Genomic DNA, 56,573 nt, shown 5'->3' with positions numbered 1-56,573 from the left:
AACAGCTTGCGCTGCGCAACCTCGAGGCGCACTACCATAACGGGCTGCGCATCACCGATGCTGCCGCGATGGAGTGCGTGAAGGAAGCCGCGGGCGAATTGAGGCTCGACATCGAAGCAGCCTTCAGCCAGGGCCTGCCCAACACGCCGATGGCGCACGCCGCCATCCGCATCATTTCCGGCAATTTCGTCACCGCGCGTCCGATCGGCGTGATCGACGGCCTTGACCTCGAATTCACCGGCGTCGCGCGCAAGATTGCCTATGAGACCATCCATCCGATCCTGAGTGCCGGCGGCCTGGTGCTGCTGTCGCCGCTCGGTTTCTCGCCCACCGGCGAGGCCTTCAACCTGACGATGGAAGACGTCGCGGTGGCGGCGGCAACGGCGCTGCGCGCCGACAAGCTGATTTTCATCACCGAAACGCCGCTGATGACCGACCGCGAAGGCCGCGAGGTGCGCGAGCTGACCGCCAGCCAGGCAGACGCGCTGCTCGCCGCCGGCATCCTGCCCGCCGATTCCGCGTTCTACCTGCAGGCCTGCGTGAAAGCCTCGCGTGCCGGCGTGCCGCGGGTTCACGTGGTGCCGTTCGAAATGGACGGCTCGGCCATGCTGGAGATCTTCACGCACGACGGCGTCGGCACCATGGTCAGCACCGAAAACCTCGAGACGCTGCGCGAAGCCACCATCGAAGACGTCGGCGGCATCCTCAAGCTGATCGAGCCGCTGGAAGCCGACGGCACGCTGGTCAAGCGCGGCCGCGAACTGATCGAGCGCGAGATCGAGTATTTCTCGGTGATCGAGCACGACGGCGTGATCTTCGGCTGCGCGGCGCTCTACCCCTTCCCCGCGGAAAAAATGGCGGAAATGGCTTGCCTGACCGTCAACCCGGAAGTGCAAAGCCAGGGCGACGGCGAACGCATCCTGAAGCACATGGAAAACCGCGCGCGCGCCGCCGGCTTCACCAAGCTGTTCGTGCTGACGACGCGCACCGCGCATTGGTTCCTCAAGCGCGGCTTCGTGCACGCGACGGTGGATGACCTGCCGAAAGACAGGCAGCACATGTACAACTGGCAACGCAAGTCGCAAGTATTGATCAAGCAACTTTAAATCCGCCGCCTTTTCCAACATGGCGGCATCACCTGAATAGACAAGGAGTCGAACATGGCCCGCATGGTCCACTGCATCAAGCTGAACAAGGAAGCCGAAGGACTGGATTTCCCGCCCTACCCCGGCGAACTCGGCAAGAAGATCTATGAAAACGTGTCCAAGGAAGCCTGGGCCGCCTGGATCAAGCACCAGACGATGCTGGTCAATGAAAACCGCCTGAACCTGGCCGATGCGCGTGCGCGCAAGTACCTGGCGACGCAGATGGAAAACCATTTCTTCGGTTCCGGCGCCGACGTGGCGTCGGGCTATGTGCCGCCGTCGGAGTAAGGGTTCGGAAACGGCGGGTTCCGCTGCGTACAAATATCGCAAGCAGCAAAAAAGCCCGCCGGCATCACGCCGGCGGGCTTTTTCATGGAAGCGGCGCTATCAGAACGTCAACTTCTTCACGCCGTCCGCGGTTCCCAGCAAGCCGACATCCGCCCCGCGCTGCGCAAACAAGCCTACCGTCACCACGCCCGGGATATTGTTGATCTGCGCCTCCAGCCCTGCCGGGTCGGCGATCTTCAGCCCGACCACGTCGAGGATCATGCAGCCGTTATCGGTCAGCAGCGGCTTGCCGTCCTTCATGCGCAGCCGCGGTTCGCCGCCAAAGCTGCCGAGCTGGCGCGCCACCGCCGCCTGCGCCATCGGGATCACCTCCACCGGCAGCGGAAAGGCGCCGAGCATGTCGACCAGCTTCGAGCCGTCGGCGATGCAGATGAACTTCCGCGCCACCGACGCAACGATCTTTTCGCGCGTCAGTGCGGCGCCGCCGCCCTTGATCATCGCGCCGGTCGCCGTGATTTCGTCCGCGCCGTCGATGTACACCGACATCGACTCGACCTCGTTCAGGTCGAGCACGGCAATCCCGTGCGATGCGAGGCGCGCGGCGGTCGCTTCGGAAGACGCGACCGCGCCCTTGATGCGGTCCTTGATCTTGCCGAGCTCATCGATGAAGAAATTCGCGGTGGAGCCGGTGCCGACGCCGATGATTTCGCCGCTGGGCACGTATTCGATGGCGGCGCGCGCGACCGCCTGTTTCAGTTCGTCCTGGGTCATGGTGCATTGCAATGAAAAAGGAAGCGCTATTTTAAGCGCAGATGCCGCGGCGACCCGATTTTTTCTATCCTGCCTGCCGTCCCGTATCCTTCGGGTGGTAAACTTATTTCCAGACATTATTTGGCGCAAATCCATACACCCGGTGCAAAAATGACAACCGTACTCGTCGTAGACGACAGCAAGGTATCGCGCCTGCTGTCGAAGCAGTACATCCTGCAGCGCCACCCGGACTGGACGATTGCGGAAGCCGCCAGCGGCGAAGAAGCGATCGACAAGGTCGAGGCGGTCGGCCCCGACCTGATCCTGCTCGACCTGAACATGCCCGGCATGGGCGGCCTCGCTGCGGTCGACCAGTTGCAGGCGAAGTGCCCGTCCGCCCGCATCACGCTGCTGACGGCGAACGTGCAGGATGCCACCCGCGAGAAGGCCAACGCGCTCGGCATCGGCTTTGCCGCGAAACCGATTACCGAAGCACTCATCGACGAGATTCTCTCCGCATTCGGAAAACAGTGATGTTCCAGCTCACCGAACTTCAGCACGATGCCCTGATCGAGATCTTCAATCTCGGCGTCGGACAGGCGGCCGCGGCGATGAGCCGCATCGTCGGCGATGAAGTCACGATGTCGGTACCGATGATCAGCTTCCAGAGCCGCGCCGAAGTGGCCAGGACGCTGGGCAGCGACGAAGGGCGGCGCATCTGCGCGATCACCCAGCATTTCCAGGGCGCTTTCAGCACCGAAGCCTTCCTCATGTTCCCCGAGGAGAAAAGCCTCGAGATCGTGCGGCTGATGGTCGGACAGAGCCTGTCGCTGGAAGAACTGTCGGAGATGGAACAGGAGGCAATGAGCGAGATCGGCAACATCATCCTGAACTGCTGCATGGGCGCGTTCGCCAATGCAGCGGGCAAGGAATTGCAGGGCTCGCTGCCGACCTATCATGTCGGCACCGGCGACAACATCCTCGGCGTCTCGGGCAAGGAATGGGACGGCGTGGTGCTGACGCTGAAGATCGACTTCAACATCGAACGCCACCACATCTACGGCTATGTCGCCTTCCTGCTCGACATGCCGGCGCTCAACGACCTGCAGCGCTACATCGATGCCTATCTGGCGAAGCTGATGGGCTGAAGTCGCGGAGAGCACGATGCAGCTGAGCTTGCTACAGGGGGTGTTGAAGGCGGTCCGGGCCGGCATCATCGTATTCGATGCCGAACAGCGTATCGTGCTGTGGAACCAGTGGATGGAGCAGCACTCCTCCTTTCCGGCCGACGCCATCCTCGGCAAGACCTTCGGCGAAATCTTTCCCGACATGGTCGACGGCCGCACCCATGTCGCGCTGCGCGCGGCGCTGCAAAACAACTTCGCGTCGCTGCTGTCGCAGACGCTGAACAAGGCCCCCTTTCCGCTGTTCGCGAATGCGGGGGACGCGGCCGCCGGGATCCGCATGCAGCAGGCGGTGCACGTGATGCCGCTCGAGGTGGAATCGCTGCCGCGCCACTGCCTGGTGCAGATCGGCGACGTCAGCATGGCGGTGGCGCGCGAAAAGAAGCTGCGCGAACTGGCCGTCGAACTCGAATCGCAGACGCTGGTCGACGGCCTGACCGGCATCGCCAACCGGCGCCGCTTCGACCAGCACCTCGACGATGAATTCCGGCGCGCCAAGCGCAATGCGTCGCCGCTGTCGCTGATCATGATCGACGTCGATTACTTCAAGGATTACAACGACAACTACGGCCACCAGCACGGCGACGAATGCCTGGCGCGGATCGCCGGCGCGTTGTGCGGCGTGCTGCACCGGCCGCGCGACCTGGCGGCGCGTTACGGCGGCGAGGAATTCACCGTCGTCCTGCCGGACACCAATGAAGACGGCGCGCTGCAGATCGCCGAGGCGATGCGTGCCGAGGTGGAAAGCCTGAAGATTGAGCATGCGTATTCCGGCGTCGCCGGCTGCGTGACGATCAGCCTGGGCGTGAGCACGCTCATTCCCGAACTCGCGGCCAAGACCGGCAGCCTGATCCATGCCGCGGACCGCGCGCTTTACCAGGCCAAACGCACCGGCCGCAACTGCGTGGTGGTGTATACGGATTCGAAGAACTAGCCGGAGCACACCCGGCTGTCGAACCGCCCCCTTCCACGCAAGCGCTATCGCCCCTGACGCAGCGCGCTCGCTGCGAGCGCCAGCCCGGTGATCCGCCCCCAGTCCCCCGCCTGCATCGCCTCCTTCGGCGTCAGCCAGGAACCGCCGACACACGCCACGTTCTTGCAGGCAAGGAATTGCGGAGCGCTGTCCGGCGAAATGCCGCCGGTCGGGCAGAAGCTCACGTCAGGCAACGGCCCGGCGATCGCGTTCAGCATGCCGATGCCGCCGGCCGGCACGGCCGGGAACAGTTTCAGCTGGCGGAAGCCCGCCTCGCGCGCGGCCATCACTTCCGACGGCGTCATCACGCCCGGCAAAAGCGGCAGCCCGCTCTTTCTTGCGGCAGCGATGAGCGCGGGGGTCAGGCCGGGAGACACGCCGAACACCGCGCCGGCTTCCCGTGCCGCGGCAAACTCTTCCGGCTGCGTCAAGGTGCCGACACCGACGATTGCACCCGGCACGTGTTCGATCATCGCAGCGATGGCGGGAATGCCGTGCGGCGTGCGCAAGGTCACCTCGAGCACCCGGATGCCGCCTTCGACCAGCGCCTTTGCGAGCGGCACCGCGTGCGCCAGGTCATCGATCGCGATCACCGGGATCACCGGCGAGGAATGCATGATGTCGAGCAGGGTCATGATCGGCTGGCCTCCAGAGTTGCAGTCAGCGGCGGACAAGGGAGTCCTCGTCGGAATAGGCCTGCTCCTGCGGCACCGCGAGCGGGTTGTCCAGCTCCTGCGGCAGGTGCAGCGGCGGCGGCAGATCGAAGGTCGCGGCGCCCTGCTCGGCTTCGCTGACGCCGCCGCGGAACATCGCGAACAGTTCGCGTCCCATGCCGACATGGTTGGCCGACAGGTCCGCCGGTTCCATGCCGCGCGCGCTCCATTCATCCTCCGCCACCATCGCCTGCAGCACGCCGGCATTGGCGTCCACCCGGATCAGGTCGCCGCTGCGCACCCGTCCCAGCGCGCCGCCGGCCAGCACCTCCGGCGATACATGGATCGCCGCCGGCACCTTTCCCGATGCGCCGGACATGCGGCCATCCGTCACCAGCGCCACCCGCCGCCCCGCATCCTGCAGGCTGGCCAGCGCAGGCGTGAGCGCATGCAGTTCGGGCATGCCGTTGGCGCGCGGTCCCTGGTAGCGGACCACGGCGACGAAGTCACGGTCGAGCCGCCCGGCCTTGTACGCCTGCATCAGCTCTTCCTGTGAATTGAACACCAGCGCCGGCGCTTCCACCACCCGGTGCTCCGCCTTCACCGCGGAGACCTTTATCACCGCGCGGCCGAGGTTCCCCTGCAGCAGGCGCAGGCCGCCGTCCGGCGAGAACGGTTCCGCCGCCGGCCGCAGCACCTTGGCATCGCCGCTGGACTGCGCGGCCGGACGCCACACCACGCCATCGCCCTGCAGGAACGGTTCGCTGCAATGCGAGCGCAGCCCCTTGCCCATCACCGTCGTCACATCCTCGTGCAGCAGCCCGGCGTCGAGCAGTTCGCGGATCACGAAGCCGGTGCCGCCGGCCGCCTGGAAGTGGTTCACATCCGCTTCGCCGTTCGGATAGATGCGCGCTAGCAGCGGCACCACGGCCGACAGCGCATCGAAATCGTTCCAGTCGATCACCACGCCGGCGGCCTTCGCCATCGCCACCAGGTGCAGCGTATGGTTGGTGGAGCCGCCGGTGGCGAGCAGCGCGACGATCGCATTCACGATCGCTTTCTCGTCCACCACGTGGCCGATCGGAATGTAGGTCTTGCCCTGTGCGCTGATCTCCACCGCGCGCCGCGCGCCGGCGGCGGTCAGCGCGTCGCGCAGCGGCGTATTGGGCGTGATGAAGGCCGAGCCCGGCATGTGCAAGCCCATCACTTCCATCAGCATCTGGTTGCTGTTGGCGGTGCCGTAAAACGTGCAGGTGCCTGCGCCGTGATAGGACTGCGATTCGGATTCCAGCAACTCTTCGCGGCCGACCTTGCCCTGCGCGTAGAGCTGGCGGACCTTTGCCTTGTCGGAGTTGGAAATACCGGTGGTCATCGGCCCGGCGGGCAGGAACACGGCCGGAAGATGCCCGAAGTGCAGCGCGCCGATCAATAGTCCCGGCACGATCTTGTCGCATACGCCGAGGTAGACCGCCGCGTCGAACATGTTGTGCGACAGCGCGACCGCGGTCGCCATCGCGATCGTGTCGCGCGAAAACAGCGACAGCTCCATCCCGGGTTGCCCCTGGGTGACGCCGTCGCACATCGCCGGCACCCCGCCGGCGAACTGCGCAACGCCGCCGGCCGCGCGTACCGCCTCCCTGATCAGGCGCGGGAAGTGTTCGAAAGGCTGGTGCGCCGACAGCATGTCGTTGTACGCGGACACGATCGCCACCGACGGTGCCTTCTGCTCCTTCAGCTTGAGCTTGTCGTGCACGGGGAATGCGGCAAATCCGTGCGCCAGGTTGGTACAGGCCAGCGCGCCGCGCTGCACGCCCTGCAGCCGCGCGGCATCCAGCCGCGCGAGGTAGGCGGAGCGGTAAGGACGGCTGCGCCTGACCACGCGGTCAGTCACGGCAACCAGTGCGGGATGAAGAGACATAATGCGATCCTCGGGATTTTCTGTAATTTTACTACATCCACTCACCTGCCCGGTCTCGGCCCACATGGACGAAATGCGCGCCCTTGAGCGGCCGCAAAGCCGCGTTTTTGTAACTTGCGCGAGAGGCGACAGGAATTCCGATCATGAGATTTCGCAAGAAAAGGCGAGAATGATGGAATGGTTTGTAGTGAATTTACCAATATCTGTTGTATAGTTGACCCAATTGATCTTCCGGATGAACCGACCTTACTCTGGACAGCCAACCGACATGCACCGCCCGAGCCTGACCGAACTGCCCGCCTTCAAGGCGCTCTCTGCCCATCATGCGCAAGCCAGGGACTGGCAGATGCGTGCGCTCTTTGCGCAGCAACCGTCGCGCTTCGCGGACCTCTCGCTGGAAGCGGCCGGCCTCCTGCTCGACTATTCCAAGAACCGCGTAAACCCGGAGACGATGCAGCTGCTCGTCCAGCTCGCGCGTGAAAGCGGCCTGGAAGCAAAGCGCGCGGCAATGTTTGCCGGCGAAAAGATCAATGCCACCGAGCGCCGCGCCGTGCTGCATACCGCCTTGCGCCTGCCGCGCAACGCCTCGCTCGTGGTGGATGGACAGGACGTGGTGCCAGAGGTTCATGCGGTGCTGGACCGGATGAAGTCCTTCAGCGAACGCGTGCGCTCGGGCAGCTGGACCGGCTGCACTGGCGAACCGGTCACAGATGTCGTCAATATCGGCATCGGCGGGTCCGACCTCGGCCCCGAAATGGCTTGCCGCGCGCTGCGTACCTTCGCCCATCCGCGGCTGACGATGCATTTCGTTTCGAATGTCGACGGACACGACCTCGACGCGGTGCTGTCGAAGGTCAATCCCGGCACGACGCTCTTCATCATTGCATCGAAAACATTTACCACCCGGGAAACCATGATGAATGCGCAGTCGGCGCGCGCATGGTTCCTGCAGAAGCATGACGAGGCCGGGTTGCCGCGTCATTTCGTCGCGGTATCCACGAATACCGAAGCGGTCAGCGCTTTCGGCATCGATCCCGATAACATGTTCCCGTTCTGGGACTGGGTGGGCGGCCGTTATTCGGTGTGGTCCGCGATCGGGCTGCCGCTGGTGCTGGCGGTCGGCTTCGACGCCTTTTCCGAATTTCTCGCCGGCGCCCATGCAATGGACGCGCATTTTCTTGGCGCCCCGCTGGAGCGCAACATGCCGGTCATCCTCGGGATGCTGGGCGTCTGGTACCGCAATTTCTTCGACAGCGCCTCTGTCTCGATTGCCCCCTATCACCAGGATCTGAGCCAGTTCCCGGCCTACCTGCAGCAGCTTGAAATGGAAAGCAACGGCAAGCGGGTGACAAGCGGCGGCGCGCCGGTCGCGGTTGCCACTTGCCCGGTGGTATGGGGCGATGTCGGCACCAACGGCCAGCATGCCTACTTCCAGCTCTTGCACCAGGGAACTGACATCACGCCGGTCGATTTCATTGCCGCGCTCAGGCCGGCGCACGCGCTTGCCGGGCATCACGCAGTACTGCTCGCCAATTGTTTTGCGCAGGCCGAAGCTTTCATGCAGGGCAAGACGGCGGACGAAGTGCGCGCGGAAATGCGGGCGCAGAACGTCGCGGAAGACAGGATCGAAGCCCTGCTGCCGCACCGTGTATTCCCCGGGAACCGTCCGAGCAACATGCTCCTGATGGATGCGCTGAACCCGGCGACCCTGGGCGCGCTGATCGCGCTCTACGAGCACAAGACGTTCGTGCAGGGTGCGGTCTGGGACATCAACAGTTTCGATCAATGGGGCGTGGAACTGGGCAAGGTACTGGCGAAGAACATCGAAGCCGAACTGGCGGGCGGACCACGGCCGGACCGGCACGACGCCTCCACCAATGCACTGATCGAACGGGCGCGCGCCGCGCTGTCCGGATAACGCCGGCCGGAACCGTCGCCGGGCGGCACCATCGAAACGCTATCCGCGCCACGGCAATTGATTGCCCTGCCGCGGACAGGCGGCTACGGCCTTTTGTTGTTCATGCAAGGTTCCACCATGGCACTTTCCGATTTCGACCTGGTCCTGTTCGGCGGCGGCGGCGATCTCGCCATGCGCAAGCTGTTGCCTGCGCTCTACAACAGAGAGCGTTCGCGCGACATTCCGCAAGCGGCGCGCATTATTTGCGTCGGCCGCCATCCCTGGGACCGGGAAGAATTCCTGGGCGAAGTGGACCGCAACGCCAGGCCCAACACGGCTTCGGGCACGCCCGATCCTGCTGTATGGGACGCGTTCTGCGGGCGCATCGACTATGTTTCCGTCGACGCGGCCGATGCCGGAAGCTACCAGGCGCTGGCACAAGCGCTGCGCCCGTCCGGCGTGACACGGGTTTTCTACCTGGCGACGCCGCCCAGCCTGTTTGCCAAGATCTGCCACAACCTGTCCGAATGCGGCCTCGCCACGCCGGAGTCGCGCGTGGTGCTGGAGAAACCGCTGGGACGCGACCTGGCCAGCGCCAAGCAGATCAATGCGGAAGTCGGCCGGGTGTTTTCGGAATCGCAAATCTTCCGCATCGACCACTACCTTGGAAAGGAAACGGTGCAGAACCTGCTGGCGCTGCGCTTTGGCAATGTGCTGTTCGAACCGTTGTGGCGGCGCGAATGGATCTCCGACGTGCAGATCACGATCGCGGAAGAACTCGGGGTCGGCAACCGCATGGATTATTACGAGACGGCCGGCGCGCTGCGCGACATGCTGCAGAACCATCTGCTGCAGCTCCTGTGCATCGTCGCGATGGAGCCGCCGGTGTCGGCCACACCGGACGCGGTGCGCGATGAAAAGCTCAAGGTGCTGCGCTCGCTCAAGCGTTTCACCCCCCACCTGATCGCGCAGAACGTGGTGCGCGGCCAGTACCGTTCCGGCCATGTGAACGGCACGCCGGTGCCGGGCTATCGCAAGGAACAGGACGCCAACCCGAATTCCCGCACCGAGACCTATGTCGCGCTGAAGGCGGAGATCGATACCTGGCGCTGGGCCGGCGTCCCCTTCTACCTGCGCACCGGCAAGCGCATGGCCGACCAGCTGGCGGAAATCGTCGTCCGCTTCAAGACCATCCCGCACTCCATCTTCGCCCAGCCCCACCGCAGCTTCCAGGCCAACAGCCTGCTCATCCGCCTGCAGCCCGACGAAGGCCTGCAGCTGAACCTGATGGCGAAGACGCCGGGCGACAACATGCGGCTGCGCCCGGTCGAGCTGGAACTCGACTTCCGCGAAACCTTCAAGATGCCGCGCATGGATGCGTACGAGCGGCTGTTGCTGGACGTGCTGCGCGGCCAGCTCACCCTGTTCATGCGCAGCGATGAACTGGAAGCGGCCTGGGAATGGGTGGAACCCATCCTCGACTACTGGGAACAGGAAGGCGACGAGCCCATGCCCTACACTGCCGGCACCTGGGGCCCGGCCGCCGCCAGCGCCCTGATCGGGCGCGACGGTTTACAATGGCGCGAAGAAGCCCTGCCGGAAGAGTGATCCGGCCATCTTTCGCCCACCATCCATGCTGCTCGACTCCATCAGAACCCAGCTCGACACGCTGTCCAAATCGGAAAAAAAGGTCGCCATCGCGGTCCTGAAGAACCCCGACCTGGCGGTGTCGGGCAATATCACGGCGCTGGCGAAGAATGCGCAGGTGTCCGAGCCGACGGTGGTGCGCTTCTGCCGCGCGCTGGGCTGCGACGGCTGGCATGAATTCAAGCTCAAGCTGGCGCAGACGCTGGCGCTGGCGCTGCCCAAGGGCGACGAATCGCCGCTGCAGGATGACCTGGCGGCGGACCTGGTGAACAAGATCTGCAGCCGCTCGATCAACACCCTGCTCGACCTGCGCAACAACCTGCAGCCGGCGGCGATCGAAAAGGCGCTGGAAGTGCTGGCGCGCGCATCCAAGATCGAATTCTGGGGCCAGGGCACCTCCGGCATCGTTGCCGCCGACGCGCAGCACAAATTTTTCCGCTCAGGCGTGCACACGGTCGCCTATGCCGACCCGCACATCCACGCGATTTCCGCCGCGCTGCTGACCAAGGGCGACGCGGTGGTCGCGATTTCCCAGCGCGGCAACAGCACCGCGCTGCTGCACAGCGTGCAGCTGGCGCGCAAGGTCGGCGCCGACGTCATCGCGCTCACGCCGAGCGGCACGCCGCTGGCCGACGAGGCAACGGTGCTGGTGCCGATCGACCTGAGCTTCAACATCGACCCGTACACGCCGATCTCGGCGCGCCTGGCGCACCTGGTGGTGATCGACATCCTCGCGGTCGGCCTCGCGCTCAAGCGCGGGCCGGAATTCCGCAAGAAGATGCAAAACGCGCAAAAGGCGCTGCAGAAACTCGACATGCAGTTCGATTCCTTCCTCCGGCACCCGCCCAAGCTTTGACCGCCTGTTTCCAGTCAGGCAAGCGGCCTGGTTTCCAAACCGGCCATCGCTGATCCAGCTCACACTTTCCAACCGGCGATCCGGTTATGATCTAGGTTTTTGCCGCCTTTGGCCTTGTCATTTATGAACCAGCTCGAACAACTCAAGCAGTACACCACGATCGTCGCCGACACCGGCGACTTCCAGGCGATGAAGGCGTTCGCGCCGCAGGACGCCACTACCAACCCGTCGCTGATCCTGAAGGCGGTGCAGAAGGATGAATACAAGCCGCTGCTGGAAAAGGCTGTACGCGACAACGTGCGCCTGCCGACCGGCGAGGTGATCGACCGCCTGCTGGTCGCCTTCGGCCTGGAGATCCTGAAGCTCATTCCCGGTCGCGTGTCGACCGAGACCGACGCCCGCCTGTCCTTTGACACGGAGGGCACCGTCGCCAAGGGCCGCGCGCTGATCGCGCTGTACGAAGCCGCCGGCATTCCGCGTGAACGGGTGCTGATCAAGATCGCGTCCACCTGGGAAGGCATCCGTGCCGCCGAGGTGCTGGAACAGGAAGGCATCCGCTGCAACATGACGCTGCTGTTCGCGCTGCCGCAGGCGATCGCCTGCGCCGATGCGAAGGTGCAGCTGATCTCGCCCTTCGTCGGCCGCATCTACGACTGGTACAAGAAGTCCACCGGCCAGGAATATACCGGCGCCGACGACCCGGGCGTGCAATCCGTCAAGCGCATCTACGACTACTACCGCAAGTTCGGCTACAAGACCGAAGTGATGGGCGCAAGCTTCCGCAACACCTCGCAGATCACCGAACTGGCCGGTTGCGACCTGCTGACGATCAGCCCGGACCTGCTGCAGAAGCTGGCGGAGTCCGAAGCGCCGGTAACCCGCAAGCTGAGCGTGGAACAGGCGCAGGCAGCCGAGCTGCAGAAGCTGACGCTGGACGAGAAGGCATTCCGCCTGATGCTGAACGAAGATGCGATGGGCACCGAAAAGCTGGCCGAAGGCATCCGCCTGTTTTGCGCGGACGCGGTGAAGCTGGAGAAGATGGTGGAAGCGCTGCGCTGAACGCAGGCGGGACCAGGCGCTTCTGGCTCATTACCAGTCGTTCCCGCGCAGGCGGGAACCCATACGGAGCTTGCCGAACCAGGCTCACCATGGGTTCCCGCCTGCGCGGGGACGACGGGGAAAAGGAAGCGTTGATGCACGGTCCCGTCCCGCGCGGAGGCGCCGCAAGACGAAGGGTGAAGCGAGCGGCGCGAAAGCCGACGCTGAAGACCAGGTTGCCCTGCGGCAGATTTCGCTTCCTCGACTCATCCCGCGGTCTCCCTTACTTCACCGCCTCCATCACCGCCTGCGCCATCGCGACGGCATTGTCGTCGCCGGCATCGAGCAGGCCGCGCTGCACGCCGGCGCGGTTTGCCTCCGGCTGGTTCTGGCTGACCTTCCATTTGCCGATGCATTTCGTGATCGGTATTTCAATGCCGATGATCGCGCCCAGCATTTTTTCGATGTAATCCGCCGGCGCATCGCCCAGCTTCCATGGATTGGCTCGCCCCGCTTCATGCCGGTTGCTCAGCCGCTCCACCTGCGCGCGCAGCCATGCCTTGTCCTCGATCACGCGCAGCGGTCCGTACGCATGCACCGTCATGTAATTCCAGGTCGGCACCGCGCGGCCATCCTTTTCCTTGCCCGGATACCAGGACGGGCTGATGTAGCTGTGCGCCCCTTGGAACACGACCAGCGCGTCGACCTCATCCGAATGGTCCTTCCACACCGGATTGCCGCGTGCAACATGCGCGCGCAGGAGTCCGAACGGGCCGTCGCCCGCATCGAGCTCGAACGGGATGTGGTTCGCGTTGAGCGCGCCGGATGACAGCGTCACCAGCGTGCCGAACGGATGCGTGCGCATCAGCCCGTGCAGCATCTCGGTCCGCTTTTCTTCGAAATGGGATGGCAGGTACATGCGGCTCCTCTCCTTACAGCGGCGCTTCGATCACGATCTCGGATTTCAGGGAATTGGCGATGAAGCACTGGTCATGCGACGCGTGGTGGATGCGCGCGATGTCCTCGGCGCTTGGCTTGCGCTCGCCGCCGAACACGACCTGCGGCCGCAGCGTGATGCGGGTCATCGCCTCCCTGCCGTCGGCATTCTTTTCCATCACGCCGGATGCGCGGTCGACGTAGCTGTCAACCACGAAGCCGCGCTTCCCGGCGATCGCAAGGAAGAACAGCATGTGGCAGCTCGACGCGGCCGCCACCAGCGCCTCCTCGGGATCGACATTGGCCGCGACCGACATCGGCAACGGCACGATGGACGGCGACGACGAGGCCGGCACCTCGAGCCCGCCGTCGAAGCGCCATACATGGCCACGGCTGTAGCGGTTGTCGGTAAAGGCCTGGTCGCCCCTGCTCCAGGCGACGGTTGCGTCGTAAGCATGCATGCGGTTTCTCCCCAAGCAATCGGTGGTGATGGACGAGCTGAGCATATTCCGGTATTTGGCTTTTTTAAAGTACCAATAAATGGTATTTTTGAAATACCAATTTCCCATTCCCGCCCATGCACCTCGCCCAATCGCTTGCCACCCTCCGTTTCGATCCCTCGTCAAAGGCGCCGATGTTCAAGCAGCTTTACGAGGCGATCAAGCAGACCGTGCTCACAGGCAAGCTCGCGCCCGGAATGCAACTGCCGCCGACGCGCGAACTTGCCTCCCAGCTCGGCGTCTCGCGCCAGACAGTGCTCAACGCCTACGTGCAGCTGACCGCCGAAGGATACCTGTCCGGCACGGTAGGAAAAGGCACCTTCGTCAGCGCCCATCTCCCCCTTGCGCAGGAAACGCGCGCCGACGCTGCCGGGCAGAAGCCGCAGCTGCTGCGGCCGCTGTCCGCGCGCGGCCGTCACTTCACCGGGCCGCAGGCGGCCTTGAACATTCACGCGGGCAGCCTGCGCGCATTCCGGATCGGCATGCCCGGACTCGACGTGTTCCCGTTCGAGACCTGGGCGCGCCTGGAAGCGCGGCGCTGGCGGCGGCCGCCGCAGGAACTCGGATACGGCGACCCGGCCGGCTACCGGCCGCTGCGCGAGGCGCTGTGCGCCTACCTCGCCGCATCGCGCGGCGTGCACTGCGACCCCGACTGCATCATCATCACCTCCGGCTCCCAGCAGTCGCTGTATCTGCTGGCGACGCTGCTGCTCGGCCCTGGCGATGCGGCATGGGTGGAAGATCCCGGCTACCGTGGCATCAGCGCATCCCTGCGTGCCGCAGAAGTCGAAATCTGCCCGGTGCCGGTGGATGCGCAGGGCCTGCGCATCGACGCGGCAAAGGAAGCCTGCCCGCATGCGAAGATGGCCTACGTCACGCCTTCGCACCAGTTGCCGCTAGGGGTCACGATGAGCCTGCAGCGCCGCCTGGAACTGCTTGCATGGGCGCAGGCTGCGAGGGCGTGGATTGTGGAAGACGATTACGACAGCGAATACCGGTACACCGGGCCGCCGCTGGCGTCGCTGCAGAGCCTGGACCAGGCCGGCTGCGTGATCTACGTCGGCACGCTGTCGAAGGTGCTGTTCCCGGGACTGCGGCTCGGCTACCTGGTGCTGCCGGCCGGCCTGGTCGACGCCTTCGTGCAGGCGCGCGCGATCCTCGACCGCCAGGCGGCGATCGTGCCGCAGATCGTGCTGGCAGATTTCATCGTGGAAGGACATTTCAGCCGGCACATCAAGCGCACGCGGGAAGTGTATGCGGAGCGGCGCGCGGTGCTGCTGGAAGAAATCGGCCGGCAGCTGGGCGAACACCTGCGATGCGGCCCGGCCGACGCCGGCCTGCAATTGTCTGCCACGTTTCGCACGAAGCGCAGCGACCAGGCGGTGGCACGGATGGCGGCGGAACATGGGATCGAGCTGCGGCCGCTGTCGCAGTTTTATCTTCGGGAGCGGGACGCGCAGTCCGGCCTGGTGCTGGGCTTTGCATCGATCCCGGCGGAAGAGATCCGGCGCGGTGCGGCGGTACTGCGTGCCGTTCTTGAAAAGTGAAGGCGTGGTTCCGCCCGCGTGCGCGGTGCACCCGATGAACGGGTAGAGCCGGTGGGGCCGCCGAGGTGGGGCCCACCCGCCCTGCCATCCTCTACATTTGCTCTTCTAAGAAAAGAAATTGCCGTTGAAGGTGAGATAGCCGGCCAGGAAAAGCGCCAGCGCAATCAGAAACTGCTTCCAGAAATTCTTGTTCCACATGGTTGTTCCTTGTCTTAAATAACCTTGTCGCGGCGAAGCGCTGCAATTTGTTCGTCGGCATAGCCGAGGCCGTGCAGGACTTCCGCAGTGTGTTCGCCCAGCTCCGGGCCGAGCCATTTCGTCTCGCCGGGCGTCTCGGAAAACTTCGGGGTAATGGCGGGCAGCTTGATCGGCGTGCCGTCCTTGAACGCATGCTGTTCGAACATGTTCCTCGCGAGGAATTGCGGATCGGCCATCATGTCGCGCACCGAGTAGATTTTCCCCACCGGCACGTCGGCCGCCTTCAGGATCGTCAGCGCTTCGTCGATCGACTGCGTACGGCACCAGGCCTGGATGGCATCGTCGATTTCCTGCGCGCGCGCAACCCGGCCTTCGTTGCGCGCGATCTGCGGGTCGTTCGCCATGTCCTCGCGTCCGATGGCAAGCATCAGGCGCCGGAAGATCGCATCGCCGTTGCCCGCAATGACGATGTTCTCGCCCTCCCTGGTCGTATAGGTGTTCGAGGGCACGATGCCCGGCAGCGCGCCGCCGGTACGGCTGCGCACGACGCCGGCAAAGTCGTATTCCGGCACCAGCGACTCCATCATGTTGAACACCGCCTCGTACAGCGCGACGTCGACCATCTGCCCCTGCCCGGCGACGCATTCGCCGCCGCTCTTGCCGTTCCAGCGCCCGCCGGTCACGTCGCGGTGGCGCAGCGCCATCAGCGCGCCGATCACGCCATGCAGCGCCGCGAGCGAGTCGCCGATCGACACGCCGATGCGCACCGGCGGCCGGTCCGGGTGGCCGGACACGTAGCGCATGCCGCCCATCGACTCGCCGATCGCACCGAAGCCGGGCTGGTCCTTCATCGGCCCGCTCTGCCCGTAGCCCGACAGCCGGACCATGATGGTGGCGGGATTGATTTTCTTCAGGTCTTCGTAGCCGACGCCCCATTTCTCCAGCACGCCGGGCCGGTAGTTCTCGATGATGATGTCGGCCTCGAGCGCCAGCTTGCGCGCGATCTCCTGCGCGCGCGCATCCTTCATGTTGAGCGTGATGCTCTTCTTGTTGCGCGACTGCACATACCACCAGAGCGAGGTGCCGTCCTTCAGCACGCGCCACTGGCGGATCGGGTCGCCGCCGTCGGGCGCCTCCACCTTGATCACTTCCGCGCCGAACTCGGCCAGCATGCGCGAGCAGAACGGCCCCGCGATCAGCGTGCCGAGTTCCAGGACCTTGATGCCGGCCAGCGGGCCGGAGGATTTTTTTTCTGTCATGTTCCTCAAGTCGATAATTCCTGCAATTCCCATCCGATGTTCCGCCGTGCGCTCGCCTCGAAACGCGCAACCATCGACGGCGTGAAATACAGCGCAGGCCGGCCCAGGAAACGCCGCAGCACTGCCGCACGCCCCTGCCGGTAGGCCTGCTCCGGCACCCAGTCGTACTCGAGGCGGATCAGCTGCGCATAGCGATGGTACATCTCTTCCGGCGCGCCGAGGATGGCAAGATCGATGTCGAGGAACAGCGGCAGGTCGGGCACTTCCGGTGCGATTGCCTCATGCCGCTCGGTGGCGAGGATGCACTGCTCAACCGCCGGGATCAGCTCGCGGTCGAGACGCATGGCCTGCATGGCGTAGCGTGCGCTGCGCCGCTCGTTGTCGTGCTCGCGCGTGTTATAGACGACATCGTGGAACCAGATCGCAAGTTCGACGATTTCGGGACGATTGATGCGCGGCCGTTCGCTGTCGGCCAGGCGCAGCAGCGCCATCACGTGCGCCAGGTTGTGATAGGCGCGATGCGGCTCGCCGTAGTGGCGCAGCAGGGCGTCCCACGCGGCATCCGCCTGGGCGCGGTCGGACGCCAGGTGCGTCATCAGGGCTTGCCACCGCGCGCGTAACCAGCTCTGGTTTTCCGCGGTGTGGACAAACATTGCGCTAGGTGGATCTGCGGTCGAGCATGGCGCGGGCGATGGTGCCCGCATCCACGTACTCCAGTTCACCCCCCACCGGCACGCCGCGTGCCAGCCGGCTGACGCTCAGGCCGCGCGCCTTGAGAGTTTCGCTGATGTAATGCGCGGTCGCCTCGCCTTCATTGGTGAAGTTGGTCGCGAGCACGACCTCGGCGACCACGCCGTCGGTTGCGCGCGCGACCAGCTTTTCGAGGTGGATGTCCTTAGGGCCGATGCCGTCCAGCGGCGACAGGCGACCCATCAGCACGAAGTACAGTCCCTTGTAGGTCAGGGTCTGCTCGATCATCAGCTGGTCGGCGGGTGTCTCCACCACGCACAGCAGGCTGGCGTCGCGCTCGCCGTCCTGGCAGGTTTCGCACACCTCGTGCTCGGTAAAGGTATTGCACCTGGCGCAGTGATGGATGCGTTCCACCGCCTGCGACAATGCGCGGCCGAGCAGCGCCGCCCCTTCCCGGTCGTGCTGCATCATGTGGTAAGCGATGCGCTGCGCCGACTTGGGCCCGACGCCGGGCAGGCGGCGCAGCGCCTCCGTCAGGAAATCGAGACTGGAAGGTGATTTCACAAATGTGCTGTGCGAATGGAAGCGGTCAGAACGGCATCTTGAAGCCCGGCGGCAGCGGCAGGCCGGCCGTCATGCCGGCCATCTTTTCCTGCGACGTGGCTTCCGCCTTGCGCACCGCATCGTTGAACGCCGCCGCGACCAGGTCTTCCAGCATGTCCTTGTCGTCGCCCAGCAGCGACGGATCGATGGCGACGCGCTTGACGTCATACTTGCAGGTCATCACGACCTTCACCAGTCCGGCGCCGGACTGGCCTTCGACTTCGATCGATGCAAGCTGTTCCTGCATCTTCTTCATGTTGTCCTGCATTTGTTGGGCTTGCTTCATCAGCCCTGCGAGTTGGCCCTTCATCATGGTTTATTGCTCCTTGTTCAGATGGGTTTGATCGATCCCGGCACGATGGTGGCGCCGAATTCGCGCATCATTGCCTGCACGAAGGGATCGCGTTGGAGGTTTTCTTCCGCCTGGCGCTGGCGCGCCTCGCGTTCGGCGGTGGCCGCCGCATTGGCGGTCTGTTCGACCGCGCCGATCTCGGTCGTGACGCGCACCGTCTTGCCGAAGTGTTCCGTCAGCGCGCCTGCGAGCTTGTCGACCGCGCCCGCGGAGCGCAGCGTGTCGAGCGGAATCCGCAGGTGGACGGAAACAGCGGCGCCACTGTCGTCGCACTGCAGCAGTTCGCTTTGCTGCGCGAGCTGCTGCACCACGCCGCGCAGCGGCAGGGCTGCCGCCAGCGCCGGCCAGTTGCCATCCCAGTTCAGCGACGGCACCGGCGTCGGCGGCAAGGCCTTGGCCCTCGGCGCGGCAGGTTCCGCCCGTTGTGCGGCAACCGGCGGTTCTTCGATGACCGCGGTATCGCCTAGGGCATCGGCGGCAGGTTGGAATTCAGTTTTTTTTTGAGCCGCCGCCGGTGGAGCGGAGTCGAAATCGCCCCATTCGGGTGCGGGCGGCGGCGGGTTGTCTTCCCACGGCGGCACCGACTCTGCGGCGGGCTGCGGTACCGCCGCTACCGCAGCTACCGCAGCGGGGGCCGGCGCGGGGCGCGCGGCCGGCATCGCAACAGGTGCCTTGCCGGCATTGCGGGCGGCTTCGAGCGCGGCCCGGGCGGGACTCAATGCTCCTGCGGGACGGGCCGGGGCGGGACTTCCCGGCGCCGCCTGCGGCACGGCTGCCGGCCTGGCCGGGGCCGGCGCAGCAAGCGCTGCCGGCGCAGGCGCGGCCGGCTTCGCTTCCGCGCCGCCGATGCCAGGCCGGAACGCCAGCATGCGCAGCAGCGTCATCGAGAAACCGGCATATTCGTCCGGCGCAAGCCCCAGTTCATTGCGGCCATGCACGGCGATCTGGTAGAACAGCTGCACTTCCTCGGCGTCGAACGAGCCGGCAAGGCGCAGGATGTGCTCGCGCTCGGGCACGTCATCCGGCAATGCCGCCGGGACAGCCTGCGCCAGCGCAATGCGGTGCAGCAGCGTGCCGAGGTCCTGCAGGGCCGCGCTGTAGGACAGGCTGCGGGTGGCCATCTCGTCGGCCACCGCCAGCAGCCCGGCGCCATCCTTGGCCGCCAGCGCGTCCAGCACACGCACCAGGTAAGACTGGTCGAGCGCACCGAGCATGCCCTGCACTGCTTCCAGCGTGACCTTCCCCGCCGCGTACGCGATTGCCTGGTCGGTCAGCGACAGCGCGTCGCGCATCGAACCGTGCGCGCCCTGCGCGAGCAGGCGCAATGCCGGCGGGTCGAAACTGATGCCCTCCTGCCCGAGAATGTTTTCGAGGTGGCCGACTATATGGCCGGGCGGCATCTGCTTCAGGTTGAACTGCAGGCAGCGCGACAGCACGGTGACCGGAATCTTTTGCGGGTCGGTGGTCGCGAGGATGAACTTCACATGCTCCGGCGGTTCTTCCAGCGTCTTGAGCATGGAATTGAACGCATGGTTGGTGAGCATGTGGACTTCGTCGATCATGTAGACCTTGAAGCGGGCATTCGACGGCGCGTAGATCGCCTGCTCCAGCAACTGCGCCATTTCATCGACGCCGCGGTTGGAGGCGGCATCCATCTCGATGTAATCGACAAAGCGCCCGCCGTCGATCGCAGTGCACGCCTCGCAGCTGCCGCAGGGCTTGGCGGTAATCCCGGTTTCGCAATTGAGGGACTTGGCGAGGATGCGCGACAGCGTGGTCTTGCCGACGCCGCGGGTGCCGGTAAACAAATAGGCGTGGTGCAGCCGCTGCTGGTCCAGTGCATGCGTGAGCGCCCGCACGACGTGCTCCTGCCCGACGAGCGTTTCGAAGCTCTTCGGACGATATTTGCGGGCGAGGACTTGATAAGACATGGTTGCACCAGCTGTTGGTCACAGGTCGCATTTTACCTGACCTGTTGCAAGTTATAGACGCGGATTGCAGGTTTCAGGCGATCCGGCCGGCGCATTCACGCGGCAAGGCGCACCCATGCGAAGGATCAATGAAACAGGGAAAATGCGGGCGCAGACATGCGCTGCAAAAAAAGGGGGAAGACGAAGGAGGAAGACGAAAGAGGCGAGCCTTGTCTACGGCACTTGCGGGAAATGGCTGTGGCTGCTTCGTTCCCGACCTGACCAGGTTGACCATGCCGCAATGCGCAGGGGCCCGCCGAGCGTGATTTTACCAGCAAAGAATGGTTCGCGCCCCGGTATTTCACAGCTTTCCGAAAAACAAGGGTGCGCGCCTGCCAGGCTGTGTTTGACAAGCGTAGCGAGCAGGCCGGAATGGTGTCGAGTAGCGCATGCGTACACGAGGGACGCAGAGCAACACAGGCGCCAATCCGGTTCGCGCAGCAGCCTGGCAAACACAGCCTAGATGCCGAGTTCCTGCCAGATGCGGTCGACTTTCGCCTTGACCTCCTCCGTCATCGTGATGGCGGTGCCCCACTCGCGGTTGGTTTCCCCCGGCCATTTGTTGGTCGCATCGATGCCCATCTTGCTGCCCAGCCCGCTGACCGGCGATGCGAAGTCGAGGTAATCGATCGGCGTGTTATCCACCAGCGTGGTATCGCGCGACGGATCAACCCGGGTGGTGAGCGCCCAGATCACTTCCTTCCAGTCGCGCACGTCCACATCCTCGTCCACCACGACGATGAACTTCGTATACATGAACTGCCGCAGGAAGCTCCACACGCCGAACATCACCCGCTTCGCATGGCCGGGATAGGACTTCCTCATCTGCACCAGCGCCATGCGGTAGCTGCAGCCCTCGGGCGGCAGGTAGAAGTCAGTGATTTCAGGGAACTGCTTCTGCAACAGCGGAATGAACACTTCGTTCAGCGCCACCCCCAGCACCGCGGGCTCGTCCGGCGGCTTGCCTGTATACGTGGAGTGGTAGATCGGATCGCGGCGCATCGTGATGCGGTCGATGGTAAATACCGGGAACCAGTCCTGCTCGTTGTAATAGCCGGTATGGTCGCCATACGGGCCCTCCAGCGCGTGCTCGTAACCGCTCGGGTGCGACTCGTCCGGGTAGATATGCCCTTCCAGTACGATCTCGGCGGACGCCGGCACGCGCAATTCGCTGCCGATCGCCTTGACCAGCTCGGTCCGGCTGCCGCGCAGCAGGCCGGCGAACTGGTATTCCGACAGGGTATCCGGCACCGGCGTCACTGCGCCGAGGATGGTCGCGGGATCGGCGCCGAGCGCGACCGCGATCGGGTACGGCTGGCCGCGGTGGACGATGCCGTGCTCGCGGAAATCCAGCGCGCCGCCGCGGTGCGCGAGCCAGCGCATGATCACCTTGTTGCGACCGATGACCTGCTGCCGGTAGATACCCAGGTTCTGCCGCTTCTTGTGCGGCCCCTTGGTCACCACCAGCCCCCAGGTGATCAGAGGTGCGACGTCGCCCGGCCAGCAATGCTGGATCGGCAGCCTGGCCAGGTCGACGTCATTGCCTTCCCAGACCACGTCCTGGCAAGGCGCGGAGCGGTGCTCCTTGGGCGCCATGTCCCACAGTGACTTCACCATCGAACCGAGGCCCAGCACATCCTTGAATCCCTTCGGCGGCTCCGGCTCCTTCAGCGTCGCGAGGAGATGACCGATCTTGCGCAGCTCGCCCAGGTCCTCCGCGCCCATCCCCAGCGCCACCCGGCGCGGCGTGCCGAACAGGTTGGCGAGCACCGGCATGTCATGCCCGGCAGGCTTGTCGAAAATCAGTGCCGGACCGCCGGCGCGCAAGGTGCGGTCGCAGATTTCGGTCATCTCAAGATACGGCGAAACCGGAACTTGTACATGTTTTAATTCGCCCAGCCGTTGGAGCTGAGAAATAAAATCCCGCAGATCGGAATATTCCATGATTTTTCACAAAGATAGAGAGCGGCTTCTGTTTTTAAAATGCAAGCCCAAGTCGTTGATTTTATTAGCTTAGTGTTGCAACGCAGCGAAAAATCAAGATTCAAAAGTAATAAAGAGCTGAATTGTTAGTATTGACTCGATATAAACAGCCCCCTAAAATTCGCCCAACTTGATGAGGAAGCGGGCCGGGGAACGATGGCTGCGCATCGAGATTCCTCATCACTCACGGGGTTCGGGGCCCCATATGACATTTTAAGGAGTGTTTTCAAAAGGCGTCTGCCTTCCGCCCCGAAAAAAGTTGCTTGCCGCTGCACCGGCGCCAGGATGCCGACAGTTCTGTGCAAGCAATTCCGACCGTCCGACGATTGCGCCGCGCGCGACCGCAGACGATGTAACTGATTCACGGCAAGCACAAGGATCTACAAGGCTTTGTAGTGGGTTCTTCGCGTGCCGCGACGATTCAGGAGGTTCAATGTTAAATCGATTCATCCGGGTGACGTCTGACTTCACCCGCCAGAAAGCCAGCCAGTCGGCCGCTTGGGTGGTATTCGCCCGCGACACCGTCAGCGGCTTCATCAAGACCGCGCACCATACGCTGATGGTTCTCGGCATCATCGCGATCGCAGCGCTGGGCCTGATGTTCGTGAAGCCGGAAGTCACCGACTACCTGAAGCAAGTCTCGCCGTTTGCGGAAGCGGAAACCGAAGAGGAAGACCTGCCGCCGCTGGCCAACCTGATGGATGCGCCGGCGCAGGCAGCGCTCAGGGAAACGGCTGCCGCAAAGGCCGACACCGCGGCACGGACCGAGGAGAAGGGTGCGGAGGGCAACACCCGCCAGCAGCAGTGGGTCACCAGCTGGCTGGCCAGGCGCTACCGCGTGGCCGCCGACGCGACCGACATGCTGGTCTCCGCCGCCTACCTGACGGCCCAGGAAATCAAGCTCGATCCGCTACTGATCCTGTCGGTGATGGCAATCGAATCCGGCTTTAATCCGTTCGCGGAAAGCCCGATGGGCGCCCAGGGGCTGATGCAGGTGATGTCCAAGGTGCACCGCGACAAGTTCGAGGACCTGGGCGGCATGAAGGCAGCGCTCAATCCGATCGCCAACATCAAGGTCGGCTCGCTGATCCTGAAGGATTACGTGACACGCGGCGGTTCGGTCGAAGCAGGCCTGAAGCTGTATGTCGGCGCCGGCGCCTTCGATTCGGATTCCGGCTATGGCGCGCGGGTGCTGGCGGAATACCAGCGCCTGAAGGAAGTTGCGATGGGCAAGAAAGTGCCGGTCTACTCGACGTCGGCCAAGCGCCAGCCTGAGCGCAAGACCGATACCGCGGAATCCGCGTCCGCCCCCGCCACCGTCTCCTCGCAGCCACTGGCGCAGGCGGACCATCCCGCCGACGCGCTGTAGTTCTCCCCCGCATCCGTATCCCGACCGCCGGCCTCCCCAGGGCCGGCGGCTTCACGATTCTCCCGCCACTGGGCCGCCCGTCTCGGCGGCCCGGGTCTCAGCAACTGCCCCCCCTTACCCCCTCACTTCTATCAGGCTTGTCTGTAGGAATTACTGCATTTGCAGTATTGTCCGCCTATCCCTAAGTCAACAAAAATGACGGCAATGTAAACAACTGTTTATCAGCCTAGGGAGACCCAATGACGACAAGCGCCGCAAGCAATGGAAACAGCAAGAGCACGAACGGCAAGAGCACCAGCAGCAAGAGCAGCGAGGCTGCCAGCGGCGATGAAACCAGGAATAAATCCAAATCCACTACCGAGAAGGAATCGACCCGGCTCCTGATCGCACTCGCAGCCGGGGTCGCCGCCACCATCTGCGTGATCGCAGTGCTGGTCCCGCTCATCTCCAACTCCTCCTTCCCGTCGAAGCTCGAAGACCTGAAAACGGAAACGAAGACGATGCGCGCGGAAGTCAGCACCTCGAACGCGGACCTGAAAAAGGAACTCGATACGCTCAAGAATGAATTGAACAATGCCAGGAACGATCTTGCTGCGCTCAAGGGCGGCTTGCAAGACGTGGACAACAAGCTGTCGAAACTGGAAGGCTATATCCAGGGGAAGGGGAAATAGCACAATAAAGCCGGCAGACTTCCCGCCTCCGCATAGCCCATAAAAAACCCTGCACACCGCGTTGCAGGGTTTTTCTTCTTCCGGCCTTGACCGGCCTTGCACCGCGGCCGCGCTCAGCGGCGCACGGCGAAGAAACGCTCGAGCCGGGCCACCGCTTCATGCAGGTTTTCCAGCGAGGTGGCATAGGACAGCCGGATGTACTGACGCGCGGCATGCGGGCCGAAATCGAGCCCGGGCACCAGCACCACGCCCGCCTCGTTCAGCATCGCGATGGTCAGCTGGTCCGCGTCGTCCGACAGCGCCGAGCAATCCGCATATACATAGAACGCGCCATCCGGCATCACCGGCACCTTGAAGCCCAGCTGGCGCAGCGCCGGCACGATGTAGTCGCGGCGGCGCTTGAATTCCGCCTTGCGCTGTTCATAGATTGCGATCGCCTCCGGCGAAAAGCAGGCGACGCCGGCATGCTGCGCGACGCTCGATGCGCAGATGAACAGGTTCTGCGCCAGCTTTTCCACCTGCGGCACCAGGAACTCGGGCACCACCAGCCATCCCAGGCGCCACCCTGTCATGTTGAAGTACTTGGAAAAGCTGTTGATGACAACCACATCCTCGCCCAGCGACAGCGCAGAGAACGGCTCCTCGTCGTAGGTCAGGCCCTGGTAGATTTCGTCGACGATGGTAAAGCCGCCCTTTTCCCGCACCGTGGCGACGATCTTCGCCAATTCCGCATGCGCGATGGAGGTGCCTGTGGGGTTCGACGGCGAGGCCAGCAGCACACCGCGCGTCTGCGCCGTCCAGTGTTCGCGCACCATCGCGTCGGACAGCTGAAAGCGCTGCTCCGGTCCGCTGGCGATCAGTCTGGCATTGCCATCGAAGGCGGCGACGAAATGACGATTGCAGGGATAGGACGGATCGGGCATCAGCACTTCCGCCCCCTTGTCCACCAGCGCCGCGCAGGCCAGCAGCAGCGCGGCCGACGCGCCGGCGGTCACGATGATCCGCGAGGGCGCAACCGTCAGCCCGTAGACCCGCTGGTAATGCGCGGCGATTGCTTCGCGCAGCGCCGGGATGCCGAGCGCGGACGTGTATTGCAGCCTGCCGTCCTGCATGGCGCGTGCCGCGGCTTCGATGACCGGCGGCGCGGCGGTGAAGTCGGGCTCGCCAATGCCCATGTGGATGATGGAGCGGCCCTGCCGCTCAAGTTCTGCCGCCATCTTCGCCAGCTCCATCACGTGGAAGGGCGCGATATTGGCAAGACGGGAAGCCAGGACAGGATTCATCGGTCGATCGTTATGGTTGCATGGCGGCCGCGCCGCAGGTTATGCCGGGATCAGTGCTGCCCGCGCTTCCTGGCGTCCTCGACTTCGGTCACGCGCGCGGTGGCGGCATATTTGTCGAGCACGCCGTTGACGTACTTGTGGCCGTCGATCCCGCCGAAGGATTTGGTCAGTTCCACCGCTTCGTTGATGACCACCTTGTACGGGATCTCGATGTGGTTGGTGAGCTCGAAGGCGCCGATCAGCAGTGCCGCGTGCTCGACCGGCGACAGCTGGTCGATCGGCCGGTCGATCAGCGGCGCGAGGCCTTCGCGCAGCTTGCCTGCCTGCTTGATCGTACCGTGCAGCAAGGTATCGAAATGCGCCGCATCGGCCTTGTTGAAACCATGCGCCTCGCGGATGTGCGCGTCGATCGCGCCGGCGTCTTCATTGTTCAGCAGCCACTGGTACAGGCCTTGCAGCGCAAATTCGCGCGCGCGATGGCGCGGCGTGCGGTTCTTGTTCGGATTGGCGTGGATCGTCTTCTGCGTCATTGCTTACTCTTCCTCGGTGGCTTCGGCGAGTTCTTCCAGAGCAATCGCGAGGTTCGTCATCTCGACCGCGACGCGGGCCGCATCCGCGCCCTTTTCCGCCATGCGCGCTTCCGCCTGCTCATCGGTGTCGGTGGTCAGCACGGCATTGGCGATCGGAATGCCGAAGTCCAGGCCGACGCGGGTGATGCCGGCACCGGACTCGTTGGATACCAGCTCGAAGTGATAGGTCTCGCCGCGTATGACCGCGCCGATCGCGATCAGTGCGTCGAACTGCTGGGTTTCCGCCATCTTCTGCAGGGCCAGCGGGATTTCCAGTGCGCCGGGGACGGTGACATGCAACACGTCTTCATCGGCAACGCCGAGGCGCTTCAGCTCGGCCAGGCAGGAAGACAGCAGGCCGTGGCAAACGTCCTCATTGAAACGGGCCTGCACGATGCCGATACGCAGGCCTTCGCCGCTCAAGTTCGTTTCGTAAGTTCCTACGGTCATTGTGTTTCCTTCATGCGCGACTGCGCTCATTGGTATTGGAAAGGCACGCCGCCCCGCGCAACGGGGCAACACACGCTATTGTTCGGTACAGGCGTCCGCGCCGCGGCAAGCGCGCGGTCCGCCTCAGCTTTCCGGCTTGGCCTGGTATCCGGTGACTTCGAGGTCGAAACCGGTCATCGACGGCATCTTGCGCGGACTGGCGAGCAGCTTCATCTTGCCCACGCCGAGATCCTTCAGGATCTGCGCGCCGATGCCGTAGGTCCGCAGATCCATGCGCGAGCCGCGCGGTTGCGGTTTCTGCTCCGGTTTCACCAGCGCTTCGAACTGCGCGAACATCTGCTCGGCCGACTCTTCGCAATTGAGCAGCACCATCACGCCGCGCTCGGATGCCTTGAGCGCCGCCATCGCGGAGGCAATGTTCCAGGAATGGGTCGTGGCCTGCGTTTCCAGCAAGTCGAGGATAGAGACCGGCTGGTGCACGCGCACCAGCGCTTCCTGGTCCGGCTGGATATCGCCATGTACCAGCGCAAGGTGTGCGCCGCCGCTCGGCTTGTCGCGGTACGCGATGGTCTTGAACGGTCCGTGCACGGTGTGCATGGTGCGCTCGGCGATGCGCTCGACGATGCTTTCGTTCCGGCTGCGGTAATGGATCAGGTCGGCAATGGTGCCGATCTTCAGGCCGTGCTCCTGCGCGAACTCGATCAGGTCGGGCAGCCGGGCCATCGTGCCGTCATCCTTCATGATCTCGCAGATCACCGCCGCCGGCGTCAGGCCGGCCAGCTCGGCGAAGTCGCATCCGGCTTCGGTATGGCCGGCGCGCATCAGCACGCCGCCCTTCTGGGCTTTCAACGGGAAAATATGGCCGGGCTGCACGATGTCGGACGGCTTCGCGTTCCTCGCCACCGCCACCTGCACCGTCTTTGCGCGGTCCGCCGCGGAAATGCCGGTGGTCACGCCTTCCGCCGCCTCGATCGATACCGTGAAGTTGGTGCCGTAGGAGGTGCCATTACGGGTGGTCATCATTGGCAGGTTGAGCTGGTTGCAGCGCTCTTCCGTCAGCGTCAGGCAGATCAGGCCGCGGCCGAACTTGGCCATGAAGTTGATCGCTTCGGGGGTGACGAATTCGGCCGCCAGCACGAGGTCGCCCTCGTTTTCGCGGTCTTCCTCGTCGACCAGGATGACCATGCGACCGGCGCGCAGCTCGGCAATGATTTCTTGAGTTGTTGAAATAGCCATGACTTGAATCCTATGTAGCCCGCTATTTTAAAGGATTTGAGTGCTTTCCAACTTTCAAGTCTGAAACTAATCTACCTTCCGCGACGGCGGATTCACGCTTTCAGGCTCAGCATCCGCTCGACGTAACGCGCGATCAGGTCGATTTCGAGGTTCACCTTCGCCCCCGGCTTCAGGTGCTTGAGGGTGGTCACTTCCACCGTATGGGGAATCAGGTTGATCGAGAATTCGCAGCTGTTCGCGGTATCGTTCACCCGGTTCACCGTCAGCGACACACCGTTGACGACGATCGAGCCCTTGTAGGCGAGGTATTTGCCGAGTTCCTTCGGCGCCTCGATCACCAGTTCCATCGACTCGCCGACCGGCTCGAACTTGCGCACCGCGCCCAACCCGTCGACATGGCCGGAAACCAGGTGCCCGCCGAGGCGGTCGGCCAGCGTCAGCGCCTTTTCGAGGTTCACTTCTCCGGGCGCATCGAGCCCGGCGGTACGGTTCAGGCTCTCGCGCGAGACGTCGACGGCAAAGCCTTTATCGGTCTTGCTGACCACCGTCATGCAGGCGCCGTTCAGCGCAATCGAGTCGCCCAATGCGACATCCGCCATCGGCAGGCTGCCCGCATCGACGATCAGCTGCACGCCGGCGTCGGACTGGCTGCCCAGCGGGGTGATGGAAGTGATTTTGCCGATGGCGGCGACGATTCCTGTGAACATGGGGGTATCCGGTCAGACAAAACGAGCAAGGATACGCAAATCGGCGCCGATTTGCTTCACCTCGTGAAAAGATAATGCCTTCTTGCCATCCAGGCTGTCCAGCCGCGGCAGGTCGAACAGGCCGCGTGCGTCGCCCAGCAGGCTGGGCGCGAGGTAGAGCAGCAGTTCGTCCACGCAGCCCTCGCGGATCAGCGAGCCGTTCAGCTTTTCGCCCGCTTCCACGTGCAGTTCATTGATCTGGCGCCGTCCCAGCTCGAGCATCAGCGCCTCCAGGTCGACCTTGCCGGCGCCGTTCGGCAGCCGGATGATCTCGGCGCCGCGGTCGCGCAGGCGCGCTTCCTTTTCCGGGTCGGTCACCGCAGCGACGATCCATGTCCCACCGCCTTCCAGCACCCGGGCATCGGTGCTGATCTGCAGCCGGCTGTCGACCACGATGCGCTGCGGCTGGCGTGGCGTCTCGATTGCCCGTACGGTCAGTTGCGGATCGTCTTCCTGTACGGTCCCGATGCCGGTCAGGATCGCGCATGCGCGTGCGCGCCACCAGTGTCCGTCATTCCTTGCCTGCGCCGACGTGATCCATTGGCTGGCGCCATTGTGCAGCGCCGTCTTGCCGTCGAGGCTGGCCGCAGCTTTCATCCGCACCCAGGGCTTGCCGCTCTTCATGCGGGACATGAAGCCGATGTTCATTTCACGCGCCTGCTGCTCCAGCACGCCGCAGGCGACATCGATGCCGGCCGCCTGCAGCCTTGCCAGCCCCTGCCCCGCCACCAGCGGGTTCGGATCGCCGACCGCGGCCACCACCCGCGCGACCTGCGCCTTGACCAGCGCATCGGCGCAGGGCGGCGTGCGTCCGTAATGGCTGCATGGCTCCAGCGTCACGTACGCGGTCGCGCCGCGCACGTCCTTGCCGCGCGCCGCGGCATCCCGCAGGGCCTGGACTTCCGCATGCGCCTGCCCCGGCGGTTGCGTGCAGCCGGCGCCGATCACCTCGCCATCCTTGACAATCACACAGCCGACCCGCGGATTGGGCGTCGTCGTGAAAAACGCCTTCTCCGCCCATTCGAGGGCGAGTTGCATGGCCTGGTCGTCGCTGATGATATTCACCGGTTGTCCTGTTCCGTGTTGCCCGAGTGGCCCGAGTCACTAGCAAGTGCTTTTTTCGATTTCCGGGTTGCAGATGCGGGGGCGCCCGAGGAAGTTCAGCTTGATCTTCCTCACCTTGTCGTCGGACTGCAAGGTGAACGTCCCGAACTGCGTCCGGTAGGCGCTGGCATTGGTGCGCGTGCGCCCGGCGGCGTCATAAGCGAGATATTGTACTGTCGAATCCGTCAGCGCAGCCTTGATGCGCATGCCCTTGGGCAGCGGGCCATGCGAAAAGATCACGCGGTCGGCGTCATCGACCTTGCGGTTGCCGTTCCTGTCGACAAATACCATCCAGCCTTTGCTCCAGTCGCCGGTCTCGTCGCGCGGCACCAGGTCGACCCGCGTGCCGCGCCGCAGTGCTTCCGCGTGCGCCAGGTGAATCGCGGAAAAGAAGTCGTTCGCGGCCGCGGTAAGCCGGATATCGCGCAGGAAGCCGGCGGCGCCCGGGATGCCGATGGTGAGCAGGATCACGGCGATCGCAAGCACCACCAGCATTTCGAACAATGTGAATCCTGCCGCAGGTTTGCTCATGTCACGGCCAGCAATCCGGCGCGTCCGCCGTTTTCTCGCCAGTGCTCGACAGCGTCAGCTTGCCGCACAATGGATCGCGGAAGTGCCGGTCGACCATCTCGGTTCCCGGCTGCGCGATCAGGATCACGCAGTTCTGTATCGTCTCGTCCTCGCACGGCTCCGCCTTGATCTCATAGGCGCTCCTGGCCGGGCTTGTGCCGGAGAACCATTTGAACTTCTTTTCCTCGCCGTCAGTGGACGCGGACGAAAACCGGATATAGCTGTTGGTACGGGAATAATGCAGTTCCTCCTGCTGCAGCAGGGCATGGAGCGCGGCCCGCCCTTCCGCCCGCTTGCCCTTGCGCACCGATTCCATGTAGGACGGATACGCCAGGCGCGCAAGAATCGCGACGATGGCGAGCGCGGCGAGCACCTGGATGTAGCTGAATCCGGATTCACTCCTAGTCCTCATCGCGCATCGCCTCCCAGTTCAGCACCTCGCGCCAGCCGGCACGCTTCAGCCGGTCGCCCTGCTTGCGAACAAGTGTTTGCAGCACAACCTGCGTTGTTTCCTTCCGGCCGAAACCGATCGCCGTCACGCGGTAGGCATATGCTGCCTGCCCCTGTCCTCGCTGCGGATGGCGCTGCCCTTGAGGCAGCCACTCGATCAGATAGGCGGGCGGGCGCGCGGCAGCGGCGGCGCTTCCCGTGCGCCCGGAAAAATGGCCGTAGGGCACTGCCGCACCGGCCGCCGCGACCAGCTTCCAGGCCGGCACTGCCCCCGGCGCGGACGGCTGGCACAAGCCGAGGCGCGGGTTCGACAGGCCGCGGCCGCAGCCCGCGACGAAGTTTTCCGCGTCGTCGATGCCGAACAGGCTGCTGCGTGGCGACGCCCCGATATCCGCTTCCGCATCCCGCAGCGCCGCTTCCGCCTCCTGCAGCGCAAGCTGGCGGTCGATATTGGCGCGCGACGCCTTTTCTTCCTGCACCGCGATCTGCGCCGCGGAAGCGCCGAGCATCGCGACCGCGAGCAGCATCAGCAGGCACACGATCAATGACGCGCCCTGCTGCCCGGGCGCCGGCAGCGGCGCATTCCCCTGCTGCATGCGTGCGCACCCCATCACTCGTCCCCGGGCGCATTGCGCAGGCGAATGGCGGCTGTAAACACCCGCCGCACGTTGTTTCTCACCCCTTTCGGCAGGTCCGAGACGAAAACCCGCACACCCGGATCGCGCGACGCGTACCGATCCGAATAGGCCTTGCCGAACAAGTCGAACCAGAGCGCGGACTTGTCCGCTGCGACCGGGTGCGCACCGCGGACCAGCAGCGCTACCCGCACGCCTGCCACCTTGCGCCACCAGCTCTTGCGCCGCAGTTCGGCCAACCGCTCGGCTGCGTTGCGCCCGCTCAGCGTCAGGGCGCCGTCCATCGCATCGATCGCGGACGCATTGACCACGGTATCCGGCGCACCATCGCCGTCGGCGTCAAGCGCATACAGCACCTGGAAAGACTCGACACCGCGCGCGATCGCCTGCGCCGTCCAGCCATCCTCGCCGCGGTACTTGCAGTACAGCTCGGGCTCGCCGCTGGAATCCGCGGCGACGTAAAAGATGCTCCAGCCGCGGTCGACGCCCGTCGCAGCCTTCGACCCCACGCCGAAACCGGCGCAATTGAGTACCGAGCCGTCGCCGTCATCGCTCACCCCGGCGCCGGAAAACCGGACGGCAAGAATGTCGCTGCCGTTGACGGATTTCGGCACCGGCGCGCTGATGCCTTCCGTTGTCGCCTTCAGGCTGCGCGCATCGATGCCCAGCACCCCCGCTTCGACGGCCGTCTCCCACGCGAGGTCCCAGTCCGACAATGCCGCCTGCCGCACGGTACGGCGGATGATATCGAGCGCATAGCGGCCGGTGTCAAGAACCAGCGCCCGGTCGGACTGCGTCACGTACGCCGTCTTGGCGGCGACCAGCAAGGCGGAAGCGGCAAGCACGACAAGCATGCCGATGGCCATCGACACCATCAGTTCGACCAGCGTCACGCCGGCGCGGCGTATCGCTGGCGGGCATCGGCGGCGGCGCATCCGCTAGCCCGCCACCAGCAGCGCCACGCTCGGCGCAAACGTGCCGTCGGCGTTCTTCAACAGGCGCCCGTCGGGATTCTTTCCCAGCCAGCCAAGCTTGATCACGAACGGCGAGCCGGCGCTCCCGGCACAATCCCAGCTGAGCGGCGTTCCCGGCTGGCCTGTCCATGCGTCTCCGCGGCAAATACGTATCCTGCCGTCCGGCAGCGCCGCCGCGATCCGCTGTTTCCATTCATAGATCTCGAACTCGGCAAACTCGCCCTCGCTGCAAGCCTGGTAGTAGCAAAGGCTTGCCGGCGCCGGCGGTTCGGCCCCGCGCGAAGATCGGTAGTCTAGGCTGCCGAGCAGGTCCGACGTGGCTGGCGCACGGGTTGCGGCAGCCTGCAGCGCGTCCGCAATATCAGCGCCGACCAGCAGCGCCATCGTGTGGTACGCCGACTGCTGCATGGTACGCATCGCCGCCAGCTGCATCCCTGCCGCGCCAATGACACCGATCGCCAGCAGGCAGATTGCAACCAGCACCTCGACCATCGAATAGCCCTTTTGCGCGGAGCGCAGGGTGCAGGCGCGCCGTCTCAGGCAGCGAACAAGCCGTGGCGCTTGAACTTCTATTGTCATATTGTTAACTATTTGGCCGAACAGAATCCGCTCCGGGCCGGAGCGGCGGGTTTCAGTTACTTCGAGGGAGTCTTGCGCTCGCGCCCGACTTCGGCGATCGCATCCTGGAATTCCGCCACGTCTTCAAAACTCTTGTACACCGACGCGAAGCGGATGTAGGCGATCTTGTCGAGCCGCTTCAGCTCGCGCATCACGAGTTCGCCGATCTGGCCGGAGACGACTTCGCGCGCGCCTGACGACAGCAGCTTCTCTTCGATACGGTGAATGGCGGCATCCACCGCTTCAGCCGAAACAGGGCGTTTGCGCAGCGCCAGCATCAGGCTGGCGCGAAGTTTGGCGGGGTCGAATTCGGCGCGGCTGCCGTTCTTCTTCACGATGACCGGCATCGACAGTTCGATCCGCTCATAGGTCGTGAAGCGCTTGTCGCAGTGCGCGCAGCGGCGGCGGCGGCGGATGGTATCCCCTTCCTCGGATACGCGGGTATCGATGACCTGGGTGTCGTCGTGATGGCAGAAGGGGCATTTCATGGGCAGTACCGTGCGTTTCGGTTAGTTCCGGCCGCGCCGGAAAGCATTGTCAATACTGCAATTTTGTTATCATTTTGCAAATTTCACCATCCCATATATATGGGATGGGCCTCCAAGTGTACCGCTCCAGAGCGCGACGCAAAACCCGCGTGGGTCAAGCAATGCGGGTTTTGCGCGCAGTCCGGGAATCAGGCGTAGACCGGGAAGGCGTCGGTCAGCTTCTTCACTTCCGCCTTCACGCGCTCGATGGTGGCCGCGTCATGCGGATTGTCGAGCACGTCGGCGAGCAGGTTGCCGACCTTGACCGCTTCCGATTCCTTGAAGCCGCGGGTGGTCATCGCCGGGCTGCCGAGGCGGATGCCGGAGGTGACAAAGGGCTTTTCCGGATCGTTCGGGATCGCGTTCTTGTTGCAGGTCATGTGGGCGGAGCCGAGGATCGCTTCCGCTTCCTTGCCGGTGATCTTCTTGGCACGCAGGTCGACCAGCATCACATGCGATTCGGTGCGACCGGACACGATGCGCAGGCCGCGCTCGATCAGCGTGCGCGCCAGCGCGTCGGCATTCTTCACCACCTGCTGCTGGTAAGCCTTGAACTCCGGCGACAGCGCTTCCTTGAAAGCGACCGCCTTGCCGGCGATCACGTGCATCAGCGGACCGCCCTGGATGCCCGGGAAGATCGCGGAATTGATCGCCTTCTCATGCTCGGCCTTCATCAGGATCACGCCGCCGCGCGGGCCGCGCAGCGACTTGTGGGTGGTCGAGGTGACGAAGTCGGCGTGCGGCACCGGATTCGGGTAGACGCCGGCGGCGATCAGGCCCGCATAGTGCGCCATGTCGACCATGAAGTAGGCGCCGACGTCCCTGGCGACCTTGGCGAAGCGTTCGAAATCGATGCGCAGCGAATACGCGGAAGCGCCGGCGATGATCATTTTCGGCTTCTTCTCGTGCGCCAGACGCTCCATCGCGTCGTAGTCGATCTCTTCCTTCTCGTTCAGTCCGTAGGACACCACGTTGAACCACTTGCCGGACATGTTGAGCGCCATGCCGTGGGTCAGGTGGCCGCCTTCGGCCAGGGACATGCCCATGATGGTGTCGCCCGGCTTGAGCATCGCGAAGAACACGCCCTGGTTGGCCTGCGAGCCGGAGTTCGGCTGCACGTTCGCCGCTTCGGCGCCGAACAGTTCCTTCAGGCGGTTGATCGCCAGGGTTTCGGCGATGTCAACGAATTCACAGCCGCCGTAGTAGCGCTTGCCCGGGTAGCCTTCCGCATACTTGTTGGTAAGCTGGGAACCCTGGGCTTCCATTACCGCCGGGGAGGTGTAATTCTCGGAGGCGATCAGCTCGATGTGATCCTGCTGACGCGTGTTTTCCTGCTGGATGGCGGACCAAAGTTCAGGGTCGACTTTAGCGATGGTGTGGTCTTTTGCGAACATGAAAAACTCCAATCGATCAAGGTGAAGCGGGGTTGCCTAAATCGAATGAGGGCCGATGGAAGAAGACAGGCAGCCTCAGTCGTGCATTCCATTTGGGCTGCCCAGGCGAACGGCTATGGATATCTCACGTTCCCCGGTGGATTTCCACCTTGTGCCGGATGCTGCGCCGGCTTTTCGCCAGTCACGTGAGACGAAATGGAGCTAGATTGTAAGATAGCCACCAGATTTCGGCAAGAACGCGGGATTAGTGCTTAAAGACCCTCGAATCCGTGCCGCGAGGCATAAATCAGCGGCCAGTGGAAGGCGCCTTTCGGCTACAATCTTGCCAATTCCGCATCCCTCTGAAAAAGGAGTCCATCATGATCGTCCTTGTTACCGGCGCAAGCTCCGGTTTCGGTGCCGAGATGGCACGCAAATTCGTCCGTACCGGCCACAAGGTGATCGCAACCGGCCGCCGCAAGGAACGCCTCGACGGCCTCGCGCAGGAGCTCGGCGACGCGCTGCTGGCGGTGGCGATGGATGTCAGCGACAAGGCCTCGATCCAGGCGGCGCTGGCCAGCCTGCCGGCCGGCTGGCAGGAAATCGATATCCTGGTCAACAATGCCGGCCTGGCGCTGGGCATCGAACCGGCGCAGCGGGCCTCCCTGGACGAGTGGGAAACCATGATCGACACCAACTGCAAGGGCCTGGTCACGATCACCCACATGCTCCTGCCGGGCATGGTCGCGCGCGGGCGCGGCACGGTGATCAACATCGGCTCGGTGGCCGGCGCCTACCCCTACCCGGGCGGAAATGTCTATGGCGCGACCAAGGCCTTCGTCGACCAGTTCACGATGAACCTGCGCGCCGACCTGGTCGGCACCGGCGTGCGCGCAACCAATATCGCGCCTGGCCTGTGCGGCGGCACCGAATTCTCCAACGTGCGCCTGAAGGACGACAGTGCCGCGGCCAAGGTCTACGAGGGAACCGTGCCGCTGACGGCGGTCGACATTGCCGACACTGCGTACTGGATCGCGACGCTGCCGGCGCACGTCAACATCAATTACATCGAGATGATGCCCACCTGCCAGGGCTTCGGCCCCTTCAACATCAAGCGGAACATCTGATGGCAGACCGAAGCACGCCCGTTCGCGGAGAACGGGCCGAATGAGCATGACTTCCGATTTCACCTGGACCGTGCGGGTCTACTATGAAGACACCGACGCCGGCGGCGTTGTCTTTTATGCAAACTACCTGAAGTTCTTTGAACGCGCGCGCACCGAGTGGCTGCGCGCGGCGGCGATCGAACAACATAATTTGTTACAAACGCATTGCGTCATGTTCGTGGTCAAAAGCACCGCGGTCGATTATCATGCCCCGGCGAAATTAGATGATGAACTGAAACTCTCGGTCATTGTCGAACGCCTGGGACGTGCCTCTGTGCAATTCATACAAGAAGCCTGGCGTGTCCGGGGAGCGGAGCGCGAACTGCTGGCGAGCGGTCGCATCAAGGTCGGCTGTGTCGACAGCCGGACCTTCCGTCCCGCCCCGATACCGGACGAAGTACTGGACCGGATAAAGAACACAGGATGAATTCCCTCGCATTCCGGCAGCCGGAACGGCAGGTATGCGGAGGCGAGAACAACTTGTCATCACCTCATCGAAACCAATGACCGTCACACAAGATCTGTCCTTCGTTGCCCTGATCAGCAACGCCTCGCTGCTGGTGCAGCTCGTCATGGCCCTGCTGCTGCTCGTGTCCATCATGAGCTGGACCTACATTTTCCGGAAGATGTTCGCGATCAAGAGCGCGCAGACCCAGACCGAGGATTTCGAGCGCGCCTTCTGGTCGGGCGGCAACCTGAACGTGCTGTACGAGGAAGCCACGTCCAACCGCCGCCGCAGCGGCGGCAAGAGCGGCGCGCTGGAGCGCATCTTCGAATCGGGCATGGGCGAATTCATCAAGGCCAAGGCCACCTTCGCCGGTAAAAACGCGGTCGACAATGGCAACATGATCGACGGCGCACGCCGCGCCATGCGCGCCGCCTACCAGCGCGAGATGGATGCGCTCGAATCCCACCTCGCCTTCCTCGCGTCGGTCGGCTCGGTGTCGCCGTATGTCGGCCTGTTCGGCACGGTCTGGGGCATCATGAACGCATTCCGCGGCCTGGCCAACGTGCAGCAGGCGACGCTGGCCTCGGTCGCGCCGGGCATCGCCGAAGCGCTGATCGCCACCGCGATCGGCCTGTTCGCGGCGATTCCGGCGGTGGTCGCGTACAACCGCTATTCGCATGACATCGACCGCCTCGCGATCCGCTTCGAAAGCTTCATCGAAGAGTTCTCCAACATCTTGCAACGGCAGGTCCGCTGATGGGCAACAGTTCCATGCGCGGGGGGCGCAGTCGCAAGTTCAAGTCCGAGATCAACGTCGTGCCGTACATCGACGTGATGCTCGTGCTGCTGGTGATCTTCATGGTCGCCGCGCCGCTGACCAACCCCGGGGTGATCAACCTGCCCACCGCGGCGAAATCGGCGCTGCCGCCGACCGAATACATCCAGATTTCGCTGAAGCCGGACACCAGCGCGACGATCGGCATCACCGGGAAGAAAACCGGCTCCGCGCGCGACGAGAAGGTAGGCGGGCGCGGCGCGCTGATGCAGAAACTGCGCGCGATGCATGAAGCCGATCCGGAACTGCCGGTGATGATCTCGGCCGACAAGGACATCAAATACGATGACGTGATCCAGGTGATTTCGGAAGCGAAGAAACTCGGGATCAATCGAGTGGGGCTGGCGACCAAGCAATGACAGAAGACGCAACACCGTACACCGTCCCCAAGGAACGCGGCAGCTGGCGCGCGCTCACGCTCGCGGCGCTGGTGCACCTGGCGCTGCTTGCGCTGCTGTGGATCGGCGTGCGCTGGCAGAACGAGACGCCGGCCACGATCGAGGCGGAAGTCTGGAATCCGGTGCCGCGCGAAGCGGCGCCGCTGCCGGAACCGCCCAAGCCCGAGCCGGAAGTGAAGCCGGAACCGAAGCCGGTGCCAAGGGAAGTGCCCAAGCCCAAGGTCGAGGAACCGCCGGTGGTCAAGCCGGACATCGCGCTGGCGCAGGAAAAGAAGCGCAAGGAAGAAGAGAAGAAGCGGCGCGAGGAAGAAGAGCGGCGCGAGAAGGAAAAGAAGAAAAAGCTCGAGGAAGAGCAGAAGCTCGCCAAGCTGGAAGAAGCCAAGCGCAAGGAAAAGGAAAAAGCCGATCAGGCGAAGAAGGAAGCGGAACAGAAGCGCCGCGAAGAGCAGTTGCTGGCGAAGATGCGCGAAGATGAAATGAAGCGTATTGCCGGCGGCGTGACGGGCACCGGCGGCAGCGGCGAAGCGGCCAGATCGCAGGGCGGCCGCGCCAGCGGCGACTACCTTGCGCGCATCGGCGCGAAGATCCGCTCGAACATCAACTTCATTCCGCCGGAAGGACTGCAAGGCAACCCGCCGGTAGAATACGAGGTGCGGCTGCTGCCGGACGGTTCCGTTGCCGGATTGCGAAAAGTCCGCTCTTCCGGCGTGACCGGATTCGACGAAGCGGTCGAGCGCGCGATCCAGCGCTCCCAGCCCTTCCCGCGTGACACCAACGGCACGGTGCCCTCGAGTTTCATCGGAAGCCACAGACCCAAGGACCAATAAGCGATCATGATAAAAAATTACTTTTTGCGTGGATGCGTTGTGATGTTTCTCGGCGTCGCCGGCGCGGCGCAGGCGCAGTTGCGGGTGGAGACCTACGGCGTCGGCGCCACCCAGATTCCGATCGCGATCGCCGGCTTCGCCGACGAGACCGCCGCTCCCCAGCAGGTGACGGCCGTCATCAAGGCCGACCTGGCGCGCAGCGGTTACTTCAAGATCATCGATACCGGCAACGTGATGTCGGAAACCACGCCGGTCAATTATGGCGAATGGAAAGGCCGCGGCGCCGACGCGCTGGTGATCGGCAGCGTGCAGCGCCTGGCCGACGGCCGCTATGACGTGCGCTACCGCCTGCTGGACACCATCAAGGCGGCCAACCTGTCCGGCTTCAGCCAGACCGCCGGCCCGGACCGGCTGCGCGTGGCGGCCCACAAGATCGCCGACGACATCTATGAAAAGCTGATCGGCGTGCGCGGCTCGTTCGCCACCCGCATCGCCTATGTCACCAAGTCCGGCCCCGAGTATCGCCTCGAGGTCGCGGACTCGGACGGCGAAGGCACACAGGTCGCGCTGCGCTCTAACGAACCGATCATCTCGCCGGCATGGTCGCCGGACGGCACCCGGGTCGCCTATGTCTCGTTCGAACAGAAAAAGCCGGTGGTCTACGTGCAGGACCTGACCAACCGCCAGCGCACGGTGATCGCCAACTACCGCGGCAGCAACTCCGCGCCCTCCTGGTCGCCGGACGGCACGAAACTCGCGCTGGCGCTGTCGCGCAACGGCTATACCCAGGTCTACACCGTGAATGCCGACGGCACCAACCTGCGCCAGCTGACCAACACCAACGGCATCGAAACCGAGCCGCAATTCTCCGCAGATGGCCAATCGATCTACTTCACCAGCGACCGCGGCGGCGGCCCGCAGATCTACCGCATGAGCGCCAGCGGCGGCGACGCGCAGCGCGTGACCTTCAACGGCAGCTACAACATCAGCCCGCGGGTGTCGCCGGACGGCAAGTCGCTGGCCTACATCTCGCGCCGCGAGGGGCGCTTCCAGCTGTATCTGCTCGATATCGCCAGCGGCCAGGAACTGCGCCTGTCGGACACGTCGCGCGACGAATCGCCGAGTTTCTCGCCGAACGGCAAATACATCATGTATGCGACCGAGTCGGGACGACGCGGATCGCTGGCGGTGGTATCGGTCGATGGCCGCGTGAAGCACCAGCTGACCACCCAGGCAGGGGACATCCGGGAACCAACCTGGGGCCCTTTCATGAAATAATATTGGTTTTTGGAAATCACACTCTACTTACTTGGGAGAACCTTTGATGCGCAACACTACTAAACTCGCACTCATCCTTGCCAGCGCTTTCACGCTTGCCGCCTGCGGCTCGTCGGTGAAGCTGGACGACAACGTCAAGGTCGAAGAGCGCGGCGCCACGCCGAACACCGCCGATGCCCGCACCGTGGGCACCGTCACCACCGGCACCGATCCGCTGAACGACCCGAAGGGCATCCTGGCCAAGCGCAGCGTGTACTTCGACTACGACAGCTTCATCGTCAAGGACGAGTTCAAGCCGGTCGTCGAAGCGCATGCGAAGTACCTGGGCTCCAACAAGGGCCGCAAGATCATCATCCAGGGCAACACCGACGAACGCGGCGGCCGCGAGTACAATCTGGCGCTGGGCCAGAAGCGCGCGGAAGCGGTGCGCAAGTCGCTGTCGCTGCTCGGCGTGCCCGATGCGCAGATGGAAGCTGTCTCCTTTGGCGAGGAAAAGCCGAAGGCAAACGGCAGCGATGAAGCCGCATGGGCCGAAAACCGCCGTGCCGACATCGCCTACCAGTAATGTGACCTTGACGTGCTTCGGATTCCGCAGCGCGTCCCTCGCCCCCTCCGCCGCGCCGGCGCAAGGGGGAAACCAAGGCGGGAACCGGCGTTCCCGCCACGTTCAAGAGCAATCATGAACAAGACCTTCAAATCCTCATTCGCGGCGGCCGTCCTGGCCGCGTTTTCTTTGGCCCCCCTGCAGTCGCAGGCGGCACTGTTCGAAGACGAGGAAGCGCGCAGGGCGATCCTCGACATCCGCGCCCGCCTCACCAACATGCAGAACGAGATCAATGCGAAGGCCGACAAGACCAACAACCTCGACCTGAACAACCAGAACGAGCAACTGCGCCAGGAAATCGCTCGCCTGCGCGGCCAGGTGGAGTTGCTGACCAATGAACTGGCGAACCTGCAGAAGCGCCAGAAGGATTTCTACGTCGACCTTGACGCGCGCCTGTCCAAGCTGGAGCCGCAAAAGGTCACGATCGACGGCAAGGAAGTGCTGATGGAACAGGGCGAGCAGCGCGCCTATGACGCCGCCCTCGCCTACTTCAAGGCCGGCGACTACCGCAACGCCGGCGCCTCGTTCTACGATTTCACCCGCCGTTACCCGCAGTCCGGCCTGACGCCGTCCGCGCAATACTGGCTGGGCAACACCTACTATGCGCAGCGCGACTTCAAGAACGCGATCACCGCGCAGCAGGTGGTGCTGAAGAACTACCCGGACAGCCCGAAGGCGCCCGATGCGCTGCTCAACATTGCCAGCTGCTACATGGAACTGAAAGACAGGCCGGCAGCAAGGAAGACCCTGGAAACGCTGATCGCGCAGTACCCGGAATCGCCGGCAGCGGAGACGGCGAAGGAACGCATCGCCGCACTGAAATAAACTTTTGACATCAGGACCAGTCAAAACTGCGCAAAGGACGCCGCCCCGCCGGGCGGCTTTGATTTTTCCTCATGACGCAATTGACAGCACGCATTAAAGTTTCTTATAATCTCGTGCTTTCGGGTCGTTAGCTCAGTCGGTAGAGCAGCGGACTTTTAATCCGTTGGTCGCGTGTTCGAGTCACGCACGACCCACCAGAAACATCAAGGGCTTAGGTGAACAACCTAGGCCCTTTCCGTTTGTGAACGTGACAGAAACGTGCCTGCATCGGTTTCACCACGCTCCTTTCCGGAAGGTCATTTGTTCCTCGAGGCGGCAACGGCCAAATGTTCTGTTGCATACTTTGCATACCGATCCACTCTTTGGCGCGACTTCCACCCGCCCAATTCCTTGAGCTCACCGCTGGACGTCCCCGCTTGCCGGCGCCATGACGCCCGGGCATTCCTGAGGTCAGGAAAACAAAATCGCGGATGCCCGCTTTCCGGTCAATCACGACATGGAATCGGTCGTTTCGCCGTTCAATTGTTCATACGCCTGCCAATAGTCGGACTACGCTGGCTTGCGCGCTCAAGCCACAGCTTGAGCTTGAGCGCGCTCGCAGGCTTGGAGAAATGGCAGTCGAACCCTGCTGCCAATGCCTTCTCCTGATCCGCCGGCTGCCCGTACCCAGTCAGCGCTGCATATTTCACGCCTTCCATTTCGGGCAGTTCACGCAGTCGCCTCACCAACTCGTAGCCGTCAAACCCCGGCAAGCCGATGTCCAGGATGCAAATTTCCGGCCTGATGCGGCGCGCGAGCTCGATAGCTTTCGCAGGATGGTGTTCAACGAAAACGGCATAGCCAAACGATTCCAGCAGCATCGACAGCATATTAGCCGCATCGACATTGTCGTCCACTGCCAGAATCCGCAGGCCCTGGGCTGAGTCTTTTCCCAGCACCTCTGTGCCGCCGCGACGGTCCAAATCAGTGTCGGCTTGCAGGCGCGGCAGGCAAATCGTGAATTCGCAACCCTGCTGCTCGCCGGCGCTATACAGCCTGACCGTGCCATCATGCAGATGCACAAGGCTCTTGACCAGTGCGAGCCCAATGCCGAGGCCTCCCTGTGACCGGTCAGAAGTGCGTTCACTCTGCACGAACAGCTCGAATGCCTGATCGGCAAGCTCGGGTGACATGCCGATGCCGTTGTCACGCACGCTCACCTCGACATCGGTATCCGTTACGTTCATCCAAACGCTGATGCGCCCGCCGCCGCTAGGCGTAAATTTCGCGGCATTGCTCAAGACGTTGGTGAGCACCTGGACAAGCCGCTTCTTGTCGCCCGACACGATCGCACGTTGCCGGGTGAGGTGCACGTCAAGGTGATGCGACTTGCCTTCCATTGCAGGACGTACCTGCTCCACGGCCTCGGAGACCACGTCCTTAAGGTCCACCTCGCTCTTGTCGATCTGAACCAGACCGCGCGTGACTCGGGAAACATCGAGCAAGTCTTCGATCAGCCCGGTCATGTGCGTTGCCTGACGCGAGATAACGCCACTGATCTGCTTCACCCCTTCCTGGTCCAGATGGCCGATGGAGAGAAGCTCGGCGCCGGACGAAATCGGCGCCAGCGGATTTCGCAGCTCATGGGCGAGCATCGCCAGGAACTCATCCTTGCGGCGATCAGAAACCTGTAACGCGTACTGCGCGAGCTTCTGGTCATGGATATCCGTGCAGGTGCCCATCCAGCGAACGATTGCGCCGCTGTCGTCCCTGACAGGTAGCGCGCGTCCCAGCGTCCAACGGTAATCGCCGGAATGATGCCGCAGCCTGTATTCGATCTCGTACGGTTCACCTGTTGCAAGACTATGACGCCACACGTTCCACGCCCGCTCCTGGTCATCAGGGTGGAACATATCGTTCCAGCCTTCGCCGTCGGTGGAGCCATAAGGAGCCCCGGTGAACTTATACCATTGGTCGTTGTAATAGTCGTGAAAGCCGTCTGGAAGCGTGGACCAGACCATCTGCGGCATGGCATTCGCAATGGTTCGAAACTTGGCCTCGCTCTCCTTTAATGCCAACTCGGCTTTCTTGATCGCGGAGATGTCGAGCACGTAGGCGAAGCCTTCTTCGCGGGATCCTTCAAAGGTGGCCCCGCAAACGTACACCGCCGCGCGGGTACCGTCCTTCCTGAAATACTCTTTCTCAAAAGGTTCGCACACGCCGAATTCTTCAAGCTGCCGCCAGGCGGCCCTGTCCACCTCTTCCCATTCCGGTGGGGTAATGGCACGCCAGGACAGTCGGATGCCGGTGGTGATGTCTTCCCGGGTATAGCCCACTATATTCAGGAACGCGTCATTCGCTTCTGTAATCGTGCCGTCAGTGCGGTAATGGATGACGCCCAGAATATCGGATTGAACAAGCCACTTGAGCTTCGAATCGCTCTTGCGGATGGCTTCGTCGGCAAGCTTTCGCTCGGTTATGTCGCGGATCATCTTCACGAAACCAACCACGTTGCCATGCTCGTCGTCCATGCGGGATATGACGATCTCCGCATGGTATTTTTCCCCGTCCTTGCGAATCCTTATCCCTTCCTTCACGTACTGCCGTTGCAAACCCGCCGTCTCAAGGTCATGCGAAGGAGACAATCTTGTCCTCTCTTCCGGGGGATACATGAAAGAGTAATGGCGGCCGACAGCCTCCTCCTCGGAGTAGCCAGTCAACCGTTGCGCGCCCCGGTTCCAGTTAATTACCTGCCCTTTGGGGTCCAGCATGAAGATGGCATAGTCCTTGATGTTTTCCACCATTAGCCGAAAGAGACCTTCGCTCTGCGCCAGTTGCTCCGATTTGGCCGCGGACTGCTTTTCGAGAAGGGCGACCGCAGCGCTCAGCTGGTCTTGGGCACGCTTCATGGTCACCAGGTTGCGGACCCGGGTAACCAGTTCAATCCCCGAAAACGGTTTGATCACGTGGTCCTGTGCACCGTGTTCAAGCAACCGCAGACGCAATTCGTCATCAGCCTTGGCCGACAGCACAACCACTGGAATCCGGTCAAAATCCCGGTTCGTGCGCATTGCTGCAATCATCTGGTCGCCGCTCATTTTCGGCATCATGATGTCTGTGACCACGAGATCCGGCCTGACGCGGTGGATCTGTTCCAGGCCCTCTTCGCCGTTGGAGGCTGAAATCACGAGGAATTCTGCCGCCAGCGTTTCAACAATGAATCGGTTCAGCTCTTGGTTATCCTCAACCACCAGCACGGTCGGGCAAGCGCGCTCCATGGCGCCATCAGCTGCAGAAACCTGTCTTGCCGGCGCCGGTGCCGTCGGCATGAGTTCTTCAATAATCCCCTTGAGGATCGCATTCGGTTCGACACTACTGCCGGCTTCTGCATGGCGCGAGCGCACCAAGCGGCCATCCGGCGCTCGCGCTGGAATCTCCGCCTGGAACAGGGCGCCAGAGACGGGAGCGTCCATGACGCTGATAGTGCCGCCATGCAAACCGACGAAATCGCGTGCAATCGCCAGCCCCAGGCCGGTGCCGCCAAACTCACGCGTCGAGCCGCCGTCACTCTGGCGAAAACGCTCGAAGATCAGTTCCTGCTCTTGCTTCTTGACCCCCGGGCCGCTGTCCTGGACCGCCATGACCACGCTATTGCCGTCTGCACCTAGACGTAGCGACAAGACAATCCGTCCGCCGGGAGGCGTAAACTTGAAGGCATTGGAAAGAAGGTTGAGCACGACGCGCTCGATCTTGTCAGGATCCACTTGTGCAGGCAGAGACTCTGGAGCATCAATGACGAACTTGATGCCACGGTCGGCCGCAAGCGCATCGAAGTGGCCGGCAGTGGCCCGCAGGAGCCGCGCCATGTCGGTCTCGGCATAATTGGCTACCATCTTGCCGGCATCAAGCTTGGAGATGTCCAGCAAGTCATTGACATGCTTGAGCAGCGTGGCAGCGTTGCGCTTGACCACTGTCAGGTTCTGTCGGTGCTCTTCCTTCAGGTAATTGCCCTCCGCCAGTGTTTTCTCCGCTGGACCAAGGATGAGCGCCAGCGGCGTTCTCAGCTCGTGCGAGACGTTGGCAAAGAACGCGTTCTTGATTTCATCAAGTTCCTTGACCCGGTCGAGCAGCTGCTGCAGCTCCCGGTTCTTGCGTGCGATCTCGGCATCCGCCTTTTTCTTTTCGGTGATGTTGCGGCCCTCGGCCAGGAGGAAGACTACGCTGCCACTGTCGTCCTTTACCGGGATGAGGGAATAGTCAATGACGATGGTCTCGTCACCGCCACTCTGCCCGTATATTTCTTCGTCGTAGCGGATGAATTCGCCTTGGGCCGCGCGCGCGCACACTTCCTTCTGGCGCTGCATGGTCTCTTCTGAAACCTGCCACCACCGCGCAAGCCAGAACGGCTTGCCCTGGATATCTTCGAGCCTGATGCCAGCGCCCTCTAGTGCGGCACGGTTCACTTCCAGCAGCATGCCTTTGGCATCGAGCAGGCCGACGAACTGATACATGTCGTCCAAAATAATCTTGGCCAGCTTCTCCCGGTGTGCCTGCAGGCTGTCACCGGATGTCAGCATCACGCTGCGCACCTTCAGGGCGGCAGAATGTTCAAAGAGATGGCCAGCGACGTTGAGGTGGTTCACGATAATGAAATCAATTGAAATAAAGGCAGCAAAGAAGCGAAAAAGGGCTCAACTCAAGTGCACTACAGGAGAAATTTTTTCCATCGGTACAACCACGTTAAGAATCAGTCTCGCCGCCGACTTAACTGGTATTTTACTTAGCATTGGGCACGGATTAAAAATGCCATCGTCCAGGCAGAACGGACGTAAACCTCCGGGCATGCTCGCTCGCAAGATCGCTCAAAGATTTTATTGATCGAGACGTAGAAACTAGATCGCTTCTCGTTTCTGTATCGCAAGTCAACGCGGCAGCGTCACTGTACAAAGGTGCCTTCCCCTTCCGCTACATCATGAATATTCGGCGGGTTTGCATGACCGGGACTTTAGGACGGTTTGCATGCGCACGGTGATTTCAGGCGGCACACACTTGCACGCCGTGTGAATGTTGCTGCCAACGCGGTAAGGATGCAGCCATCCAAGTTCGACCGCATCGAGCGCGTGCCTGCCGATTTCATGCCCGTCCAGGGAAAGACTTGTGCCGCCGCCAACGGGGACAAGCGAGCGGCGGGGCAATGGGCCTGGCCGCTTTAATTTCACGGAAATCCCCCATATGCCGGGCTTGCTTAACACTCCCGGAAGCCACACCATTTATGCCGCGCACTGAGGAAGGCAAAAAAAAGGGCGAACCGCAAACAGTTCGCCCCATCCTTTACCACTGCAATCAACTACCTCGCTACCGCCTCATGCTGTCGCCGGAACCGCCTGCCCTGGGCCGCCGGGCGGGGACGATTTGTTTTCCGTTGCGTACTTCGGCGCGCGCGGCGTGCTGCCGTTCATGATGTCATTCACCTGGTCCGCATCCAGCGTTTCCCATTCCAGCAGCGCCTTGGCCATCACATCGACCTTGTCGCGGTTCTCTTCCAGGAGCCTGCGCGCCAGCGCATACTGGCCGTCGAGAATGCGGCGGATTTCCTCGTCAACCTTTTGCTGCGTCTCTTCGGAAACGGTGCGCGCCTGCATCCCAAAGCCGTCCTGCTCTTCGGTATAGACCATGGTGCCAAGCGTTTCGGACATGCCGAAGCGGGTGACCATCGCGCGTGCCAGCTTGGTCGCCCGCTCGAAATCATTCGACGCACCGGTCGACTGCTGGTGCATGAAGATCTCTTCCGCAATGCGGCCGCCGAACAGGATGGCGATATCTTCCAGCATCTTGTCCTTGTACATGTTGACGCGGTCATGCTCAGGCAACTGCCAGGTCAGGCCGAGCGCATAGCCGCGCGGCATGATCGTGACCTTGTGCACCGGGTCCGCCTTCGGCAGCAGCTTCGCCACCACGGTGTGCCCGGACTCGTGGTAAGCGGTATTGCGGCGCTCCTCCTCGCGCATCACGGCTGACTTGCGCTCCGGACCCATGATGATCTTGTCCTTCGCGTCTTCGAAGTCCTGCATATCCAGCGCCCTCTTGTTGCGGCGCGCGGCAAACAATGCGGCTTCGTTGACCAGGTTGGCGAGGTCGGCGCCGGAGAAGCCCGGCGTGCCGCGCGCCAGCACATCCGCCTGCACGTCCTGCGACATGGGCACCTTGCGCATGTGCACACGCAAGATCTTTTCGCGACCGCGGATGTCCGGCAGGCCGACCATCACCTGGCGGTCGAAGCGGCCGGGACGCAGCAGCGCCTTGTCGAGCACGTCGGCGCGGTTGGTCGCGGCGACCACGATGATGCCCGAATTCGGCTCGAAGCCGTCCATCTCGACCAGCATCTGGTTCAGCGTCTGTTCGCGCTCGTCGTTGCCGCCGCCCATGCCCGTGCCGCGGGATCGACCGACCGCGTCGATTTCATCGATGAAGATGATGCAGGGCGCATGCTTCTTCGCGGTCTCGAACAGGTCGCGCACGCGCGAAGCGCCCACGCCGACGAACATCTCCACAAAGTCGGAACCGGAAACCGTGAAGAATGGCACCCTCGCCTCGCCCGCCATTGCGCGCGCCAGCAAGGTCTTGCCGGTACCTGGAGGGCCGACAAGCAGCACGCCCTTCGGCACATGGCCGCCCAGCTGCTGGAACTTGCGCGGCTCGCGCAGGAATTCGACGATCTCGTCGACCTCTTCGCGCGCCTCATCGCAACCGGCAACGTCGGCAAAGGTCGTAGTGACCGCATGTTCATCCTGCAAGCGCGCCTTCGACTTGCCCATCGAGAATGGGCCGCCCTTGCCGCCCTGTTGGCGGCGCATGAACCAGACCCATACGCCGATCAGGAGCAACATCGGGAACCAGGAGACGAATACCTGGGACAGGAAGGAAGGCGCTTCCGGATTCTTGACGTCGAACTTGATGCCGTTTTCGATCAGGTCGCTGACCAGGCCCCGGTCCAGCAGGGTGGTGTTCGTGCTCAGCTTCTTGCCGTCGCTCGTAATGGCAGAAACGCGGGTTCCCTCGATGACGACCTCGCGGATTTGCTTGGCCTCCACCTGGCTCAGGAATTCCGAATAAGCCACCTGCGTCGACGCCCCCTGCCCGGCGGAGTCGAAGTTGCGGCTGATGACGGAAAAGATGGCAAACGCAAGGAGCGCTGAAATAACGAGACTGATGTGCTTTTGGTTCACGTAGGTTCCTTATCAAATTCCGGCTGCGCCGGAACGTCGCCCGTTTGGAAACGGCCGACACAGGCATGAGATGGGCACGATTCTACCCGTTGCAAGGGCCAGGATTAATCGAATAGACAGAGAGGGTTGCTTCGAAAAAACAGGATGGACGGCATCATCTCGAGCGCGCCCGCCTTTTATGCCATGCCGGGCAAGCATGAATCACCAGCCAGTGCCCCGCGCTGCGGCCAACGTTCTGCTCACGCCTGCCGCCGCTGCGCTTTCGGCGGCACCGATGGAAGCGCATGCACAGGCCGGGTCGGAGACCGCAAGCGCGGTCCGGTTCGGAGATTGCGGGGGTGGCACGCGGGCGAGGAAAGCGCCGGAAAGCCGGCTCGACGCAAACACAACACATGAATTACCGCCCCCCTTCGAACTTCGATATAATTTCGGCCTTTTTCCCGACCCGCAGCACGAGTTTTCTTTCCCGACCAATACGCCGCCACACGAAGTGCAAGCTTGTGTTTTCCTGTTCCGTCATGACGTGCATTGGCGTTTTCAAAGAACCGTTTTGCTCTTCCCTTGCCTACGCATGGTGCTGCTTGCCGCCCTACAAAGCCGGCGAGCAGGTCAATACAGCTGATCAGATGCTTTACCGATGACCAAGATTTCGAAGACCTTGACCTTGTCCGCCCGCCCCGCCAGGCAAACGGACGCTAGCCCCGTTGCACGCGAGACGAACAATAACGTGCCGCTTCTGCCTGCCGATCCGGAAACCGCGCGCCCCACGGTTTCCGTTGTAAAGCGTCGTACCCGTTTACTGCTGCCGCCGGCTGCGCTGCCGGAAGGCAGCCACACAGCCGAAGCGGTCGGTTGCCAGGCGCAAACGGTGGACAACACGGGTGCCGGCATCGCGCCCTCCCTGCCCTCGGATTCCGCGCCGCCGCCCACGGTGGTCATCACTAAAAAACGGTCGCGCCTGGCGCCACCCGCTTTGCCGGACAACGGTACAAAGCCCGGCGTGGGCCCCCTCTCCCGCGACACAGCGGAGCAAGAGGCGCCGGCCGTACCGGTTCCACCGGAGGCGAATGGCGTCACCCAAGTGCTGGCCGGTCCTTTGCCTGTTGAGGCAGCCAAACCGCAGGTGCGGCCGAAAGGAAAGGTCCGCGTCATCGCGGCAGCGGCGATCAATAATAATCCGGCGCCGGCATCGATCGAACGGAGCACGTTTGATGCAACACCGGCGTCGCCGGAGCCCGGTGCGCATCAGCAGCCGTCCGTCGCCGCGAAGCGCCCCGGGCGCAAGCCGTCGTTCGCCCCCGAGAATGACGAGGTTTTGGAATGGGCGGCGGCGGAGAGCGCAGAATTGCGCACGTCCCGTGCACGCATGAACGACACCAAGGCGACAGGAAGCCGGGCGGGTCGGGACGGCATGGAGCAGCTCCGCAAGCAACTGGCTGAGCTCATCAGGCGCGGCAAGGAGCGGGGATACCTGACGCATACGGAGATCCATGACCAGGTGCCGGACGACGTCACCGACCCGGGCGTGATTGCCGACGTGCTGCGGGCAATCAACGAAATGGGTATCGCCGTCTACGACCAAGCGCCGGACGATGCGATGCTGCTGCTGACCGACCGCATCGCTTCCGGTGCCGGCGACGACGAGGTGGAGGCGGTTGCCGAGACCGCGCTGGCCGCCGATGACAGCGATTTTGGCCGCAGCACCGACCCGGTGCGCATGTACATGCGCGAAATGGCGGCGACGACGCTGCTGACCCGGGAAGGCGAGATCGAGATCGCCAAGCGGATTGAAGATGGCCAGCGGGAAATGATCGGCGCGATTTCCGCCAACCCGGCCGCCGTCGACGAAGTCCTTGCGCTGGCCGCGCGCATCGAAAGCGGGCAACTGGCTGTCGATGACGTTGTCGACGGCCTGGCCGAACTGGAAGAGCGACTGCCTGGCGCGGCGCTGGCCGACGGCGACGATGCGGAAGATCAGGCCGACGACGACTTTGACGATACGGCGGCGGAAGTATCCGATGGCGGGATGTCCGCCGAGCAGCTTGCACAGATGAAAAAGCTGGCACTGGCAAAATTTGCCGGTGTTGCAGCCCAATCCGCCATCATGCGCGCGGACCCGGAAGGCGTGCGCGGCAGGAGCTACGCAGCCGCGCAGCAGCTTGTCACCCAGGCCCTGCTCGACATCCGGTTTACGCCGAAAATCGTGGACAAGCTATGTGCCATCGTGCGCGAGCAGATGAAGGCGATCCGCACCATCGAGAGCAGGATAGCCGCCATCATGGTCGACCAGTGCGGCATGCCGCGCGAACGCTTCATCAAGGCTTTCCTCGAGAACCAGACCGACCTGGCGTGGGTACAGCGCGAAGTCGACTGCGCGTTTCCGTACAGCGGCGCGCTCGCGCGCCAGATGCACGCCATCCGGGAATTGCAAGCGAAGCTAGCCGGACTCGAGAAAGCTGCGGGCCTGCCGCTTGCTGAATTGCGCGAAGTCAACAAGCATATGCTCGCGGGCGAGCGACGCACGATGGAGGCAAAGCGCGACCTGACAAAGGCGAACCTGCGGCTGGTGATATCGATCGCGAAGAAATACGTCAATCGCGGATTGCAGTTCCTTGACCTGATCCAGGAAGGCAATATCGGCTTGCTGCGCGCGGTGGACAAGTATGAATACCGGCGCGGCTTCAAGTTCTCGACCTATGCGACCTGGTGGGTGCGCCAGGCGATCTCGCGCGCCATCGCCGACCAGGCGCGTACGATCCGCGTACCCGTTCACATGATCGAAACGATCAACAAGATGAACCGGATTGTGCGGCAGACGATTGCCGCCACGGGCGAAGAACCGGATGCAGCGACGCTGGCGATGAAGATGGGACTGTCCGAGCAGAAGGTGCAGGAAGTCATGAAAATCGCCAAGGAGCCGGCCTCGCTGGACGCGCCGGCGGGTGAAGACGGCGATGCCATGCTGGGCGATTTCATCAGCGACGACACGACACTGTCGCCGGAAGCGGCGGCGATGCACAGCGGAATGCAAAAGGCTATCGCCGAGGTGATGCAGGAACTGTCGCCCAAGGAGCAGAAGGTGCTGCGCCTGCGCTTCGGCCTGGATACTGCCAGCGATCACACCCTCGAGGAAGTTGGCAAGCAACTCGACGTGACCCGCGAACGCATTCGCCAGATCGAGATGAAAGCAATGACGAAACTGCGTCATCCGTCGCGTTCCGAGAAGCTGCGCGCTTTCCTGGACGCGCACAACTAACACATGCCCGGGCGCATCCCGCGCCCGGCTTGGTTCAGGACCGGGTGAAACCGCTGTTGCCGGCGTACGCGATGAACAGGGCGCGGTCTTGCGCCTGAACCGCGCCGGGCACCGGCCGGCGTCAACCCTGCGATCAACCTACCTTCGCCGTCTGCCCGCCTCCGCGCCGCTGGCATCGCCAATTACAGTTACCCACAAAATCTGTGGGAAAGGCTGTGGATAAATTGCTGGCTTTTTCGCAAGTCATTGAGCCATAAGGCAATATTACGCTTGATCAATCGCAAGGCATTCCCCCGGCCCCACATGCATCTTGCAGTGAAACTACCAAGTTCATGGGAGGCGGCACAACGTGCCGCATGATAAGCTCGCGAGCGGCAACGTGACCGACATTTACTACATAAGAAAGGGAGCCATTTTGAAAAAATCATTAACCGCCTGCGGCCTCGCACTGACCGTCCTTCTCGCCGGATGCGCCAGCGTCGGGAATGAAACCCTGAGGGCAGAGTCCGAATCGACCGTGACCCAGAAGATTACCGAAGGGAAAACGACGAAGGCACAGGTTCGCGCAATGTTTGGATCGCCGGTCAAGACAAGCTTTACCGACGGCGGCCTGGAGATCTGGAACTTCGAGTTCACGAACGTCTCGGCGGACGCGATCAGTTATGTGCCTATCGTGAATCTTTTCGGCGCCAGCGCAAGCGGAAAGAAGAAAGAGCTGGTCGTTCTGTTCGACCAGAATGGCACCGTGAAGCGCTATTCGATGAGCGAATCAAACGTCACCCAGAAAACGGGCCTGTTCAACAACTGACCCTCTTGTCACCGCGCGAAGCCGACGGGCAGTGAATGCAGCCCGCCGGTACGCGCAAGTCGGCGCGCCGCCAACAGCCTGGAGCGCAGGCGTCTGGCGCGGGCGCACACGGCGCCGGCGGCCGACTGAAATACACCCAGGCAAGTCAATATCTCGCGCGCCGCGCCTCTCGGCCCTTCCTGTAACGCCCTCGCCGGCGCTGCCCGTCGCCAAGGCCAGGAACTCGCCCGGGACCGGCCCGTCTTACAAGAAAGACATTCGAAGCGTCACGTAGCGAAATACTGTTGTGGCGCTCACTACGGGACGTCCCGCTCGCATGTCTTCCTCCACCGTGCACCGCATCCATGTTTATCTTTTTCTCGAAAAAGCTCGGCCTTGCCGGATCGATCGTTGTTTCGATCATCCTGACAGTGCTGCTTCTGCTGCTGTTCGGTGTCCTGTAGCGGGTCACTCCAATGCGTCCAGGCCGCAGGAATTTCATAACCCAGGCGCTCGCGCTCCTCGCCGCGCCCGAAGCACTTGCCGCCATGCCGCACATCGTTCTCCTGGGCGACTCCACGCTCGACAATGGCAGCTATACCGGCGGCAAGCCGGATGTCATCAGCCAGGTCAAGGAAAGAATTGCCGGCGGATGGAAAGCCAGCCTGCTTGCGGTCGACGGCGCCACCACCCGCGGCATCGGCGCACAGCTCGCGCGCCTTCCGCGCGATGCGAGCCATCTGGTCCTCAGCGTCGGCGGCAATGACGCGCTCGGATCACAATCGGTACTGAGCGCGCCGGCCAGGACGACGGCGGAAGGATTGCTGCAGCTGGCCGCGGTGGTCGACGAATTTGCCGCAGACTATCGAAAAGCCCTGCAGGCATGCCTTGACCAGCGCCTGCCGCTCGTCACCTGCACCATCTACCACGGGAATTTCGCGGACCGGCAATACCAGCGCCAGGTCGCCACCGCGCTGGCCGCATTCAATGACGTCATCTTGCAGGCCAGCATTGAAAACCGGCTCACCGTTCTTGATCTTCGCCGCATCTGCAACCGGCCGGAAGACTATGCGAATCCGATCGAGCCCTCGAGCATCGGGGGAGCGAAGATCGCGGATGCGATTATCCATGCAGTGACCGCCGTGCCAAACAACAGGCAAAAGGCGGTCGTGCTGGGCGGACCGCGCTAGGTTTTCGAACAGGCGGGAAACCGCAACGCGCCACCGACAGCACCCATCCGCACGGAAAAGCAGCCGAGGAAGATTGCAGAGCGAAATGCGCTCGGGTCACGGGGGGGTTACGGAGCCCCGCCAATGGTGCGTCGTCCCGCTGCACTCTCCTGGCACCGATATTGCTCTCCTGTTTCGCGGCTTCCGTATCGCAGTCAACCCGTGATCCCTCATGTTCAAGAAACCCGCGCCGGTCTCGGTCGGCATCATTCCCTCATCCACGCCAGGCCACATCATCCTGGTGGAGCGCAGCGACGGCGGCATCGCGCTGCCGGGGGGTAATGTCGACGAGATGGAAGATGCGAGCGCCGCGCTCAACCGGGAAGTATTCGAGGAGACCGGACTGGAACTCGACGTCAGCCAGTGGCGGCTTTTCTACAGCGCAATTACGCCGCACAACAAGCTGCTGCTGTTTTCGTATTACCCGCAACCCGTTGCCCTGCCCCTTGCGTTCACGCCGAACGACGAAGTGCTGCGCGTTTTTTCGGCGGCATGGAACACGCCGCTGAAATTCCCTTTGCACGAAACGGCGGTGCAAAAGTGGAGCATGGGGGCGGCCCTGGTGCCGGCGCAGCCGGCATGCACTGAAACATGGCTACAGATAGGAGAAGGCAATGCGGATGGTTTCCGAAGTGATGACACGCGACATCCGGTTCGTGACGCCGCATGAAAACCTGCAGCGCGCCGCGCAACTGATGGATGAGCTGAACGTCGGCGCGCTTCCGGTGTGCGACCAGGACCGGCTGGTCGGCATGGTCACCGACCGCGATATCACCGTCCGCGCTACTGCGGCGGGCAGGAATCCGCAGGAGGCGCATGTCGACGAAGTGATGAGCACCGATGTGCGCTGGTGCTTCGACGACCAGTCGCTGGAAGACGTCATAGCACGCATGGCCGACAGCCAGGTGCGGCGCATTCCCGTGCTTTCCCATGATGCCGAACAAAAGCTGGTCGGCATCGTCTCGCTCGGCGATGTCGTGACCAAGGCCGGAGACGGCCAGCTGGACGACGATGTGCAACAGGCCGTGGAAAAGGTGTCGTCGCCGTCACAGCCGGACCAGGCCGGCGGCGCGCCTGCGACAGCCGCTGCGCCTGACGGCGAAGATGCTCCGGCGCAGGATGCGAAGACGCCGATCGGACGCACGCCCGCAAGCGGAACCGACAGCGGCGGCGCAGCGGTACCGTCTGGCGGCGACGGCGGCACCGGCGCTCGCGGCGTCGGCGGCAGCGCGACGGCCGGCGGATCAAGCCCGGGGAACACGACTCCGGGCAGCGGCGCCGCTTCCATCGGCGGTCTTGACGATCTCGGGCCGGCGGGCGACTACAGCCGCTGACCCCGGGGCGGGCGCATGCCTGCCCGGCAGCAAGCCTCGTGACACTCCGATGACGGCCGCGCCAACACATTCGTCCTCGCAGCGCGCCACCGCCTCGGGCGTTCGCGCGATGAGGCATACCGGTGCCGTGCATTTCCTGCACACCGCGTGTAGATATCGCCAAGGAACCGAACCTCTATCGATGCCGTTGCCGCGTGCGTGCCGCCGCGCGCGCAAACTCCCGTCCCGGCACATCGATTGCGCCGAACCTTCGCCGGATTGCCTGATCCATCCATGGATGGATGAATGCATCCCGCTTGCCGCGAGTTTTCTTCCCGAACCACGGCCGCAAACCGGCACAGCGCTGCCTGTCGCCATTCCTTACCGCATCAGGAGAACAGCATGAGCACGACCATCGTCGGTCACGCACACGGTCATGTTCACGAACATGAACACCCGCATGGTTGGCGGCGATGGCTGTACGCGACCAATCACAAGGACATCGGGACCTTGTATTTGTGGTTTTCCATGATCATGTTGCTGGCCGGCGGCTTCCTGGCAATGCTGATCCGCGCAGAACTCTTTGTACCCGGCCTGCAACTGATGCAACCGGAACTGTACAACCAGATGGTGACCATGCACGGGCTGATCATGGTATTCGGCGCGATCATGCCGGCCTTCGTCGGCTTCGCGAACTGGATGATTCCATTGCAGGTCGGCGCGTCGGACATGGCCTTTGCGCGGATGAACAATTTCTCGTTCTGGCTCCTGCCGCCCGCCGCCATCCTGCTTACCGGTTCATTCCTGGTCGGCGGCGGCGCGACCGCTGCCGGCTGGACACTTTATCCGCCCCTGTCCGCGCAGATGGGCGCCGGGATGGACATGGCGATCTTCGCGGTCCACATCATGGGCGCCTCGTCCATCATGGGTGCGATCAACATCATCACCACCATCCTCAACATGCGCGCGCCCGGCATGACGCTGATGAAGATGCCGATGTTCTGCTGGACCTGGCTGATCACCGCCTACCTGCTGATCGCGGTGATGCCGGTGCTCGCCGGCGCGATCACGATGCTGCTGACGGACCGCCACTTCGGCACCACCTTCTTCAACGCGGCCGGCGGTGGCGACCCGGTGATGTTCCAGCACATCTTCTGGTTCTTCGGCCATCCCGAGGTCTACATCATGATCCTGCCGGCCTTCGGCATCGTGTCGCAGATCGTGCCGGCCTTCTCGCGCAAGCCGCTGTTCGGCTACGCATCGATGGTGTACGCGACCAGCTCGATCGCGATCCTGTCCTTCATCGTGTGGGCGCACCACATGTTTACCACCGGCATGCCGGTCACCGCGCAACTGTTCTTCATGTACGCGACCATGCTGATCGCGGTGCCCACCGGCGTGAAGGTGTTCAACTGGATCGCGACGATGTGGAAGGGCTCG

General features: G+C 63.1%; 53 protein-coding genes, 1 tRNA gene, 1 other RNA gene and 1 riboswitch (1 of these 56 running past the window's edge). Of the genes, 27 read left to right on the top strand and 28 right to left on the bottom strand.

Annotation, left to right across the window (positions count from 1 at the left end; translation table 11 throughout):
* Positions 1-1,106, top strand: the 3' portion of a protein-coding gene (gene argA / locus VEC01_RS17985; protein WP_324902285.1) for an amino-acid N-acetyltransferase. 205 nt of this gene lie to the left of the window's left edge; only the last 1,106 of its 1,311 coding nucleotides appear in the window; its start codon lies off the left edge, out of view; its stop codon occupies positions 1,104-1,106.
* Positions 1,107-1,160: 54 nt separating this feature from the next.
* A complete protein-coding gene (locus VEC01_RS17980) occupies positions 1,161-1,433 on the top strand; it encodes an oxidative damage protection protein (protein WP_324902284.1) in 273 nt (90 codons plus the stop codon).
* A 99-nt stretch (positions 1,434-1,532) separates the two neighbouring features.
* On the opposite strand, the gene rpiA is transcribed toward VEC01_RS17980, so the two are convergent.
* Positions 1,533-2,204, bottom strand: coding sequence for a ribose-5-phosphate isomerase RpiA (gene rpiA / locus VEC01_RS17975; protein WP_324902283.1), 672 nt, complete (start codon positions 2,202-2,204; stop codon positions 1,533-1,535).
* 150 nt (positions 2,205-2,354) lie between these two features.
* Here rpiA and VEC01_RS17970 point away from each other — a divergent pair, with 150 nt between their 5' ends.
* Genes VEC01_RS17970 through VEC01_RS17960 form a run of 3 tightly spaced genes read left to right on the top strand, consistent with a single transcriptional unit; the run spans position 2,355 to position 4,301 of the window.
* Complete coding sequence (locus VEC01_RS17970; RefSeq protein WP_324902282.1) at positions 2,355-2,717, top strand: response regulator; 363 nt, start codon at positions 2,355-2,357, stop codon at positions 2,715-2,717.
* Positions 2,717-3,331, top strand: a complete 615-nt coding sequence (locus VEC01_RS17965; protein ID WP_324902281.1) for a chemotaxis protein CheC — start codon at positions 2,717-2,719, stop codon at positions 3,329-3,331. The genes VEC01_RS17970 and VEC01_RS17965 overlap by 1 nt, the downstream gene beginning before the upstream one ends.
* 16 nt (positions 3,332-3,347) lie before the next feature.
* Positions 3,348-4,301 carry a sensor domain-containing diguanylate cyclase gene (locus VEC01_RS17960; RefSeq protein ID WP_324902280.1) on the top strand — a complete coding sequence of 318 codons (954 nt, stop codon included), beginning with the start codon at positions 3,348-3,350 and terminating at the stop codon, positions 4,299-4,301.
* A gap of 44 nt (positions 4,302-4,345) precedes the next feature.
* Here VEC01_RS17960 and eda read toward each other — a convergent pair whose 3' ends face one another.
* Positions 4,346-4,975, bottom strand: a complete 630-nt coding sequence (gene eda, locus VEC01_RS17955) for a bifunctional 4-hydroxy-2-oxoglutarate aldolase/2-dehydro-3-deoxy-phosphogluconate aldolase (protein WP_324902279.1) — start codon at positions 4,973-4,975, stop codon at positions 4,346-4,348.
* Positions 4,976-5,000: 25 nt separating this feature from the next.
* Positions 5,001-6,911 carry a phosphogluconate dehydratase gene (gene edd, locus VEC01_RS17950; protein ID WP_324902278.1) on the bottom strand — a complete coding sequence of 637 codons (1,911 nt, stop codon included), beginning with the start codon at positions 6,909-6,911 and terminating at the stop codon, positions 5,001-5,003.
* Between the two features lie 268 nt (positions 6,912-7,179).
* On the opposite strand from edd, the gene pgi reads away from it, so the two are divergent.
* The 4 genes from pgi to tal all read left to right on the top strand — a co-directional run bounded on the left by pgi (position 7,180) and on the right by tal (position 12,370).
* A complete protein-coding gene (pgi, locus tag VEC01_RS17945) occupies positions 7,180-8,829 on the top strand; it encodes a glucose-6-phosphate isomerase (RefSeq protein ID WP_324902277.1) in 1,650 nt (549 codons plus the stop codon).
* A gap of 117 nt (positions 8,830-8,946) precedes the next feature.
* Positions 8,947-10,416, top strand: coding sequence for a glucose-6-phosphate dehydrogenase (zwf, locus tag VEC01_RS17940; RefSeq protein WP_324902276.1), 1,470 nt, complete (start codon positions 8,947-8,949; stop codon positions 10,414-10,416).
* A gap of 25 nt (positions 10,417-10,441) precedes the next feature.
* Entirely contained in the window at positions 10,442-11,311 is an 870-nt protein-coding gene (locus tag VEC01_RS17935) for an SIS domain-containing protein (RefSeq protein WP_324902275.1), read from the top strand.
* Positions 11,312-11,434: 123 nt separating this feature from the next.
* Positions 11,435-12,370, top strand: coding sequence for a transaldolase (gene tal, locus VEC01_RS17930; RefSeq protein ID WP_324902274.1), 936 nt, complete (start codon positions 11,435-11,437; stop codon positions 12,368-12,370).
* A gap of 262 nt (positions 12,371-12,632) precedes the next feature.
* Here tal and VEC01_RS17925 read toward each other — a convergent pair whose 3' ends face one another.
* Together VEC01_RS17925 and VEC01_RS17920 are read right to left on the bottom strand one after the other, a co-directional pair.
* Complete coding sequence (locus VEC01_RS17925; protein ID WP_324902273.1) at positions 12,633-13,268, bottom strand: FMN-binding negative transcriptional regulator; 636 nt, start codon at positions 13,266-13,268, stop codon at positions 12,633-12,635.
* Between the two features lie 13 nt (positions 13,269-13,281).
* A complete protein-coding gene (locus VEC01_RS17920; RefSeq protein WP_324902272.1) occupies positions 13,282-13,746 on the bottom strand; it encodes an OsmC family protein in 465 nt (154 codons plus the stop codon).
* Positions 13,747-13,862: 116 nt separating this feature from the next.
* Here VEC01_RS17920 and VEC01_RS17915 point away from each other — a divergent pair, with 116 nt between their 5' ends.
* Positions 13,863-15,332 (top strand): PLP-dependent aminotransferase family protein, encoded by a 1,470-nt coding sequence (locus VEC01_RS17915; protein ID WP_324902271.1) that lies wholly within the window; start codon positions 13,863-13,865, stop codon positions 15,330-15,332.
* Between the two features lie 212 nt (positions 15,333-15,544).
* On the opposite strand, the gene VEC01_RS17910 is transcribed toward VEC01_RS17915, so the two are convergent.
* From VEC01_RS17910 to ubiD, 7 genes are all read right to left on the bottom strand, one after another.
* On the bottom strand, positions 15,545-16,789 hold the full coding sequence (locus VEC01_RS17910) for a CaiB/BaiF CoA-transferase family protein (protein WP_324902270.1): 1,245 nt from the start codon (positions 16,787-16,789) through the stop codon (positions 15,545-15,547).
* Between the two features lie 5 nt (positions 16,790-16,794).
* Positions 16,795-17,385, bottom strand: coding sequence for an N-methyl-D-aspartate receptor NMDAR2C subunit (locus tag VEC01_RS17905; protein ID WP_324902269.1), 591 nt, complete (start codon positions 17,383-17,385; stop codon positions 16,795-16,797).
* A 61-nt stretch (positions 17,386-17,446) separates the two neighbouring features.
* On the bottom strand, positions 17,447-18,043 hold the full coding sequence (gene recR / locus VEC01_RS17900; protein WP_324902268.1) for a recombination mediator RecR: 597 nt from the start codon (positions 18,041-18,043) through the stop codon (positions 17,447-17,449).
* A gap of 25 nt (positions 18,044-18,068) precedes the next feature.
* On the bottom strand, positions 18,069-18,395 hold the full coding sequence (locus tag VEC01_RS17895; protein ID WP_324902267.1) for a YbaB/EbfC family nucleoid-associated protein: 327 nt from the start codon (positions 18,393-18,395) through the stop codon (positions 18,069-18,071).
* Between the two features lie 17 nt (positions 18,396-18,412).
* Positions 18,413-20,365, bottom strand: coding sequence for a DNA polymerase III subunit gamma/tau (locus VEC01_RS17890; RefSeq protein ID WP_324902266.1), 1,953 nt, complete (start codon positions 20,363-20,365; stop codon positions 18,413-18,415).
* 198 nt (positions 20,366-20,563) lie between these two features.
* Positions 20,564-20,662: signal recognition particle sRNA small type (gene ffs / locus VEC01_RS17885), an RNA gene on the bottom strand.
* A gap of 201 nt (positions 20,663-20,863) precedes the next feature.
* Positions 20,864-22,348: a 4-hydroxy-3-polyprenylbenzoate decarboxylase gene (gene ubiD / locus VEC01_RS17880; RefSeq protein WP_324902265.1), complete on the bottom strand. Its 1,485-nt coding sequence runs from the start codon at positions 22,346-22,348 to the stop codon at positions 20,864-20,866.
* 472 nt (positions 22,349-22,820) lie between these two features.
* On the opposite strand from ubiD, the gene VEC01_RS17875 reads away from it, so the two are divergent.
* Both VEC01_RS17875 and VEC01_RS17870 read left to right on the top strand, forming a co-directional pair.
* On the top strand, positions 22,821-23,756 hold the full coding sequence (locus VEC01_RS17875) for a transglycosylase SLT domain-containing protein (RefSeq protein WP_324902264.1): 936 nt from the start codon (positions 22,821-22,823) through the stop codon (positions 23,754-23,756).
* 239 nt (positions 23,757-23,995) lie between these two features.
* Positions 23,996-24,427, top strand: a complete 432-nt coding sequence (locus tag VEC01_RS17870; RefSeq protein WP_324902263.1) for a hypothetical protein — start codon at positions 23,996-23,998, stop codon at positions 24,425-24,427.
* Between the two features lie 113 nt (positions 24,428-24,540).
* Here VEC01_RS17870 and VEC01_RS17865 read toward each other — a convergent pair whose 3' ends face one another.
* The 13 genes from VEC01_RS17865 to glyA all read right to left on the bottom strand — a co-directional run bounded on the left by VEC01_RS17865 (position 24,541) and on the right by glyA (position 34,983).
* Complete coding sequence (locus VEC01_RS17865; RefSeq protein ID WP_324902262.1) at positions 24,541-25,710, bottom strand: pyridoxal phosphate-dependent aminotransferase; 1,170 nt, start codon at positions 25,708-25,710, stop codon at positions 24,541-24,543.
* 50 nt (positions 25,711-25,760) lie between these two features.
* Complete coding sequence (gene nusB, locus VEC01_RS17860) at positions 25,761-26,240, bottom strand: transcription antitermination factor NusB (RefSeq protein ID WP_324902261.1); 480 nt, start codon at positions 26,238-26,240, stop codon at positions 25,761-25,763.
* A 3-nt stretch (positions 26,241-26,243) separates the two neighbouring features.
* On the bottom strand, positions 26,244-26,729 hold the full coding sequence (ribH, locus tag VEC01_RS17855) for a 6,7-dimethyl-8-ribityllumazine synthase (RefSeq protein ID WP_324902260.1): 486 nt from the start codon (positions 26,727-26,729) through the stop codon (positions 26,244-26,246).
* Between the two features lie 123 nt (positions 26,730-26,852).
* Complete coding sequence (ribBA, locus tag VEC01_RS17850; RefSeq protein ID WP_324902259.1) at positions 26,853-27,965, bottom strand: bifunctional 3,4-dihydroxy-2-butanone-4-phosphate synthase/GTP cyclohydrolase II; 1,113 nt, start codon at positions 27,963-27,965, stop codon at positions 26,853-26,855.
* Positions 27,966-28,057: 92 nt separating this feature from the next.
* Positions 28,058-28,672, bottom strand: a complete 615-nt coding sequence (locus VEC01_RS17845) for a riboflavin synthase (protein ID WP_324902258.1) — start codon at positions 28,670-28,672, stop codon at positions 28,058-28,060.
* A gap of 12 nt (positions 28,673-28,684) precedes the next feature.
* Positions 28,685-29,776: a bifunctional diaminohydroxyphosphoribosylaminopyrimidine deaminase/5-amino-6-(5-phosphoribosylamino)uracil reductase RibD gene (gene ribD, locus VEC01_RS17840; protein ID WP_324902257.1), complete on the bottom strand. Its 1,092-nt coding sequence runs from the start codon at positions 29,774-29,776 to the stop codon at positions 28,685-28,687.
* A 39-nt stretch (positions 29,777-29,815) separates the two neighbouring features.
* Complete coding sequence (locus VEC01_RS17835; protein ID WP_324902256.1) at positions 29,816-30,346, bottom strand: GspH/FimT family pseudopilin; 531 nt, start codon at positions 30,344-30,346, stop codon at positions 29,816-29,818.
* A 1-nt stretch (position 30,347) separates the two neighbouring features.
* Positions 30,348-30,797, bottom strand: coding sequence for a type IV pilin protein (locus tag VEC01_RS17830; RefSeq protein WP_324902255.1), 450 nt, complete (start codon positions 30,795-30,797; stop codon positions 30,348-30,350).
* Entirely contained in the window at positions 30,787-31,431 is a 645-nt protein-coding gene (locus VEC01_RS17825) for a pilus assembly PilX family protein (RefSeq protein WP_324902254.1), read from the bottom strand. The genes VEC01_RS17830 and VEC01_RS17825 overlap by 11 nt, the downstream gene beginning before the upstream one ends.
* A gap of 14 nt (positions 31,432-31,445) precedes the next feature.
* Positions 31,446-32,405 (bottom strand): PilW family protein, encoded by a 960-nt coding sequence (locus tag VEC01_RS17820; RefSeq protein WP_324902253.1) that lies wholly within the window; start codon positions 32,403-32,405, stop codon positions 31,446-31,448.
* Between the two features lie 3 nt (positions 32,406-32,408).
* The gene (gene pilV, locus VEC01_RS17815; protein ID WP_324902252.1) at positions 32,409-33,023 is read right to left on the bottom strand and encodes a type IV pilus modification protein PilV; all 615 of its coding nucleotides are present in this window, start codon (positions 33,021-33,023) and stop codon (positions 32,409-32,411) included.
* 56 nt (positions 33,024-33,079) lie between these two features.
* Complete coding sequence (gene nrdR / locus VEC01_RS17810; RefSeq protein ID WP_324902251.1) at positions 33,080-33,550, bottom strand: transcriptional regulator NrdR; 471 nt, start codon at positions 33,548-33,550, stop codon at positions 33,080-33,082.
* Positions 33,551-33,738: 188 nt separating this feature from the next.
* The gene (gene glyA, locus VEC01_RS17805; RefSeq protein ID WP_324902250.1) at positions 33,739-34,983 is read right to left on the bottom strand and encodes a serine hydroxymethyltransferase; all 1,245 of its coding nucleotides are present in this window, start codon (positions 34,981-34,983) and stop codon (positions 33,739-33,741) included.
* A gap of 92 nt (positions 34,984-35,075) precedes the next feature.
* Positions 35,076-35,178: riboswitch (ZMP/ZTP riboswitch) on the bottom strand.
* Between the two features lie 164 nt (positions 35,179-35,342).
* On the opposite strand from glyA, the gene VEC01_RS17800 reads away from it, so the two are divergent.
* The 9 genes from VEC01_RS17800 to VEC01_RS17760 all read left to right on the top strand — a co-directional run bounded on the left by VEC01_RS17800 (position 35,343) and on the right by VEC01_RS17760 (position 41,540).
* Positions 35,343-36,089 (top strand): SDR family NAD(P)-dependent oxidoreductase, encoded by a 747-nt coding sequence (locus tag VEC01_RS17800; RefSeq protein ID WP_324902249.1) that lies wholly within the window; start codon positions 35,343-35,345, stop codon positions 36,087-36,089.
* Between the two features lie 46 nt (positions 36,090-36,135).
* Positions 36,136-36,555 carry a tol-pal system-associated acyl-CoA thioesterase gene (ybgC, locus tag VEC01_RS17795; protein WP_324902329.1) on the top strand — a complete coding sequence of 140 codons (420 nt, stop codon included), beginning with the start codon at positions 36,136-36,138 and terminating at the stop codon, positions 36,553-36,555.
* A 76-nt stretch (positions 36,556-36,631) separates the two neighbouring features.
* Positions 36,632-37,333, top strand: coding sequence for a protein TolQ (gene tolQ, locus VEC01_RS17790; RefSeq protein WP_324902247.1), 702 nt, complete (start codon positions 36,632-36,634; stop codon positions 37,331-37,333).
* Positions 37,333-37,770, top strand: a complete 438-nt coding sequence (locus VEC01_RS17785; protein WP_324902246.1) for an ExbD/TolR family protein — start codon at positions 37,333-37,335, stop codon at positions 37,768-37,770. The genes tolQ and VEC01_RS17785 overlap by 1 nt, the downstream gene beginning before the upstream one ends.
* Positions 37,767-38,636: an energy transducer TonB gene (locus VEC01_RS17780; RefSeq protein ID WP_324902245.1), complete on the top strand. Its 870-nt coding sequence runs from the start codon at positions 37,767-37,769 to the stop codon at positions 38,634-38,636. Before VEC01_RS17785 ends, VEC01_RS17780 begins: the two co-directional genes overlap by 4 nt.
* Before the next feature lie 6 nt (positions 38,637-38,642).
* The gene (gene tolB, locus VEC01_RS17775; RefSeq protein WP_414691473.1) at positions 38,643-39,914 is read left to right on the top strand and encodes a Tol-Pal system beta propeller repeat protein TolB; all 1,272 of its coding nucleotides are present in this window, start codon (positions 38,643-38,645) and stop codon (positions 39,912-39,914) included.
* 46 nt (positions 39,915-39,960) lie between these two features.
* Positions 39,961-40,479 (top strand): peptidoglycan-associated lipoprotein Pal, encoded by a 519-nt coding sequence (gene pal, locus VEC01_RS17770; protein WP_324902243.1) that lies wholly within the window; start codon positions 39,961-39,963, stop codon positions 40,477-40,479.
* A gap of 114 nt (positions 40,480-40,593) precedes the next feature.
* Positions 40,594-41,343 (top strand): tol-pal system protein YbgF, encoded by a 750-nt coding sequence (ybgF, locus tag VEC01_RS17765; RefSeq protein WP_324902242.1) that lies wholly within the window; start codon positions 40,594-40,596, stop codon positions 41,341-41,343.
* 121 nt (positions 41,344-41,464) lie between these two features.
* Positions 41,465-41,540, top strand: a tRNA-Lys gene (locus VEC01_RS17760).
* A 321-nt stretch (positions 41,541-41,861) separates the two neighbouring features.
* Here the strand turns inward: VEC01_RS17760 and VEC01_RS17755 are convergent.
* The 3 genes from VEC01_RS17755 to VEC01_RS17745 form a co-directional block, all read right to left on the bottom strand.
* On the bottom strand, positions 41,862-45,965 hold the full coding sequence (locus VEC01_RS17755; RefSeq protein ID WP_324902241.1) for a PAS domain S-box protein: 4,104 nt from the start codon (positions 45,963-45,965) through the stop codon (positions 41,862-41,864).
* Between the two features lie 720 nt (positions 45,966-46,685).
* A complete protein-coding gene (gene ftsH, locus VEC01_RS17750; protein WP_324902240.1) occupies positions 46,686-48,548 on the bottom strand; it encodes an ATP-dependent zinc metalloprotease FtsH in 1,863 nt (620 codons plus the stop codon).
* Between the two features lie 609 nt (positions 48,549-49,157).
* Positions 49,158-49,754: a hypothetical protein gene (locus tag VEC01_RS17745; RefSeq protein ID WP_324902239.1), complete on the bottom strand. Its 597-nt coding sequence runs from the start codon at positions 49,752-49,754 to the stop codon at positions 49,158-49,160.
* Between the two features lie 160 nt (positions 49,755-49,914).
* Here VEC01_RS17745 and rpoD point away from each other — a divergent pair, with 160 nt between their 5' ends.
* From rpoD to VEC01_RS17715, 6 genes are all read left to right on the top strand, one after another.
* Entirely contained in the window at positions 49,915-51,804 is a 1,890-nt protein-coding gene (gene rpoD, locus VEC01_RS17740; RefSeq protein ID WP_324902238.1) for an RNA polymerase sigma factor RpoD, read from the top strand.
* A 379-nt stretch (positions 51,805-52,183) separates the two neighbouring features.
* Positions 52,184-52,612 carry a hypothetical protein gene (locus tag VEC01_RS17735; protein ID WP_324902237.1) on the top strand — a complete coding sequence of 143 codons (429 nt, stop codon included), beginning with the start codon at positions 52,184-52,186 and terminating at the stop codon, positions 52,610-52,612.
* A gap of 527 nt (positions 52,613-53,139) precedes the next feature.
* Positions 53,140-53,781 carry an SGNH/GDSL hydrolase family protein gene (locus VEC01_RS17730; RefSeq protein ID WP_324902236.1) on the top strand — a complete coding sequence of 214 codons (642 nt, stop codon included), beginning with the start codon at positions 53,140-53,142 and terminating at the stop codon, positions 53,779-53,781.
* A 211-nt stretch (positions 53,782-53,992) separates the two neighbouring features.
* Positions 53,993-54,490, top strand: a complete 498-nt coding sequence (locus VEC01_RS17725) for an NUDIX hydrolase (RefSeq protein ID WP_324902235.1) — start codon at positions 53,993-53,995, stop codon at positions 54,488-54,490.
* On the top strand, positions 54,435-55,154 hold the full coding sequence (locus VEC01_RS17720; protein ID WP_324902234.1) for a CBS domain-containing protein: 720 nt from the start codon (positions 54,435-54,437) through the stop codon (positions 55,152-55,154). The genes VEC01_RS17725 and VEC01_RS17720 overlap by 56 nt, the downstream gene beginning before the upstream one ends.
* Positions 55,155-55,535: 381 nt before the next feature.
* Positions 55,536-56,573, top strand: a 1,038-nt coding sequence (locus VEC01_RS17715) for a cbb3-type cytochrome c oxidase subunit I (RefSeq protein WP_324902233.1), incomplete at its 3' end; no start/stop codon positions are given.

Source organism: Noviherbaspirillum sp. (assembly GCF_035627455.1).
Lineage (GTDB): Bacteria > Pseudomonadota > Gammaproteobacteria > Burkholderiales > Burkholderiaceae_D > Noviherbaspirillum.
This window is presented reverse-complemented; position numbering and strand designations above follow the sequence as displayed.

Coding starts and splice junctions, on each gene's coding strand:
- VEC01_RS17895 (WP_324902267.1), bottom strand. CDS start 18,395: ATGATGAAGGGCCAACTCGCAGGGCTGATGAAGCAAGCCCAACAAATG.
- VEC01_RS17870 (WP_324902263.1), top strand. CDS start 23,996: ATGACGACAAGCGCCGCAAGCAATGGAAACAGCAAGAGCACGAACGGC.
- VEC01_RS17725 (WP_324902235.1), top strand. CDS start 53,993: ATGTTCAAGAAACCCGCGCCGGTCTCGGTCGGCATCATTCCCTCATCC.
- VEC01_RS17935 (WP_324902275.1), top strand. CDS start 10,442: ATGCTGCTCGACTCCATCAGAACCCAGCTCGACACGCTGTCCAAATCG.
- pal (WP_324902243.1), top strand. CDS start 39,961: ATGCGCAACACTACTAAACTCGCACTCATCCTTGCCAGCGCTTTCACG.
- rpoD (WP_324902238.1), top strand. CDS start 49,915: ATGAACGACACCAAGGCGACAGGAAGCCGGGCGGGTCGGGACGGCATG.
- tolB (WP_414691473.1), top strand. CDS start 38,643: ATGATAAAAAATTACTTTTTGCGTGGATGCGTTGTGATGTTTCTCGGC.
- VEC01_RS17965 (WP_324902281.1), top strand. CDS start 2,717: ATGTTCCAGCTCACCGAACTTCAGCACGATGCCCTGATCGAGATCTTC.
- glyA (WP_324902250.1), bottom strand. CDS start 34,983: ATGTTCGCAAAAGACCACACCATCGCTAAAGTCGACCCTGAACTTTGG.
- VEC01_RS17905 (WP_324902269.1), bottom strand. CDS start 17,385: ATGACGCACCTGGCGTCCGACCGCGCCCAGGCGGATGCCGCGTGGGAC.
- ubiD (WP_324902265.1), bottom strand. CDS start 22,348: ATGGAATATTCCGATCTGCGGGATTTTATTTCTCAGCTCCAACGGCTG.
- VEC01_RS17875 (WP_324902264.1), top strand. CDS start 22,821: ATGTTAAATCGATTCATCCGGGTGACGTCTGACTTCACCCGCCAGAAA.
- nrdR (WP_324902251.1), bottom strand. CDS start 33,550: ATGAAATGCCCCTTCTGCCATCACGACGACACCCAGGTCATCGATACC.
- VEC01_RS17910 (WP_324902270.1), bottom strand. CDS start 16,789: ATGACAGAAAAAAAATCCTCCGGCCCGCTGGCCGGCATCAAGGTCCTG.
- ybgC (WP_324902329.1), top strand. CDS start 36,136: ATGACTTCCGATTTCACCTGGACCGTGCGGGTCTACTATGAAGACACC.
- VEC01_RS17825 (WP_324902254.1), bottom strand. CDS start 31,431: ATGCAGCAGGGGAATGCGCCGCTGCCGGCGCCCGGGCAGCAGGGCGCG.
- VEC01_RS17845 (WP_324902258.1), bottom strand. CDS start 28,672: ATGTTCACAGGAATCGTCGCCGCCATCGGCAAAATCACTTCCATCACC.
- VEC01_RS17925 (WP_324902273.1), bottom strand. CDS start 13,268: ATGTACCTGCCATCCCATTTCGAAGAAAAGCGGACCGAGATGCTGCAC.
- zwf (WP_324902276.1), top strand. CDS start 8,947: ATGGCACTTTCCGATTTCGACCTGGTCCTGTTCGGCGGCGGCGGCGAT.
- pilV (WP_324902252.1), bottom strand. CDS start 33,023: ATGACAATAGAAGTTCAAGCGCCACGGCTTGTTCGCTGCCTGAGACGG.
- VEC01_RS17730 (WP_324902236.1), top strand. CDS start 53,140: ATGCCGCACATCGTTCTCCTGGGCGACTCCACGCTCGACAATGGCAGC.
- VEC01_RS17970 (WP_324902282.1), top strand. CDS start 2,355: ATGACAACCGTACTCGTCGTAGACGACAGCAAGGTATCGCGCCTGCTG.
- tal (WP_324902274.1), top strand. CDS start 11,435: ATGAACCAGCTCGAACAACTCAAGCAGTACACCACGATCGTCGCCGAC.
- edd (WP_324902278.1), bottom strand. CDS start 6,911: ATGTCTCTTCATCCCGCACTGGTTGCCGTGACTGACCGCGTGGTCAGG.
- VEC01_RS17980 (WP_324902284.1), top strand. CDS start 1,161: ATGGCCCGCATGGTCCACTGCATCAAGCTGAACAAGGAAGCCGAAGGA.
- pgi (WP_324902277.1), top strand. CDS start 7,180: ATGCACCGCCCGAGCCTGACCGAACTGCCCGCCTTCAAGGCGCTCTCT.
- VEC01_RS17960 (WP_324902280.1), top strand. CDS start 3,348: ATGCAGCTGAGCTTGCTACAGGGGGTGTTGAAGGCGGTCCGGGCCGGC.
- rpiA (WP_324902283.1), bottom strand. CDS start 2,204: ATGACCCAGGACGAACTGAAACAGGCGGTCGCGCGCGCCGCCATCGAA.
- ribBA (WP_324902259.1), bottom strand. CDS start 27,965: ATGGCTATTTCAACAACTCAAGAAATCATTGCCGAGCTGCGCGCCGGT.
- VEC01_RS17890 (WP_324902266.1), bottom strand. CDS start 20,365: ATGTCTTATCAAGTCCTCGCCCGCAAATATCGTCCGAAGAGCTTCGAA.
- VEC01_RS17785 (WP_324902246.1), top strand. CDS start 37,333: ATGGGCAACAGTTCCATGCGCGGGGGGCGCAGTCGCAAGTTCAAGTCC.
- VEC01_RS17780 (WP_324902245.1), top strand. CDS start 37,767: ATGACAGAAGACGCAACACCGTACACCGTCCCCAAGGAACGCGGCAGC.
- tolQ (WP_324902247.1), top strand. CDS start 36,632: ATGACCGTCACACAAGATCTGTCCTTCGTTGCCCTGATCAGCAACGCC.
- VEC01_RS17835 (WP_324902256.1), bottom strand. CDS start 30,346: ATGAGCAAACCTGCGGCAGGATTCACATTGTTCGAAATGCTGGTGGTG.
- ybgF (WP_324902242.1), top strand. CDS start 40,594: ATGAACAAGACCTTCAAATCCTCATTCGCGGCGGCCGTCCTGGCCGCG.
- nusB (WP_324902261.1), bottom strand. CDS start 26,240: ATGACGCAGAAGACGATCCACGCCAATCCGAACAAGAACCGCACGCCG.
- VEC01_RS17820 (WP_324902253.1), bottom strand. CDS start 32,405: ATGCGCCGCCGCCGATGCCCGCCAGCGATACGCCGCGCCGGCGTGACG.
- VEC01_RS17865 (WP_324902262.1), bottom strand. CDS start 25,710: ATGAATCCTGTCCTGGCTTCCCGTCTTGCCAATATCGCGCCCTTCCAC.
- ribH (WP_324902260.1), bottom strand. CDS start 26,729: ATGACCGTAGGAACTTACGAAACGAACTTGAGCGGCGAAGGCCTGCGT.
- eda (WP_324902279.1), bottom strand. CDS start 4,975: ATGACCCTGCTCGACATCATGCATTCCTCGCCGGTGATCCCGGTGATC.
- VEC01_RS17720 (WP_324902234.1), top strand. CDS start 54,435: ATGCGGATGGTTTCCGAAGTGATGACACGCGACATCCGGTTCGTGACG.
- VEC01_RS17830 (WP_324902255.1), bottom strand. CDS start 30,797: ATGAGGACTAGGAGTGAATCCGGATTCAGCTACATCCAGGTGCTCGCC.
- VEC01_RS17920 (WP_324902272.1), bottom strand. CDS start 13,746: ATGCATGCTTACGACGCAACCGTCGCCTGGAGCAGGGGCGACCAGGCC.
- VEC01_RS17915 (WP_324902271.1), top strand. CDS start 13,863: ATGCACCTCGCCCAATCGCTTGCCACCCTCCGTTTCGATCCCTCGTCA.
- VEC01_RS17800 (WP_324902249.1), top strand. CDS start 35,343: ATGATCGTCCTTGTTACCGGCGCAAGCTCCGGTTTCGGTGCCGAGATG.